At 42.8% G+C, this 57,671-nt stretch carries 49 protein-coding genes and 1 other RNA gene; 22 read left to right on the forward strand and 28 right to left on the reverse strand.

Annotated features, from left to right (window positions below):
• Nucleotides 1-158 precede the first annotated feature (158 nt).
• Nucleotides 159-1,118, reverse strand: a complete 960-nt coding sequence (trxB, locus tag FTV13_RS06315; protein ID WP_180011373.1) for a thioredoxin-disulfide reductase — start codon at nt 1,116-1,118, stop codon at nt 159-161.
• A 238-nt stretch (nt 1,119-1,356) separates the two neighbouring features.
• On the opposite strand from trxB, the gene FTV13_RS06320 reads away from it, so the two are divergent.
• A complete protein-coding gene (locus FTV13_RS06320) occupies nt 1,357-4,407 on the forward strand; it encodes a DNA translocase FtsK (RefSeq protein WP_180011375.1) in 3,051 nt (1,016 codons plus the stop codon).
• Between the two features lie 61 nt (nt 4,408-4,468).
• Here the strand turns inward: FTV13_RS06320 and FTV13_RS06325 are convergent, their stop codons facing one another.
• The 6 genes from FTV13_RS06325 to FTV13_RS06350 form a co-directional block, all read right to left on the reverse strand.
• A complete protein-coding gene (locus FTV13_RS06325; RefSeq protein ID WP_180002418.1) occupies nt 4,469-4,756 on the reverse strand; it encodes a PA4642 family protein in 288 nt (95 codons plus the stop codon).
• A 247-nt stretch (nt 4,757-5,003) separates the two neighbouring features.
• Nucleotides 5,004-5,276 carry a cell division topological specificity factor MinE gene (gene minE, locus FTV13_RS06330; protein WP_004783265.1) on the reverse strand — a complete coding sequence of 91 codons (273 nt, stop codon included), beginning with the start codon at nt 5,274-5,276 and terminating at the stop codon, nt 5,004-5,006.
• A gap of 2 nt (nt 5,277-5,278) precedes the next feature.
• Complete coding sequence (minD, locus tag FTV13_RS06335; RefSeq protein ID WP_159124476.1) at nt 5,279-6,091, reverse strand: septum site-determining protein MinD; 813 nt, start codon at nt 6,089-6,091, stop codon at nt 5,279-5,281.
• Nucleotides 6,092-6,155: 64 nt separating this feature from the next.
• The gene (gene minC, locus FTV13_RS06340; RefSeq protein ID WP_180002419.1) at nt 6,156-6,866 is read right to left on the reverse strand and encodes a septum site-determining protein MinC; all 711 of its coding nucleotides are present in this window, start codon (nt 6,864-6,866) and stop codon (nt 6,156-6,158) included.
• 158 nt (nt 6,867-7,024) lie between these two features.
• Nucleotides 7,025-8,089, reverse strand: a complete 1,065-nt coding sequence (locus FTV13_RS06345; protein WP_166137962.1) for a preprotein translocase subunit SecA — start codon at nt 8,087-8,089, stop codon at nt 7,025-7,027.
• A gap of 17 nt (nt 8,090-8,106) precedes the next feature.
• Entirely contained in the window at nt 8,107-9,033 is a 927-nt protein-coding gene (locus FTV13_RS06350; protein ID WP_180011377.1) for an acyltransferase, read from the reverse strand.
• Between the two features lie 253 nt (nt 9,034-9,286).
• On the opposite strand from FTV13_RS06350, the gene FTV13_RS06355 reads away from it, so the two are divergent.
• The 9 genes from FTV13_RS06355 to FTV13_RS06395 all read left to right on the forward strand — a co-directional run bounded on the left by FTV13_RS06355 (nt 9,287) and on the right by FTV13_RS06395 (nt 18,826).
• Entirely contained in the window at nt 9,287-9,940 is a 654-nt protein-coding gene (locus FTV13_RS06355; RefSeq protein WP_159124472.1) for an OmpA family protein, read from the forward strand.
• Nucleotides 9,941-10,076: 136 nt separating this feature from the next.
• On the forward strand, nt 10,077-12,116 hold the full coding sequence (locus FTV13_RS06360; protein WP_180011379.1) for a UvrD-helicase domain-containing protein: 2,040 nt from the start codon (nt 10,077-10,079) through the stop codon (nt 12,114-12,116).
• A gap of 65 nt (nt 12,117-12,181) precedes the next feature.
• Nucleotides 12,182-12,634: a dUTP diphosphatase gene (gene dut, locus FTV13_RS06365; protein WP_004783254.1), complete on the forward strand. Its 453-nt coding sequence runs from the start codon at nt 12,182-12,184 to the stop codon at nt 12,632-12,634.
• Between the two features lie 419 nt (nt 12,635-13,053).
• Nucleotides 13,054-14,472 carry a phosphomannomutase/phosphoglucomutase gene (locus tag FTV13_RS06370; RefSeq protein ID WP_166137954.1) on the forward strand — a complete coding sequence of 473 codons (1,419 nt, stop codon included), beginning with the start codon at nt 13,054-13,056 and terminating at the stop codon, nt 14,470-14,472.
• 10 nt (nt 14,473-14,482) lie between these two features.
• Entirely contained in the window at nt 14,483-15,391 is a 909-nt protein-coding gene (gene argB / locus FTV13_RS06375) for an acetylglutamate kinase (RefSeq protein ID WP_159123314.1), read from the forward strand.
• Nucleotides 15,392-15,659: 268 nt separating this feature from the next.
• Nucleotides 15,660-16,508 carry a class II glutamine amidotransferase gene (locus tag FTV13_RS06380; RefSeq protein ID WP_179992931.1) on the forward strand — a complete coding sequence of 283 codons (849 nt, stop codon included), beginning with the start codon at nt 15,660-15,662 and terminating at the stop codon, nt 16,506-16,508.
• Between the two features lie 294 nt (nt 16,509-16,802).
• Complete coding sequence (locus FTV13_RS06385; RefSeq protein WP_004783243.1) at nt 16,803-17,258, forward strand: bacteriohemerythrin; 456 nt, start codon at nt 16,803-16,805, stop codon at nt 17,256-17,258.
• Between the two features lie 159 nt (nt 17,259-17,417).
• Nucleotides 17,418-18,497, forward strand: a complete 1,080-nt coding sequence (locus FTV13_RS06390) for a hypothetical protein (protein ID WP_180011381.1) — start codon at nt 17,418-17,420, stop codon at nt 18,495-18,497.
• On the forward strand, nt 18,497-18,826 hold the full coding sequence (locus tag FTV13_RS06395; RefSeq protein ID WP_005221123.1) for an RnfH family protein: 330 nt from the start codon (nt 18,497-18,499) through the stop codon (nt 18,824-18,826). Before FTV13_RS06390 ends, FTV13_RS06395 begins: the two co-directional genes overlap by 1 nt.
• A gap of 103 nt (nt 18,827-18,929) precedes the next feature.
• Here FTV13_RS06395 and FTV13_RS06400 read toward each other — a convergent pair whose 3' ends face one another.
• A complete protein-coding gene (locus FTV13_RS06400) occupies nt 18,930-19,328 on the reverse strand; it encodes an outer membrane protein assembly factor BamE (protein ID WP_004783238.1) in 399 nt (132 codons plus the stop codon).
• 112 nt (nt 19,329-19,440) lie between these two features.
• Here FTV13_RS06400 and fur point away from each other — a divergent pair, with 112 nt between their 5' ends.
• On the forward strand, nt 19,441-19,878 hold the full coding sequence (gene fur, locus FTV13_RS06405; protein ID WP_004783237.1) for a ferric iron uptake transcriptional regulator: 438 nt from the start codon (nt 19,441-19,443) through the stop codon (nt 19,876-19,878).
• Nucleotides 19,879-19,944: 66 nt separating this feature from the next.
• Here the strand turns inward: fur and FTV13_RS06410 are convergent, their stop codons facing one another.
• Complete coding sequence (locus FTV13_RS06410) at nt 19,945-21,066, reverse strand: PilT/PilU family type 4a pilus ATPase (protein WP_004783234.1); 1,122 nt, start codon at nt 21,064-21,066, stop codon at nt 19,945-19,947.
• Nucleotides 21,067-21,093: 27 nt separating this feature from the next.
• A complete protein-coding gene (locus FTV13_RS06415) occupies nt 21,094-22,131 on the reverse strand; it encodes a type IV pilus twitching motility protein PilT (protein ID WP_004783232.1) in 1,038 nt (345 codons plus the stop codon).
• A 123-nt stretch (nt 22,132-22,254) separates the two neighbouring features.
• Here FTV13_RS06415 and FTV13_RS06420 point away from each other — a divergent pair, with 123 nt between their 5' ends.
• Complete coding sequence (locus tag FTV13_RS06420; RefSeq protein WP_180011383.1) at nt 22,255-22,944, forward strand: YggS family pyridoxal phosphate-dependent enzyme; 690 nt, start codon at nt 22,255-22,257, stop codon at nt 22,942-22,944.
• A gap of 31 nt (nt 22,945-22,975) precedes the next feature.
• Here FTV13_RS06420 and FTV13_RS06425 read toward each other — a convergent pair whose 3' ends face one another.
• From FTV13_RS06425 to FTV13_RS06435, 3 genes are read right to left on the reverse strand one after another with little or no spacing between them, the layout of a single operon-like run.
• Nucleotides 22,976-24,082: an acyltransferase gene (locus FTV13_RS06425; protein WP_180011385.1), complete on the reverse strand. Its 1,107-nt coding sequence runs from the start codon at nt 24,080-24,082 to the stop codon at nt 22,976-22,978.
• A 3-nt stretch (nt 24,083-24,085) separates the two neighbouring features.
• Nucleotides 24,086-27,697, reverse strand: a complete 3,612-nt coding sequence (locus tag FTV13_RS06430) for an AAA family ATPase (RefSeq protein WP_180011387.1) — start codon at nt 27,695-27,697, stop codon at nt 24,086-24,088.
• Nucleotides 27,698-27,705: 8 nt separating this feature from the next.
• Nucleotides 27,706-28,959, reverse strand: coding sequence for an exonuclease SbcCD subunit D C-terminal domain-containing protein (locus FTV13_RS06435; protein WP_180011389.1), 1,254 nt, complete (start codon nt 28,957-28,959; stop codon nt 27,706-27,708).
• Nucleotides 28,960-29,588: 629 nt separating this feature from the next.
• On the opposite strand from FTV13_RS06435, the gene FTV13_RS06440 reads away from it, so the two are divergent.
• On the forward strand, nt 29,589-30,035 hold the full coding sequence (locus tag FTV13_RS06440; protein ID WP_180011391.1) for an ABZJ_00895 family protein: 447 nt from the start codon (nt 29,589-29,591) through the stop codon (nt 30,033-30,035).
• Between the two features lie 195 nt (nt 30,036-30,230).
• Nucleotides 30,231-31,136: a TIGR01777 family oxidoreductase gene (locus FTV13_RS06445; protein ID WP_179992938.1), complete on the forward strand. Its 906-nt coding sequence runs from the start codon at nt 30,231-30,233 to the stop codon at nt 31,134-31,136.
• Here FTV13_RS06445 and thiO read toward each other — a convergent pair.
• Together thiO and hemB are read right to left on the reverse strand one after the other, a co-directional pair.
• Nucleotides 31,125-32,246 carry a glycine oxidase ThiO gene (thiO, locus tag FTV13_RS06450; protein WP_180011393.1) on the reverse strand — a complete coding sequence of 374 codons (1,122 nt, stop codon included), beginning with the start codon at nt 32,244-32,246 and terminating at the stop codon, nt 31,125-31,127. The two genes, FTV13_RS06445 and thiO, sit on opposite strands and share 12 nt — an antisense overlap.
• A 20-nt stretch (nt 32,247-32,266) precedes the next feature.
• Nucleotides 32,267-33,280 (reverse strand): porphobilinogen synthase, encoded by a 1,014-nt coding sequence (hemB, locus tag FTV13_RS06455; RefSeq protein ID WP_175966866.1) that lies wholly within the window; start codon nt 33,278-33,280, stop codon nt 32,267-32,269.
• A gap of 105 nt (nt 33,281-33,385) precedes the next feature.
• On the opposite strand from hemB, the gene FTV13_RS06460 reads away from it, so the two are divergent.
• The 3 genes from FTV13_RS06460 to FTV13_RS06470 all read left to right on the forward strand — a co-directional run bounded on the left by FTV13_RS06460 (nt 33,386) and on the right by FTV13_RS06470 (nt 36,825).
• The gene (locus tag FTV13_RS06460; RefSeq protein ID WP_034703122.1) at nt 33,386-33,883 is read left to right on the forward strand and encodes a thioesterase family protein; all 498 of its coding nucleotides are present in this window, start codon (nt 33,386-33,388) and stop codon (nt 33,881-33,883) included.
• A gap of 263 nt (nt 33,884-34,146) precedes the next feature.
• Nucleotides 34,147-35,292, forward strand: a complete 1,146-nt coding sequence (locus FTV13_RS06465) for an HlyD family efflux transporter periplasmic adaptor subunit (protein ID WP_179992940.1) — start codon at nt 34,147-34,149, stop codon at nt 35,290-35,292.
• Between the two features lie 6 nt (nt 35,293-35,298).
• Nucleotides 35,299-36,825 carry a DHA2 family efflux MFS transporter permease subunit gene (locus FTV13_RS06470; RefSeq protein ID WP_180011395.1) on the forward strand — a complete coding sequence of 509 codons (1,527 nt, stop codon included), beginning with the start codon at nt 35,299-35,301 and terminating at the stop codon, nt 36,823-36,825.
• A 49-nt stretch (nt 36,826-36,874) separates the two neighbouring features.
• On the opposite strand, the gene glpK is transcribed toward FTV13_RS06470, so the two are convergent.
• Entirely contained in the window at nt 36,875-38,359 is a 1,485-nt protein-coding gene (gene glpK, locus FTV13_RS06475) for a glycerol kinase GlpK (RefSeq protein WP_180011397.1), read from the reverse strand.
• A gap of 130 nt (nt 38,360-38,489) precedes the next feature.
• Here glpK and ssrA point away from each other — a divergent pair.
• The 3 genes from ssrA to FTV13_RS06490 all read left to right on the forward strand — a co-directional run bounded on the left by ssrA (nt 38,490) and on the right by FTV13_RS06490 (nt 40,679).
• Nucleotides 38,490-38,849: a transfer-messenger RNA gene (gene ssrA, locus FTV13_RS06480) on the forward strand.
• A 416-nt stretch (nt 38,850-39,265) separates the two neighbouring features.
• Complete coding sequence (locus tag FTV13_RS06485) at nt 39,266-40,066, forward strand: DUF6502 family protein (RefSeq protein WP_180011398.1); 801 nt, start codon at nt 39,266-39,268, stop codon at nt 40,064-40,066.
• A complete protein-coding gene (locus FTV13_RS06490; RefSeq protein WP_180011400.1) occupies nt 40,056-40,679 on the forward strand; it encodes a hypothetical protein in 624 nt (207 codons plus the stop codon). The genes FTV13_RS06485 and FTV13_RS06490 overlap by 11 nt, the downstream gene beginning before the upstream one ends.
• A gap of 165 nt (nt 40,680-40,844) precedes the next feature.
• On the opposite strand, the gene FTV13_RS06495 is transcribed toward FTV13_RS06490, so the two are convergent.
• The gene (locus FTV13_RS06495; protein ID WP_180011402.1) at nt 40,845-41,969 is read right to left on the reverse strand and encodes an OmpW family protein; all 1,125 of its coding nucleotides are present in this window, start codon (nt 41,967-41,969) and stop codon (nt 40,845-40,847) included.
• A gap of 646 nt (nt 41,970-42,615) precedes the next feature.
• Between FTV13_RS06495 and FTV13_RS06500 the strand changes: the two genes are divergently transcribed.
• Entirely contained in the window at nt 42,616-43,623 is a 1,008-nt protein-coding gene (locus FTV13_RS06500; protein WP_180011404.1) for an NAD(P)-dependent alcohol dehydrogenase, read from the forward strand.
• Between the two features lie 176 nt (nt 43,624-43,799).
• Here FTV13_RS06500 and FTV13_RS06505 read toward each other — a convergent pair whose 3' ends face one another.
• Genes FTV13_RS06505 through fahA form a run of 5 tightly spaced genes read right to left on the reverse strand, consistent with a single transcriptional unit; the run spans nt 43,800 to nt 47,711 of the window.
• A complete protein-coding gene (locus FTV13_RS06505) occupies nt 43,800-44,447 on the reverse strand; it encodes a CoA transferase subunit B (RefSeq protein ID WP_180011405.1) in 648 nt (215 codons plus the stop codon).
• A gap of 2 nt (nt 44,448-44,449) precedes the next feature.
• Complete coding sequence (locus tag FTV13_RS06510) at nt 44,450-45,151, reverse strand: CoA transferase subunit A (protein ID WP_180011408.1); 702 nt, start codon at nt 45,149-45,151, stop codon at nt 44,450-44,452.
• Between the two features lie 21 nt (nt 45,152-45,172).
• Nucleotides 45,173-45,748 (reverse strand): VOC family protein, encoded by a 576-nt coding sequence (locus FTV13_RS06515; protein ID WP_180011410.1) that lies wholly within the window; start codon nt 45,746-45,748, stop codon nt 45,173-45,175.
• Nucleotides 45,749-45,768: 20 nt separating this feature from the next.
• The gene (maiA, locus tag FTV13_RS06520) at nt 45,769-46,407 is read right to left on the reverse strand and encodes a maleylacetoacetate isomerase (RefSeq protein WP_180011455.1); all 639 of its coding nucleotides are present in this window, start codon (nt 46,405-46,407) and stop codon (nt 45,769-45,771) included.
• Between the two features lie 20 nt (nt 46,408-46,427).
• On the reverse strand, nt 46,428-47,711 hold the full coding sequence (gene fahA, locus FTV13_RS06525; protein ID WP_180011412.1) for a fumarylacetoacetase: 1,284 nt from the start codon (nt 47,709-47,711) through the stop codon (nt 46,428-46,430).
• A 188-nt stretch (nt 47,712-47,899) separates the two neighbouring features.
• Between fahA and FTV13_RS06530 the strand changes: the two genes are divergently transcribed.
• On the forward strand, nt 47,900-48,721 hold the full coding sequence (locus FTV13_RS06530; RefSeq protein ID WP_051065369.1) for an IclR family transcriptional regulator: 822 nt from the start codon (nt 47,900-47,902) through the stop codon (nt 48,719-48,721).
• Nucleotides 48,722-48,968: 247 nt separating this feature from the next.
• Here FTV13_RS06530 and FTV13_RS06535 read toward each other — a convergent pair whose 3' ends face one another.
• The 6 genes from FTV13_RS06535 to FTV13_RS06560 all read right to left on the reverse strand — a co-directional run bounded on the left by FTV13_RS06535 (nt 48,969) and on the right by FTV13_RS06560 (nt 57,102).
• A complete protein-coding gene (locus tag FTV13_RS06535; RefSeq protein WP_180002435.1) occupies nt 48,969-49,439 on the reverse strand; it encodes a hypothetical protein in 471 nt (156 codons plus the stop codon).
• Between the two features lie 454 nt (nt 49,440-49,893).
• A complete protein-coding gene (locus FTV13_RS06540; RefSeq protein WP_180011414.1) occupies nt 49,894-51,120 on the reverse strand; it encodes an amino acid aminotransferase in 1,227 nt (408 codons plus the stop codon).
• A 29-nt stretch (nt 51,121-51,149) separates the two neighbouring features.
• Entirely contained in the window at nt 51,150-52,550 is a 1,401-nt protein-coding gene (locus FTV13_RS06545; protein WP_180011415.1) for an amino acid permease, read from the reverse strand.
• Between the two features lie 170 nt (nt 52,551-52,720).
• The gene (gene hppD / locus FTV13_RS06550) at nt 52,721-53,782 is read right to left on the reverse strand and encodes a 4-hydroxyphenylpyruvate dioxygenase (protein ID WP_004811022.1); all 1,062 of its coding nucleotides are present in this window, start codon (nt 53,780-53,782) and stop codon (nt 52,721-52,723) included.
• 614 nt (nt 53,783-54,396) lie between these two features.
• Nucleotides 54,397-56,553, reverse strand: coding sequence for a TonB-dependent receptor (locus tag FTV13_RS06555; RefSeq protein ID WP_180011416.1), 2,157 nt, complete (start codon nt 56,551-56,553; stop codon nt 54,397-54,399).
• A 105-nt stretch (nt 56,554-56,658) separates the two neighbouring features.
• Complete coding sequence (locus tag FTV13_RS06560; RefSeq protein ID WP_180018213.1) at nt 56,659-57,102, reverse strand: hypothetical protein; 444 nt, start codon at nt 57,100-57,102, stop codon at nt 56,659-56,661.
• Nucleotides 57,103-57,671: the final 569 nt, after the last annotated feature.

The raw sequence follows: 57,671 nt of genomic DNA on the forward strand, positions 1-57,671 counted from the left end.
TACTGGAGAAATCTAGGAGGTATGTTTTGCCTGAGAGGAGGGTTAGAAGTTGCCCAAGAGTTGTGAAAGGTAAACCACTGAAATACCCAAGAAAATGCCAGTCAATTTCTTAACTGACTGGCATTACCCATGATGGACGGTCTTTTTATTTTCGCTGCTTAGTCTAATTTACCCATTGCATCGAGATATTTTTCTGCATCCAGTGCCGCCATACAGCCTGAACCTGCAGAAGTAATCGCCTGACGGTAGATACTGTCTGCGATATCGCCTGCAGCGAATACACCCGGGATAGAGGTTTGGGTGGCATTCCCTGCGGTACCACTTTGAACCTGAATATAACCATCACGCAGTTCTAGCTGGCCTTCGAACATAGTGCTATTTGGTTTATGACCAATAGCAACAAATAGACCTGATACTTCAACGTCCTGAGTTGAATCATCTTGAGTTGATTTTAAACGTACCGCAGTGACGCCAGTGGTATCACCCAACACTTCTTCTACCTGATGATTCCAGATAATGCTGATTTTGCCTTCTTTTTCTTTTTCAAAAAGATGGTCTTGCAGGATTTTTTCAGAACGCAACGTATCACGACGATGAACTAGGGTCACATGAGAAGCGATGTTAGAGAGATATAACGCTTCTTCAACAGCGGTATTACCACCGCCCACAACCATCACTTTTTGTTCTTTATAGAAGAAACCGTCACAGGTTGCACAAGCGCTCACGCCTTGACCCATAAATGTAGCTTCTGATTCCAGACCCAGGTATTGCGCAGTTGCACCAGTACAAATGATCAGGGCATCACAAGTGAACTCTTCCATATCGCCTTTCAGGACGAATGGACGAACGTTAAGGTCAACTTCATTGATATGATCATAAACAATTTCAGTACCAAAACGTTCTGCATGAGCCTGCATACGTTCCATTAAAGCTGGACCAGTCAGACCTTCAGGATCGCCAGGCCAGTTATCTACTTCAGTCGTTGTGGTTAATTGACCACCCAGTTGCAGACCTGCAATCAGGGTCGGTTTTAAGTTTGCACGCGCTGCATAGACTGCTGCGCTATAGCCAGCAGGGCCAGAACCTAAAATAATCAGTCGTGAGTGACGTGCGCTCATTCGCTGTATCCTTTTTTATTTAGAAATTTATTGAATTATACGTGAAACTGTATAACAGTGGTGTGAGATTAAAGTCGATATTATTGATCATCGAAATCGATTTGGGCTATATAGAAGAAGTACACAATAATGCATCTTTTTTGATGCAACAGGTGCATAATATGCATTTTATTGCGACGCTTTTTTTGAAGCATACCAGCAAAAGAATATTCATGAAGAATTGGTTACAGGACAGTATATGACAGCGGTGTCGAGTGCCTATGCACAGCGCTTAGTAATGACATTATTTTTAGTCTCATTTGGGATTTATCTGTTTCTTGCAACAGTGACCTATACACCATTTGATCCGGGGTGGATGCATATCTCTAGTGATACGCAGACAGTTTCAAATGCCAGTGGGGTTGCAGGGGCCTGGATTTCAGACCTGTTATTTGGTTTTCTCGGTTGGGCAAGCCTGCTGATCCCTGTGTATCTGTTTATGGAAGCAATCCAGGTCTGGTGGCCGCGCAGCTTCCTGAACCGTCCATTCCGCTATGCTGCCCAATTCTTCCTGTTATTGACTACATCGGCGTTGCTGTTCCTGTTCTGGCAAGTTCCAGCCGATACGCTGGATAATTCTTCAGGCGGGATCATTGGCTATGAACTGGGCCAAAGTCTTGAACAATTACTAACTGTCTATGGCGCAGCTTTTTTCTTGCTGGTGCTTTGGGTGGTTCTGTTTACCTTGGCATTTGGTGTGAAATGGAACAAGACCTGGAGCAGTCTCAAGGCAACACCTGCTTATCTGCAAGACCTGTTCTACCGTAATGTGCCAGAAGGTATGTCTGATTTTGACCGTACCGCACCTGTAATTAAAAAAGAAGCGGTAAAAGCAGCTGCCAAAAAAGTGACAGTACCAGTCACTGCCGCACCTGAGCATGATCTGGTAGAAGTCGACCCTGTAGTTCGCGATCATGTCGCTGAACGCCTGTTTGAGGATTTTGCAGATAAAGAATCGCACCAGCCTCACCACTATGAAGAAGATATTTCTGAACCTGTACAGACATCAGCTTCAGAACCTGTTCAGGAACAAGCACCGCGAACAGTAGAGCCGGATCGTGTGGTGGCAACAGGGGAGGTGTGGCGTGCGTTACATTCCAATGAAGACCAGCGTCACAAGCAGGATATCGATGCTTTGCTTAAAGCTGCAGAAGAAGAGCAAGCTGATTTTTCTCCTGATGCATTTGCAGCTGCGTCAACGAATCACAATGCTCATGAAGTGACATCATCATCTACCGCCAAGAATAATCTGGACTGGGATGATGATGAAATTTTTGATGAGTTATTGGCCGCAGTCCCGCAAGGTAAAACCGCAACGGATGTGCATACCCCGTTCAATTCAGCAGCAGCTGAAAAATCCCTCAGAATTGTAGAAGATGCTGGAACAATCAGCTCAACTGCGGCTGCTCCACTTATGGCTGCACATGCGATTAAAAATACCAGCCTGGAAGCGGACTTTGAGGATCTGGACGATTTACTGGTTGAAGCTGATGAACCAAAACCTGCACCTGTACGTGCATCAAGTTATGCCCAATCTTCTGCTTTTGTTCAAGCACCGATTCAGCGTGTAGAGACAGCAGCTCAAACCGCAGCGACCAATGCAGCAGTTCGGGAAGCATTGTCCAAAGAAGAATTTATTGAAGCTTGGCATGAAACTGCCGGTAAGCCTCAGGATGAAGACGAGTTTGACTTCGATGCGCCACTGACCGATGCCGCTGGTCGTCCAATGTCACGAGCCATGCAGGTCGCTGAGCGCCGTAAAGACCTGTCACCATTGCCGGGTCTGGAATTGCTGGATAAAGTCGATCCGAACAAAAAAGTGAATTTCACTGAAGAGCAATTATCCCGTTTATCAGAACTTCTGGAAATCAAGCTTCAGGAATTTAACGTTAAAGCCAAAGTGGTCGAGGCTCAGCCAGGCCCAGTCGTGACCCGTTTTGAACTGGACCTTGCGCCTGGTGTGAAAGCTTCCAAAGTCACTAATATTTCACGTGACTTGGCTCGTTCGATGTCAATGGCTTCAGTACGTGTAGTCGAAGTTATTCCAGGTAAGCCTTATATCGGCATTGAAGTTCCGAACAGTAGCCGTGAAATGGTGCGTTTGATTGAACTGGTACAAATTCCAAAATTCAATGATCCAGATGGCATTTTGTCGATGGCCATGGGTAAGGATATTTCAGGCAATCCGGTGATTACTGAACTGGGTAAAGCACCGCATATGCTGGTAGCAGGGACTACGGGTTCTGGTAAGTCGGTGGCGGTTAACTCGATGATTCTATCGATGCTATTGAAGTACACACCAGACCAGTTACGCCTGATCCTGATCGATCCGAAACAGCTTGAATTGGCCAACTATAACGATATTCCACACCTGTTAACCCCAGTTGTGACCGATATGAAAGATGCAGTCAGTGCCTTGAACTGGTGTGTGAATGAAATGGAACGTCGTTACAAACTGATGTCTTTCCTGAAAATTCGTAAGCTCAGCGACTATAACCGTAAGGTAGAAGAGGCGCTTGCCAATGGTGAAGAGCTATTTGATCCAACCTGGAAAGCGAGTGAATCAGTCGCAGGGGAACGTGCACCGCGCTTAACGCCATTGCCATCGATTGTGATTGTTGCCGATGAGTTCGCGGATATGATCATGCAGGTCGGTAAGAAAGCTGAAGAGATGATTACCCGTCTGGCACAAAAATCCCGTGCTGCCGGTATTCACCTGTTACTGGCAACTCAGCGTCCCTCAGTAGATGTGATCACTGGTCTGATCAAGGCGAATATTCCGACACGTGTCGCACTCCGTGTGAACTCGAAAATCGACTCACGTACCATTCTTGATGCAGGTGGTGCAGAAGATCTGCTCGGTCATGGTGATATGCTGTTCCTTGGCCCGGGTAAAATTGAGCCGGAGCGCGTACACGGTGCCTTTATTGCCGATGATGAAGTGAACCGGATCTGTGATGCATGGCGTGAGCGTGGTGCGCCTAACTATGTGGATGAGATCCTGACTCCATTTGATGAAGAACCGTCTAGTCGTGGCTTTGAGGATGGTGGAGATGGTGGATCGGATCGAGATGCGCTGTATGACCAGTGTGTAGCCTTCGTCTTGGAAACCCGCAAAGCATCAACTTCATCTTTGCAGCGTAAGTTCAGTCTGGGTTATAACCGTGCTGCACGGATCATTGACCAGATGGAAGAAAATGGCATTGTCAGCTCAATGGGTGCCAATGGGAAGCGTGAGATCTTGGTTTAAATCCAGAATCTCTAGCGATTAAAAAAGCCTGCTTTAAGCAGGCTTTTTTATGCATTACAACTTATGCAAATTTTTCTAATACTGCGAGGAACTCGGCACTTTGACGCGGATAAGTGGCAATCACGTCATGAATGCACTGTCCTTCCGGATTGGTGGCGTTAAGATCGCGGCCATCTGCGACAAATTTGGTTAGCAGGCGCTCATAGTCAAAAGGACGCATATGCTTGAATGCATGATAAAGCACATGAAAATCTGCATTGACGCCTGCAGGAGGAAGCTGATTCAGGTAGGCATATACACGCTCATCTGACCATTCTTCGTTAAAGGTCGCTGGTTGAGATAATGCCATCGCAATCTCCTTGATGTAATTCTTCGGCATGAAAAAAGGCAAAATATGAGTTCGCAAGAGGCAAAGTCTTATCATGCACTTTGTCTATTCGAAGTATCACTTCACGTTTTGAGATGAGGTAAAAAATACTAATTACTATCAAGTCTACGCGAAGCCAAGCTTCTGGTCTTGCGTCTCAACAAAGCGGCGCTTTGTTGAGGCTCATATTTTGCCTTGAATCAATTTACTTGACTAATCAAAATTCAGATTATCGCTCTTCAGGTAAATTGATATTCATTTCAAGCATTTCAATGTTTGCTTCAGAACGTACCTGCATCTGAATGTGCTGTTCATCAACCCCGCGGACGTAGCGATTGACCACTTGCATGATCTCTGTCTTCATCTGGTCAATTTTATCCTGACTCAAACGGCGCCCCAAACCCTGTTCAGAAGCAACAATGACTTTCAAACGGTCTTTCGCGGTTTGTGCGCTTGATGGTTTATCCTCGCTACTAAAAAGTTTACTCCAGAATCCAGCCATGTTTACGCTCCAAATAATCGTGCTAACCAGCCCTTAGGTTTTACTTCAATATGACGGTAAGGACGCTCTTCACCCAGGAAACGTGCTACAAGGTCATCATAAGCCTGACCTGCGGCAGATTCGGTAAAGTGAATCACTGGTTTACCTTCATTCGATGCCTGTAGAACGCTTGGACACTCAGGAATAACACCTAAAGTTGGAACACGTAAAATATCTTTAGAAATATCGTCAATCGTTAACATTTCCTGTTTATCGGCACGTTCCGGATTGAAACGGGTAATACACAGGTGTTTACGGATGCGACCTTCGTTTTGTTCTACTTTTTTAGTTTTACTATCTAACATGCCAATGATGCGGTCAGAGTCACGTACTGAAGAAATTTCAGGGTTAGTCACAATGATAGCTTCATCTGCATGGTACATGGCTAAAATGGCACCACGTTCAATACCTGCAGGGGAGTCACAGATGATATAATCAAATTCTTGTGAAAGCTCATCCATTACACGTTCTACGCCTTCATCAGTTAAAGCATCTTTATCACGTGTTTGTGAAGCAGGTAAAATATATAAATTTTCAATATCTTTATCGCGAATCAGTGCTTGTTGTAATCGTGCTTCGTTATTGAGAACATTTACAAAATCATATACTACACGGCGTTCACAGCCCATAATCAAATCAAGGTTACGCAAGCCTACATCAAAATCGATTACCACAGTTTTGTGGCCACGTAGGGCTAAACCTGTTGCAAAAGATGCACTTGTTGTAGTCTTACCTACGCCACCTTTGCCTGATGTTACGACAACAATTTTCGCCACCGAATCCACTCCTGTTATGGTTCAAATCCCCTATAAAATGGGGTTTTTGGTGTTTATTTATACATTAAAATTGTAGAGCTTCAAATACAAGCTCTTGTTGATCATTCAAGTAAATATGCACGGGTTTTTTCACAACATTCGGTGGAATGTCGTCGGCCACACAGTAAGTACCTGCAATAGAAATCAGTTCGGCCTCCAGCGCATGGCAGAAAATACGCGCTGCAGTATTGCCACCCGCACCTGCAATCACACGGCCACGCGCGCTGCCATAAATATGGATATTGCCTGAAGCAATCACTTCTGAACCACTGTTTATTCCGGCCGTAATAATAATGTCACCCTGATTCTGCACAATGCATTGGCCGGTGCGCAGAATTTCATCGTGATAAGAAGTCACATGCGCGACGATCGGTGCTGCATCAGCTTTTTCATCGTCAGCAGCAGATTCGGATTTGACTTCCATGACCTGTTCTTTGGTCGCCTTAATTTCCTGTAACTGACGGTCTGGTGGCAGAACAGGGAACTGAATCGCACGAGCCTGATCCCCCAGAATCCCTTCAGTCACTGCCATAGGCTGAACTTCGAGATCAATCAGTAACTGGATCAGGGCAATCAGTTCCTGATCGACTGAACTTTCAATCACCGCCAATGTGCCTGGCGGAAAAGCCGCTTGTAATTTTGGTTTCAGTTGCTGGCGGATTGCATCATGATCATTGGTATCGAGGCTAATGCGTAGCGCATTGACCATTCTGCCTTTTATCCGTATGTCAGCCATAATTTTTCCTTAATACTTCTGACTTGCTGTTTTATGTCGAAGCAATGTTGTAAATAGTGCAAATCCTAGAACAAATTTCGTTAATTCTCTAGCGATCCAAGTTATTTTTTTTATACGAATAGAATCAGCTTATCTTAGCCGAGTCTGCAAATGAAAACTCATCTATCTATTGAGCCCTGATTTTGTTCGTGTTCTTCTAAAATCTGTTGCCACTGTTTTACTTTGACCTGTTTTTGAATGGCTTCAAGTGTTTCAAAAACAGCCGATTCGACTAATTTATCAATATGTGGATTATGTTCAATCTGAATCTGGCTAATCTTATCTGAAATCATGGCAAAAGTCGGGTTTTCTTGTGATCCACTATGTGTAAAAGGATCGATCAGGCCTTGAGTGATATTTTCTCCCAAACGTTGACCAATACTCTGGATCTGCCGCTCCAGCCGCCCACCCACAATGGGAATCAGACGTAGAAGCTGGGTGAGTTCAGGTGTATCTTCAATGGCCTGATTGACGACTTGCCCGACATTTTTTGAAATCATGAAGCGCTGTGCCTGTAATTCCTTGCCCAAAGATTCTTGCAAGATATCTGCCAAAGCAACAGCCAGTAATTTACGGTGATGTTCCACCAAATCATCAATTAATTGTTTATGTGATGTGCTGGTGCTGAGTTCACGCTTAATGCCATCCAGTACCGTCAATACTACACGGCTCGAAAGTTCTTCCATCAGCAGGTTATAGTAGAAATTGCCCCGTCTGTACCAGCTTGCCGGTATGACTTTGTATCCATGGCTATGCAGGTTGTAGCCAATCGCGACTGCACGTAATAAACGCAGAAAACGTAGCTGTGGGATGATGGATAAAATTTCATACCAGTGCACAAAGGGAAAGAACCACCAGCGGGCATGGTGACGCATAACAATGGCAATGAACCAGCGAACGATGAGTTCAATAATCAGGAAGGTGGTAAACCATCCCTCGGTAATCATTACCCAGGGACGTAATTCACTCTTATAAAACTGTAAGACATCAGGCAGACGAATAAAGTCAAACAACCAGTGCCCAAAATCGCTCATCAGAATGGCATTGGCACAGAGACAGAACAAATTGATGATGATGACAACCATCATGAAAATGTCGTAAATCAGTGCAATTTTCCAGCCCCAGGTACCTTTGCGAATAAACTTAAATGAGCTGGACACGAGGTCCGGATTGTCGTTCTTCATAGTCTCTCTGGCAAATGTCAGGCAGAAGCGGAAATCAGATTCTGCTGCATTTGCTCAATTAATTGGTCTTTTTCAGTCCAGATCTGGTCTACCCATTGCTGGAAACGTGCACGGTAATCTGCATCATCTTCATAATTGCCGCCGAGTACCCAATCCGGAATGTCAATTTTTCTTAAGTTCACGGCAATACGCGGAACTTCGCCTAACCAGAATTCCCCATAACCTGGCACGCCATCAGGATAAACAATAGACATATCCACCAGTGCATCAATTTTGTCCCCCAGAATGTTCAGTGCCAGCGCGAGACCGCCCGCCTTAGGCTTCAACAAATGCTTATAAGGCGATTTTTGCTGTTCATGCTTTTCTGGGGTAAAACGTGTACCTTCCAGATAATTCAGCAAAGTAAATGGCTGGCTAACCAGTTGTTCACATGCCTTGCGTGCTTCTTCCATATCCCGATATTTCAGGGAAGGGTTTTTGGCAATCTGTTCCTTGCTATGCCGTTTCATCATCGGGAAGCCCAGAATTTTAAAGGCTTGACCTACAAATGGAATAAAAATTAGTTCCCATTTTGTAAAGAAGCGGGTGAGAGGCATACGCGTTAAACCGAAATACTGGTTTACCGTGGTATCCACCCAGCTCTGATGATTACAGGTCATTAAATAACGCCCCTGCATGTTCAGATCCAGAGATTCGTCAATACTGATTTGCCATTCGGTATTTTTCAGGACATTGTCAATCAGCCAGTTATTTACGCCCAACCAGCTATTGGTAATCTTGATATTGGTTTCATCAATCTTAGAAGATTTCTTAAAAAGTTTGGTCAGCCCCAAAGCCAGTACGGGTGGTCCATGAAAAAAAGTACTGCCAGTCATGACAGATGTCACCATGAGGCCACGGGTAAGTTTTTTTAAAGTCGTTTGTTGCTTGCTTTTAGATGACATATAAAAACAGTCCCAGAGAATAATCGTCTAAATTTCATCACATTTTGAACAATATAGAGGGAGTTGAGCGAATAGAAAAGTCCGATCGTTAAACTATGAAGAAACTATGATGAAATTCAGGAAATTGGTTACACATAAACATTATAAAATATTACTAAAAGATTTATTATTAACAAAAATTCAATGGTTATCCCATTATTTTTAAATCATTATCTGACCTAAGATACAAATTACACTACAAAGGAGGCATGCAATGCGTGCACTATTAATTTCAGCAGCTGTAGCAGGGGCAGTAGCACTTACAGGTTGTCAAACTACTGGCAATAACCTGGGTGGTGTTGAGTACGACAAAACAGCTTTGGGTACAGTAATTGGTGCTGCTGCAGGTTATGGTATTTCTAAAAGTAATGCCAATACTAGCCGTCAAAACAACCGTGCAGCTGCAATTGGTGCAGTACTTGGTGGTGCAGCGGGTGTTTACCTTGACAATAAAGAGAAAAAATTACGTCAGGCTACTGCGGGTACAGGCGTAGACGTTAACCGTAATCCAGATGGTTCAATCAACCTGGTAATGCCTGGTGCGATTACATTTGACACTAACAAGTCAAACATCAAACCAAACTTCTATGCAACATTGAATAAAGTTGCCCAAGTTCTGACTGAAGACAGCCAAAGCGGTATCTTGGTAACTGGTTATACAGACAGCACTGGTAATGACTCAATCAACATTCCATTGTCTCAAGCACGTGCACAATCTGTTGCGAACTACCTTGCTGGTCAAGGCGTAGCACGTACTCGTATCAATGCACAAGGTCTTGGTTCAGCGAACCCGATCGCAGACAACTCAACTGCAGCTGGTAAAGAACAAAACCGTCGTGTTGAAATTGCAGTATATGCTGTTCAGTAATCACTGATTTTGTAGAAAAACCACCTTCGGGTGGTTTTTTTTATGTCTGAAAGATGACGCAGGAAAATGAATTTTCAATTAGGCATCTGGGCATGAGATGACTATAATCGGAGCCGAATCTAGAAGAGGAAGCACTATGTCACTCGCCAGTCAGTTAAATGACAAGCAACTTGAAGCCATGAAATATACTCAAGGACCCTTGTTAGTACTTGCCGGAGCGGGTTCAGGCAAGACCTCGGTAATTACAAGAAAAATCGCGTACTTGGTCAAGCATTGCGGGATTCCGGCTCACCGGATTACGGCAATGACCTTTACCAACAAGGCGGCACGTGAAATGAAAGAGCGTGTCACCAAATTGCTGACCCGAGAAGAAGCCAAAGGCCTTTCAGTCTCGACCTTCCATACTTTTGGTCTAAATTTATTACGTTTAGAGCTCAAACACACACCGCTAAAAAATAATTTCTCGATTCTGGATGCCGATGACTGTAAGCGGATTCTGATGGATCTGATGCATCGCGATAATCTTTCAGGTGCAGAAAGCAAAGAACTGATTGCTAAAGCCATGAAGGTGATTTCGGACTGGAAAAACGATCTGATTCCACCAGAACAGGCTCACACGACTTGTGAAACGCCAGAAGATGTTCAGTTCGCGCATTTATACCAACTTTATGAGCGAAATCTGCGTGCCTATAATGCCGTCGATTTTGATGACCTGATTGTGATGCCAACGCGTCTGTTACAGGAAAATGCTGAAGTTCGGGATAAATGGCAGAACCGTGTACGTTATTTGCTGGTCGATGAATATCAGGATACCAATACGGCACAGTATATTCTGGTGAAATTACTGGTCGGGGTCATGGGGCAGTTCACCGCTGTAGGGGATGATGATCAGTCGATTTATGCCTGGCGTGGTGCCAAGCCAGAAAATATGGCGCTGTTACAACAGGATTTCCCGAATCTGAAAGTGATCAAGCTGGAACAGAACTATCGTTCTACCAGTCGTATTCTGAAAGCTGCCAATACCGTGATTGGCAACAACCCGCATATCTTTGATAAAAAGCTCTGGTCAGATAAAGGCCATGGTGAAGTGATTCGGGTCATCACTTGTCGTAATGATGATGATGAAGCAGAACGCGTAGTGAAAGACCTGATCACGCATAAGCTGATGAATGGTAAAAACTGGAAAGATTACGCGATTCTGTATCGTGGTAATTTCCAGGCACGTATTCTGGAAACTCAGCTGCGCCAGATGCAGATTCCTTACAAGCTCTCTGGCGGTCAGTCTTTCTTTGCGCGTGCAGAGATCAAGGACATTATGAGTTACCTGCGTCTGATCATTAACCCGGAAGATGACAGCGCTTTCCTGCGGATTATTAACACACCGAAACGTGCCATTGGCCCGGTGACGCTGGAAAAACTCGGTCTGTTTGCCCAGGAAAATAATCTGTCTCTACTGTCAGCGGCAGGCGATCAGCGTTTAACTATGGTCATTCCAAAGAAAGCGACCACACAACTGGCAGAATTTTCAGATTTTATCAATAACTTTACCCGTAACTTGCTGGAAGACGATGAGCCCGTACCGATTATCCGCCAGATGATGGTTGAAGCAGGCTATATTGACTATATCAAGGAATCCGCAGCGACGCCGGCACAGGAAAAAACCAAACTCGATAATATTGAAGTGCTGTATAGCAGTATTCAGAGTCTGATCAATCGTGCAGAAGATGTCGATGAAAAGAATATCGAAAGTGTCATCCGTAAGATGGTGCTTCTCGATATGCTGGAACAGCAGCAGGAAGAAGAAGATACCGATAAGGTTAACCTTCTGACCTTGCATGCATCCAAAGGTCTGGAATTCCCTTATGTCTACTTAATCGGACTGGAAGAAGAAATTCTGCCACATAAGAACTCGATTGCTGCCGAAACAGTCGAGGAAGAACGCCGTCTAATGTACGTGGGGATTACTCGTGCGCGTCAGGGCTTGACTATTACCTTAGCGGAACAGCGTAAGGCGGGTGGACAGATGAAGCAGATGACCCCAAGCCGCTTCCTGGATGAGCTGCCAGAAGATGAACTGGAGTGGTTAGGCCGCAAGAAAAAACTTGCAGGCAATATTGATCCAAAACAGCAGGCTCAGCATTATCTGGATAATTTACGTGCCTTGATTAAACGGTAAAAGTAACAGAACGCTACGATTTTGATTCTTTAAATTTTTTGATATTAAACAACAGGAATAAATACATGAAAGTTCAGGTGAAAGTCCTTGATTCACGTCTAGGTCAGGAATGGCCATTGCCGACTTATGCAACGACTGGCTCAGCAGGACTCGATCTTCGTGCATGTGTCAACGAAACGACTGTGATTGAACCGGGTCAAACAGTTTTAGTAAAAACTGGTTTGGCAATTTATATTGAAGATCCAGCATTTGCTGGTTTGATCTTGCCACGTTCTGGTTTAGGTCATAAACACGGGATCGTTTTAGGTAACCTGGTGGGTCTGATCGATTCAGATTACCAAGGCGAGCTGATGGTTTCTGTATGGAACCGCAGTCAGACGGCATTTAGCCTGGAACCTGGTGAGCGTTTAGCCCAATATGTATTAGTCCCTGTGGTACAGGCCGAATTTGATCTGGTGAATGAGTTTGAAGCAACCGAGCGTGGCGCGGGCGGTTTCGGTCATACTGGTAAAAACTAAAATTAAAGGATGACTTAACTTGGATGTTCTGGGTTAAGTCATCTTTTTTTAGAGTTTTAATCATAAAAACAATAAAAAAATGACAGAGCTATTTAATAAACTTTATTCTTGAATTTTATTTCAATGAAAAATATTTAAATAAATTTTTAGTATCATTTAAATAGAAAAATAAAATCATTCAGAATTTAAGAAAATAGATGATAAATAATGCAAGAAGTCATTTTTAGTTGGGTTTATTTATTTTACTAGTTATACAAATTAAATACATAAAAGATTAATAATTATACTTTTATAATTGATTGTCACATTCAATTCATATAAAAATACAGAGTCTTAAAACAAAAACAAATGTTTAAAGTCATGATGATTGCTTAATCATTATTTTATCTCCTTATATTCAATAGTGAAAAGAACAGTTTATGGGATCCATGAATCAACCCTTTCCGGCTCACATTTTTCGTGCCTACGATATCCGGGGTAAAGTCAGTTTACTCAGTACAGGTGTGATTGATGCTATTGCGCATGGTCTGGCTCAGCAATATCAAGCTGCGGGACAGACTCGGGTTGCGATTGGCTATGATGCCCGAATCAGCAGTCCGGCTTTTGCTGAAACCATTCGCCGTATTTTTCAAGACTATGCTATTGAAGCCGTCATTATCGGCTGTTGTTCCAGTCCGATGTTGTATTACACAGCGCGTCAGTTTGATGGTAATGGTGTGATGGTCACGGCCAGCCATAATTCTAAAGAAGATAATGGAATTAAATGGATTATTGCAGGGGAGCCGCCTTGTCCCGAGATGATTCAGCAGGTCGCACAAAAAGCAAAACTTCATGTAAATAGTTCTTTATCGTGTCTGAATGATTTGCCTCACCAAATTATTCCCGAATTTTGTCTGCAATATCAGCAGGAAATGCTTGAAGATATTCAGTTGAAGCGCCCATTTAAAGTAGTGCTGGACGGTCTGAACGGTTCAGCAGGACGTTGTGCCAACTTGGTGCTGCAAAAACTAGGTTGTGAAGTTACCGCCTTACGTTGTGAAGCCAATGGGCATTTTCCGGATCATGCGCCTGATCCTTCTCAGGAAGCGCATTTACAAACCTTGCGTCAGGTTGTCATGCAACAGCAGGCAGATCTGGGTATTGCCCTAGATGGTGATGGGGACCGGTTGGTACTGGTGGATGAACAGGGTGTCATTATTAGTGCTGATCAGCTTCTCTGTTTATTCGCAGAAATTTGTATGACTGGCACAAAAGCATGTCAGTTTGTTTATGACGTTAAATGTTCAACCCTGATTCGCGATACAGTTCAACGCCTGGGCGGAAAACCGGTGATGATTCGTACTGGTAGCTCATTCCTGCGTAAATATCTGGCGCAATCCCAGCATCAGGCCATTTTTGGTGGTGAATATGCCGGGCATTATGTTTTTAATGACGCACGTGGCTGGGGTTATGATGACGGTCTTTATGCGGCGCTCCGGGTCATGGAATATCTGGACCAGAAAGGTATGACTTTAAGTGAAGCCTTGCGTGCTTATCCAAAACGTCACGGAACTGAAGACTTATATATTTCCACTCATCAGGTGCAGCCTGTTGAGCTTTTAAACTTTGTTGAGCAGCAATCTACGCAATTAAATGCACAAATCAGTAAAATTGACGGGATACGTCTTGATTTTGATGATGGTTTTGGCATCATTCGAGCATCCAATACGGGTGAATATTTCACGGTGCGCTTTGATGCCAATGATGCACAAGGCCTGAATGAAATTCGACATCTGTTTGTATCCATGTTGCGTGACCGTTATCCACAGATCGCTCAAGACATTTTAGATGCTCAATAAGGAGAGGCGAATGCCAAATCAGCATACAGGCATCGACAAAGCACAAATTTTGACTGAAGCTTTGCCGTATATCCAACGCTTTGCGGGTAAAACCCTGGTGGTAAAATACGGTGGCAACGCGATGACGGATCCTGAGCTAGAAAGCTCTTTTGCACGTGACATCGTTTTATTAAAAACAGTCGGTTTAAATCCGATTGTGGTACACGGCGGTGGTCCACAAGTCGATTCTATGCTGAAACAGCTAGGTCGTGAATCTGACCGTATTGATGGTATGCGCGTGACAGATCCGGCAACCATGGAAGTGGTCGAGATGGTTCTGGGCGGTAGCGTAAACAAATCAATTGTGAACCTGATCAACAAACATGGTGGCCGTGCAATTGGTCTAACCGGTAAAGATGGCAACTTGCTGCGTGCCAAAAAGCTATTAATGGAAAAGACGGCTGAAGACGGTTCAATCCAAAAAGTAGACCTGGGTATGGTGGGTGAAGTCGTTGGGGTGAAAACTGACGTACTGGAAATGTTTACCAACAGTGACTTCATTCCGGTGATTGCGCCACTCGGTGTCGATGAAGAAGGCAACACCTATAATATCAATGCGGATCTGGTTGCGGGTAAAGTGGCAGAAGCATTAGGGGCAGAAAAGCTGATTCTTCTGACCAATATTACGGGGGTGCTGGACGAAAATAAAAATCTGCTGACCGGTTTAACGACGCAGGAAGTTGATCGTCTGATCGAAACGGGTGTGATCTATGGTGGCATGATTCCTAAAGTCGGCTGTGCGCTTGATGCAGTAAAAGGCGGCGTGATCAGTGCACATATCGTGGATGGTCGTGTACCACATGCGAGCCTGTTAGAAATCTTTACTGATCATGGTGTAGGAACTTTAATTACCAATCGTTCTAATCCACATCGTCCATAAAGATAAATTGAATATCAAAGAGTCTCACTTGAGGCTCTTTTTTATTTCTTTTATTTTAAGATTTTGATCACTAGAAATATGAAAGTTAAATCTAAAGTATTTATTTTTAAGCTAAGTTTTGAAGCTTAAACTCCTTTTGCTAAATTAAATATAAAAAAATAGTTTATTAGCATTTTTAGCGCATAGCATTGCAATGATCGAGATTTGAAAAGGTTCAGCCTGTGATGCACAATAACCTTAAGAACACTCTGTGACCTGAATGAAGATTATGTGCCAGCTACTTGGAATGAATTGTGCGACACCAACAGATATTACCTTTTCATTTCGAGGTTTTTCTCAGCGGGCGGGGATTACCTCAGATCATTCTGATGGTTTTGGGATTGCTTTCTTTGAAGATAAGGCTTGCCGGTTATTTGTTGATAATCAGTCAGCTGTTGAATCACCGATTGCAGAATTGGTGCGTAATTATCCGATCAAATCCCGTAATGTAATTGCACATATCCGTAAAGCGACACAAGGCAAAATTAATCTGGAAAATTCGCATCCGTTTAGCCGTGAATTATGGGGACGACAATGGATCTTTGCTCATAATGGTGATTTAAAAGATTTTTTACCTGAGCTTTCTGGACGTTTTACGCCAGTTGGCAATACTGACAGTGAGCGTGCTTTCTGTTATTTGCTGGATCAGCTGGTGAAACATTTTGGTTATGATGAACCGAAGCTGGATCAGGTTTTTGATTTGTTGGCCGAGATTTCTCCATCCATTGCAGAGCATGGCACTTTTAATTTCTGTTTATCCAATGGTCAGGCATTATTTACCTATGCAACGACTAAACTGCATTGGCTGGTTCGTAAATATCCATTTAAGCCAGCCCAACTGATTGATATCGAAGTTGAAGTTGATTTTAGCCAAGTCACCACGCCTGAAGATCGAGTCGCTGTGATTACCACAGAGCCGCTGACACAGAATGAAGAATGGACTGCATTTCAAGAAGGTGAAATGATTTTGTTCAGAGATGGAGCCAAATATCGTTCCCAATTGACACATGTCGCCCGTCTGGAAAGAGAACGTTTGGATCCTTCGCTTAAAAGAGTGACTAAAGCAGATTTATATTAAATCTGGTTAAAATTCGATATTAAAAAACAGGACATCGCTCCTGTTTTTTTGAATTTGATATTTATTTTATAGTGAAATCATTAAAATAAATAAACCATGAAATATAAAATCGATCAAAAAATACTTTATTCTTGTGGTCGGGTTTAAAATATAATTGATTGGATAAACAATGATTTACATTAATTAAGTAGAAAATAAACTGAAAACCAACCGATTTACTTCATTTTTATTTAAATCAATTAGATATATGATCTTTTTCAAGCGATAAATCATTAATATCAATAGGTGGTCGTAATGAAAATGAAATGGGTTCCAGATTATAATACTGGTATCGATGTGATTGACGATCAGCACAAACGAATTCTCGATTATATCAATGAGATTGATGGAATTGATGCCAATACCGATCGTGCTCGTATTAAACAGATTCTAGAAAATATTATTGATTATACCCAGTCTCATTTTACCTTTGAAGAATCACTTCAGGAAGAAGCGGGTTATAAATATCGTGTGCCACATAAACGTGTGCATGACCTGTTTATTAAAAAGATTGAATCTTATCGTGACCGTTTTGAATTGGGCCAATCTATTGAAGCGGAATTACATGAAGTATTATCTAAATGGCTGATCAATCATATTCAGCACGATGACGCGGATTATGTCGGTGCGGTAAAAGAAAATATGATGGGAATCATTAAAGATAAAGAAAAGAAAAAGGGTAAAAACTGGTTTGCCCGTTTCTTCTCATAACTCGATTGTTCTTAAAATAAAGACAAATCGGAAAAATAAAAAATAAAGCTTAATAATAAATTTGCGCAGCAAATCACGGGCATGGTGGTTTGCTTTTTTGTTTTTGATTTTCATCGCCTCACAAGGCAAAATAGCGCTAGATTTTTATAGGAATACATCATGCAGGACAATGCTATGTCAAAATGGTTATCGCCTCTGATGGCTTTCTGTTTATCCTTTCTTATTATTGCGACACTCGCACCGATAACAGGTATTCAGATTGACCGTCAGCTTGATTTCTGGATGTTGTGGTTAGCGACCATGCTAATACTGGCCCTTCCAGTCTGTTATCTGGAAATTGCTCTGGCGAAACGCTCAAAAACCACTGCATTACAGGCATTGTCGAGCCTTACCCGTGAAGCTGATAGTTCTCAGCGCTGGCGGATCGTCGGCTGGCTGGCGGTTGTATTTATCCCATTCCTTGCGGGTGCGATGCTCAATCATGCTTCTAATGTGATTGCAGTGGCCAATCTCGATGTTCAGCAGCCAGTGATTTTTGCGGTGCTGGTAATTGCTGCATTTGTCTTATCGCTGGTGCCACGTTTAATTCTGGTTGGGATTACCACGATCGGCGTACTTGCATCTTTGATCATGGCGAATGTGATGGGAACTGAATTACCGGCTTGGCAGGTAACACCCGTCCAATTCGTAGAGTGGGGCAATGCCACTGTATTGGCTTTGGTGGCGAGTGGTCTAGGTATGGGGCTGTATTGGCAATCAAGTCTGGCTGTCGTAAAACAGCAGGATGTTGCGACTAAAACAGCCTTACCGATTTGGGTGGCGCAGCTATTAGCGATCATCGCCTTTGGTTTCTTTGCAGTAAAAGCTGAAATCCCTGCATTTGCTTTAATCGCAGCCATTGTCGCAGCCGCTGCTTTGCTTATGCAAATGGCACGTGAGCAATTACAGCAACGTCAAATGAATATTATCATTCAGTGGGCGATTGTGATCGCTGCCACCTTGGTCTGGTTAATTCCAAATGTTGCTCCAATTTTCAATAATCTGCTGATTCTTTGGGGACTGGTGATCAGTCTGATTTATGCCTTGTTTGCTGGCTGGATCATGAAGATCAGCCATTTGCGTAAATCGATGAACTTCAGCTCAGAAGCGGTATATAACATCTGGCGTATTGCGGTTCGTATTGTCTTGCCAGTATCAATTATTCTGGCGATTGTTGCGGTATTAGGACAATTTTTCTGATGACTGAGGCAATGATCTGGGTGGCCTATGCTACCCCGGAACAACAGTTTCATATTGCTGTACCTTTCCAGCCCGGCATGACTGCATTGGATGCAATTGAGCAAAGCGGAATCCGTGCACAGGTGGAATTGCCTGAACCTCTGAATCTGGGGATTTTTGGCGCTAAGCTACAGGATCATACCCAGCCATTGGCAGCAGGGGACCGGGTAGAGATTTATCGTGCTTTAACCATTAATCCCAAGGATATCCGCCGTAAACGCGCTGAGAAGAATCCGGTAGGACGTTATGCCAAAGGTAACCGTTTCAAGCAAAATAAACGTTCCGATTAGTGGAATGTGGCTTTATTGAACAGATGGTCTGATTATTTGATAAATCAATCTATTTAATTAAAAAAACCCCTGATCATACAGGGGTTTTTTTATGCAAAAGCGATTATAGTGGTGGGGCATTTAAGATCGCTTCTTTGGAACCTGGTAGACCTGGTTGAGATTCTGGAATGGTTTCCAGACCTTCAATACGCTCTACGATACCAGACTGATTAAAGTAAATTTTTAGATGCTGGCCTTGGGCTGCTGGGATCTTGGCTTTTTTAGCATAGGTTCCTGGGGTATAGTTGTAGATGTAGTCCCAGCGTAGCGGATTGAGCGGATCAGATACTGTTGGACTACCGAGCAGGAAACGCACCTGTTGGTGGCTCATTCCTACCTGAATTTTAGAGGCTTGTGCTTGAGTTAAAGGTGTTCCTTGAGGAATATCAACTTTGTACACACCTAATGTCGAACAGCCGACAAGCAATGAAGTGACGAATAACGTCAGCATGATTTTTTGCATTTTGCTACACTATCCCAAATTAATTATGATGCATTTGATCCAAGGATAGATCATACTGCATCTAAACTTTGTTGCCTATTCCAACTTTGATTTTGTTGAGAGACCTTTTTACATGCCTATTTCAAACCAAGATTTACGAAAAGCTGGACTGAAAGTTACCCTTCCACGAATTAAAATATTAGAACTATTAGAAAACTCTAGACGGCATCACCTTAGCGCTGAAGACATTTATAAGACTTTACTCGAACAAGGGGAAGATGTGGGTCTTGCAACTGTGTATCGTGTGTTAACACAATTTGAGGCAGCAGGGATTATCGAGCGTCATAATTTTGAAAATAATCACTCAGTTTTTGAAATTATGCAGGAAGATCACCATGATCACTTGGTTTGTCAAAATTGCAACAAAGTCGTTGAATTTACAAATGATGTGATTGAACATGAACAGCACGAAGTTGCGAAGAAATTTGGTTTTGCATTGACTGGACATTCACTTAATCTTTACGGTTATTGTGACGCGCCTGAATGTCAGGAAGCTTACCGTAAGAAATAATTCAGCTTTAGGCTGAAATAAAAACAGGCTTTATTAAAAGCCTGTTTTTTTATGCTTTGAAAATGATCAGGTTTGACCATCAAAAGTAATATTGGAATGCGCACGTAATAAATGCTCGCCACCTTCTTCTGACAGTTTGATTTGCAGACGCAGGTCGTTTGGTGAGTCGGCGTGTTTTAGTGCATCTTTATAGCTAATCTGCTTGGCCTTATACAGGTCATATAATGCCTGGTCGAAGGTTTGCATGCCCAGTTCACGTGAACGTTTCATCAAATCCTTGATTTCATGCACATCGCCCTTACGGATCAGATCCGCAATCAATGGCGAATTGATCAGGATTTCAATCGCTGCACGGCGGCCATTACCATCGATAGTTGGAATTAGCTGCTGTGCCACAATGGCTTTCATGTTCAGGGACAGATCCATAAACAGCTGGCTGTGACGGTCGGCTTCGAAGAAGTGAATGATACGGTCGATGGCCTGGTTGGCGTTGTTGGCGTGCAGGGTCGCAAAAACCAGGTGACCGGTTTCCGCAAAGGCAATTGCATAGTCCATGGTTTCACGAGAACGGATTTCACCGATCAGAATCACGTCTGGTGCTTGACGCAGGGTATTTTTCAATGCGACTTCAAAGGAGTCAGTATCAATGCCGACTTCGCGTTGGGTAATGATACAACCCTTATGCTGGTGCACAAATTCGATCGGGTCTTCAATGGTAATGATATGACCTTTGGAATTTTCATTACGGTAGCCAATCAAAGAGGCGAGGGAAGTTGATTTACCGGTACCGGTTGCACCCACAAAAATAATGATACCGCGTTTGGTCATTGCCAATTCTTTTAGAATAGGCGGTAATTTCAGCTCATCCATAGTCGGAATGACGGTTTCAATACGACGCAGTACCATACCTGGCTGATCGCGTTGCTGGAATGCGCTGACACGGAAACGTGCCGATTTGTCCGGGTTGCTGATGGCGAAGTTACACTCGCGTGTGTCCGCAAATTCCTTGCGCTGCTTCTCGGTCATGATTGAGTTAAGTAGCTGTCCCACAGCTGCACCCGGTAATTTTACCGAGCCAATCGGTACAATCTGACCATTAATTTTGATAGAGGGTTCAACATCGGCTGTAATGAACAGATCCGAGGCCTTTTTCTCTACCATGTAGTTGAGTAAGCCGTTAAAGTCCATGATAAAACCCCAAAAAATTAATTATTTTTATAAGAATGATTCAGGCTGTTTTGCTGCAGTACGGGCGACTTGCGGACTGATAATGCCTTTCGATACCAGCGTTTTCAGGCTTTGATCCAGTGTGGTCATGCCATAGTTGGCACCTGTTTGAATCGCAGAGTACATCTGTGCCACTTTGTTTTCACGGATCAGGTTACGGATGGCTGGAATACCGATCATGATTTCGTGTGCAGCCACACGACCGCCCCCATTTTTCTTCAACAGGGTTTGTGAAATAACGGCTTGCAGCGATTCAGACAACATGGCACGCACCATGTCTTTTTCTTCAGCAGGGAATACGTCAATCACACGGTCAATGGTTTTTGCCGCTGAGGTGGTATGCAGGGTACCGAAGACCAAATGACCGGTTTCCGCAGCAGTGAGTGCCAGACGGATGGTTTCAAGGTCACGCATCTCACCGACCAGAATAATATCCGGGTCTTCACGTAATGCGGAACGTAATGCTTCATTAAATCCATGCGTATCGCGATGCACTTCACGCTGGTTGATCAGACATTTTTTCGATTGGTGTACAAATTCGATTGGATCTTCGACGGTCAGAATATGGTCATAGCGGTTGTCATTGATATAGTCCAGCATTGCCGCCAGCGTCGTTGATTTACCCGAACCGGTTGGTCCTGTCACCAGTACAATACCACGTGGATATTCACAGATATCTTTAAAGATCTGACCCATGCCTAGATCTTCAATAGTCAGTACTTTAGATGGAATGGTACGGAATACTGCGCCTGCACCGCGGTTCTGGTTAAATGCGTTCACACGGAAACGGGCTACGCCTGGAACTTCAAAAGAGAAGTCAGTTTCCAGATTTTCTTCATAATCACGGCGTTGCTTGTCGTTCATGATGTCGTACACCAGTTTGTGTACTTCTTTGTGTTCTAGTGCAGGCAGGTTGATGCGACGTACTTCCCCGTCCACACGAATCATGGGTGGTAAACCTGCTGATAAGTGTAAATCCGACGCACCATTTTTAGCAGAAAAGGCTAACAGTTCTGTAATATCCATAAGGTCCCCGAGTTCATTAAAATGTTATTTATTTTGCTAGAATAATAAGGCTTTCCCACAGCTTAACCAACACTTAGTTGATGAGCAAGGGAAAAAAATCCGCACGAAATGAGAACCCCATCAATGAATATGCTGCAACAGTCACGAAATCAGGTTTTAGCTCAGATCCAGTCCGCCTGCGCTCTGGCGGGGCGTGAGCCGGATTCGGTGCAACTTCTGGCCGTCTCCAAAACCCAGCCTAGCCCTGTGCTGGCAGAAATGTATCAGGCTGGTCAGCGTGCTTTTGGTGAAAACTATTTACAGGAAGCGCTGGAAAAAATCACGGCACTCAAAGACCTGGATATTGAGTGGCATTTTATCGGTCATGTGCAGCGCAACAAGACCAAACATCTGGCAGAAAACTTTGCCTGGGTGCATGGGGTGGATCGTCTGATTATTGCTGAACGTTTATCTAATCAGCGTAGTGATTCTCAAGCTGCACTTAATATCTGTCTGCAAGTCAATATTGATGGGCAGGATAGCAAGGACGGTTGTCAGCCTGAGGAAGTGGCCGATCTAGTAGCACAGATCAGTCAATTACCGAATTTGCGCTTACGTGGTCTGATGGTCATTCCTGCGCCAGAAAATACTCAGGCTTTCGCAGATGCCAAAGCCTTGTTCGAGCAGGTCAAAAGCCATCATGCAAAACCTGAAGACTGGGATACTTTAAGTATGGGGATGTCTGCCGACATGACCGAGGCGATTGCAGCAGGTTCTACCATGGTACGTGTGGGAACTGCCTTGTTTGGCGCACGTCCTAAAAAAACGGACTGATTTATACTGACAATTGAGTTTTGGGAAAGCGTTATTGCAGAGTAGTTGATAACGCTTTTTTTCTTTGGGGTTCCAGCCATTTGGCCATGAACCAGGCAAAGAAAATTAAGCTGCACATGCTCATAAATAAAGATAAAACGGCACACTCAAGACCATGATCAAGCGTTGCAGGAAAGCAGCCTAGAATAAAAAGCAGTAAAGGAAAATGGGTGACATAAAGTGTATAGGAGAAATTTGCAGACTGAGGCCAAACTGGTTGATATTGGCTTTGTTGATGTTGCAGCTGCACAATCCAGCAGACAAAGGCGAGCCCCATACACAGGTTAAATGGCACAAAATAATTTACACGATATAAGTCAGCCTGTTCAATGACATGAAACTGGTAAGCATCCGCACAGGCAATCATAAATGCCAGACCAAATAGGCCCAATTTAATGGGTTGTAGTCGACTTAAAAAACGCAGCTGGATCTGCCGGAATGAATTGGCAAAGGCAACTAGCCAGAGCAGAAAATAAAACAGAAACTGATAGTTCAGTAGAGAAAGCCCTAGAAGCAAGATAAAAAAGCCGATTTTAGCGATTCCAGAATCTTTTAAAAAAGGCAGAAATCCGGCCAGTACATAAAACCAGACTTCAAAGCTCAGGCTCCAGAGCGGCGCATTGGCAGATACCGTCGGTGTAATAAAGCCGTTTAGAAAGAATAAAGAACCTAAAAAATCCTGAGTGTCAATGTTATATGCAGTCCGAATCATCATGCCAAAACTGTTCTGGAACTCATGGCTATGTGAAGCAAAAAATGTAGGTGCTAGCGCATATAGAATCAGACTGAAAGCGGATGCAAACAGAAAGGGCGGTAAAATGCGCCGATAACGCTGCCGTATATACTGCCGCAGATTAAAATTTTCATGTTGTTGGATGTTGTTCTGGATCGAAGTCCCGATTAAATAGCCACTGAGCACAAAAAAGATCATCACAGCAGCCTGGCCTAATAGACGTACCCAGGAATATAGGCTCAGATCAAAAGGCGCGATAAAAGCCTGAAAACTATGACTGAATAGCACCACAATGGCACTGATACCCCGTAAGCTCTCAAGTTGTAAGCTGAAATAGGGCGAGAGCTTGTTCGGGATAGAGTTCATGCTTTAACCTATAATCTGAATGGTACTGGCACCGGCACCGACCGGTTTAACCTGAATCTGAACCGGAATCCGTTCATGCATTTCCTGCACATGTGAAATTAGCACCACTTTACGGCCCTGACTCTGCAAATGATCCAGTGCATTCATGACCATATGTAAGGAAGCCGGGTCTAAAGTACCAAAACCTTCATCAATAAATAGCGATTCTAGTTTCATTGAGCCGGAAGCCATATTGGCAATCGCCAAGGCCAGAGCCAGAGAGACCAGGAAGGTTTCACCGCCAGAGAGTGACAGGACAGGACGCACTTCGCTGTTCATATCCAGATCGATAATCGCCAGACTTAAACTGTCTGGAATCCGGTGCAGCTGATAACGCGGAGCCAGGGGCTGTAATTGCTGATTGGCATATTCGACCAGAATATCCAGGTGATGTTCCTGCGCGATTTTCTGGAATTTGGTGCCTTCCTTATGGCCGATCAGGTCATAGATCCGGCCCCAACGATATTCTTCAGCTTTGACCTGTTCAATCTGATGCTGGTAGCGTTGTAAGGTCGACTGATTATTGGCATGTATTCTTAATTTAGTGGCTACCTCATTACAGGCATTTTCCTGTTCAGCTTTTTCCTGTGCCAGACTACTTAAGCGTAGTTCAACTTCTTCAAAGCTAAGTTCAGGCTTGGATTTCAAATGATGTTGATATTGTTCTTCCAGAATGTCCCAAGCCGTTTTGGCATTTTCAACCACCTGATGTTGTGCCTGTAATTGCTGGCGAATTTGCTGATGCTGTTGCAAGTCAATATTCAGGCAATGCTGGATATACTCGGCATCAAACGCAGGATGTATATTTTGCCAGTTCTGAATAGATTGCTGGCATTGCCTAATCTGCTGTTCTAGTTGCTGAATCTGAGTGATGAAACTCTGTTTTTTCAGTTCAGCTTGTTGCAAATGCTGATCATGCTGCTGGGTCATCAGACTCTGTGCCCGTAATTGTTCATCCAACGCCTGTTGTTGTTGCTCCAAACGGTCACGCCATTCCTGTGCCTTAGGATAAATCTGTCCGGCATGGGTAAGGGTCAGATGGTTGAGCTGTTCACGTAGCGCTTTACCCATATTCAGCGCCGTATCCATCTTTTGCTGTAACTGAGCATCATATTGTTGATGCAGGCTGAGCTGATCACGTGTTTTTTCAATCTGCTGGTTTAAGTTTTGGATGTGAGTCTCTAGGGTTTTGAATTCCTGAGACTGTTTCTGACGTTGTTGCAGTTGTTGGGATAACTGCTGACAGCTTGATGAGGCATCAGTAATCCAGGATTTCTGCAAGGACTCAGGCAGTAGATTAAGAACCGGATGAATCATTTGTTCTAGCTGTAAATGCTGCTGCATGCTAAAACGTAGTTGATCCAGCTGTTGCTGTTGCTGACGCCATTGTTTCCAGTCACTTTGCTGATTTTGCAGGGTCTGGACTAGCTGCTGTTGTTCTTGTTGAAGTTGAAGCACATGCTGACCAAGCTGTTGCTGCAAATGATCTGTACTCTGGCTTAAATCAAACAGCAAATCAAATTGCTGAAGATCCTGATTTAATTGAACCTTCTGCTGTTGTAGTGTCGTATTGAGCTGACTGCTGCGTTGCTGATATTGCTCAATTAGGGTTTGTAGTTGAGATTGCTGGATTTGTGCTTGCTGCCATGTCTGAGTCAGTTGCTGTAGTTTTTTCTGAGCTTCCTCAAGCTGCTGGTCATGTAGCTGTTGCAAAGCATTTTCTAGTAGTTCCTGATGCTGTACAAAAGGATGCTCATGACTGCCACAGACCATACAAGGCTCATTTGGTTTCAGCTGTGCACGTAATTCCTGAACACTTTGTGCCTGTAATAAACGTTGCTGAGCCAGTACTTGTTGCAATTGTTCGAAAGCCTGTTCTGCTTCCTGACGTTGTTGCTGTAATTGAACCAGCTCAGTTTCTAGTTGCTTTAAACGATCATGATAGCTTTCTAACTCGCGGTTCAATTGCAGGCTTTCAGTTTCTAAGCCAGCCATTTGCTGTACAGTGCGCATTAAAGCTTCAAGCTTCGAATGCTGGGTACTGAGTTGCTGTTGTTGGGTCTGGAACTGTTGGATTTGCTGTTCAAGCTGGTCCAGATGAGTATAGCGCTGAGTGAGTTCCTGCAAGCTGGCAGATAAAGCCTGTTGCTGCTGTTCCAGTTCAGTCCGGCTAGATTGGAAAAGTGCCGGGTGCTGCCGCATGAATTTCTGGTGAAGTTCCTGATAGTCCCGCAGGCGTTGCAGAGTCGCCTGCGGTTCGTCATCAAAAACCGCTAAAAAGCTCTGTTGTTCTAGTTGCTTTTGAATCTGCTGGTACTGAGCCTGAACCTGTTGTAACCGTTGCTCAGTCTGCACCAGTTGATTCTGAACAGGCTGAATCTTCTGGGTTCTATAGGTCTGCTGTTCAGCTGCAAGCTGTCTGTACTGATCGCCAATCGACAGCATTTCATGATCCAGCTTGAGTCCCTGATCCAGATAAGGCTTGATCTTCTGGAACTCTTGTTGCTGCTGTTGTTGCTGTTGCTGAATATGCTGCAACTTGTGCTGTTCGCTATCACGCTGCTGCTGAACTGACATGAATTCGGCAACAAAGTTTTGTTGCTCAGTCAGTAAATGGCTACGCTGCTTTTGAAACTGATGTTGCTGGACAAACTGTTCCCGAATCTGCTGAAACTGGTCCAGTTGATCTAATAACTGTTTTTGCGGTGTCATTTTCTGTTCAGCATCCAGCTGAACCGTATAGATTTCTTTTTTGGCCTGAATTTCAGTATAGAGATAATGCTGCTGGCGATGCCATTTCAGGTCATTCTCCAGTACCTTTTCGCTCTGGTTTAGATGTTCAACCACCTGTTTTAAAGTCGTGTGTTGCTGCTGCAGAGCAGCAATATCTTCTTCAGATAACAGTTCCAGATGACCGATTAATTTTTCCAGGTCAGCACGTTTCTGCTTCACTTCACTGTGTTTTTCAAATGCTTTCTGGCTGACCAGACTGAAAATCTGAGAATTGGTCAGATATTCGAGTAAATCGGCACGTTCATTATCTTTGGCTTTTAAAAAGGCACCAACCTCAGACTGTGCTAATAGAACCGCACGGGTAAACTGCTCGAAACTCAAGCCGACCAGTTTTTCAATCAGCGGCGTGCATTCAGAAATTTTCTGGTTCAGCACCCGTTGATCATCCAGACAGGTAATGGCACGATCGACCTTTAAATTACCATCCACTTTCTGCCGGGCACGACGAATTTCCCAGCGTGCCGTATAGCGTTTCTGGTCTAGGGCAATAAACTCAAGCTCGGCAAAACCCTGTACGCAACCACGGCGCAGAATATTTTTGGAATCCTTGATCGAGACATCCTGTCCACCTGCATCTTTCAGACTACCTGTGGCACCTTTTAAACGTGGAATTTCGTTATACAGCGCCAGACACATGGCATCGAGCAGAGTAGATTTACCAGCACCGGTTTTTCCGGTAATCGCAATCAGTCCGGCATGTGCCAGAGGATTTGATTCAAAATCAATATGATGCGTACCAGCGAGAGAGGCGAGGTTATTTAGGCTCAGACGGATAATTTTCATGGCTGATCCTAAGCTTGTTGTTTTTGTGCAAGTTCATGTTGGGCTTCGACCAATAACTGCTGAAAATCCTGCTGCACCGAATGATCCTGGCTATAGCCCATTTTTTCCCAGATATTGAAAAACAGTGATTCAGGTGTTGGAGGTGCCAAGTCAATTTTAGAGCTATCAGCCTGATCTTCTGCCTGACGTTGATAAATCCGGCTGATGCGTAGCAGACGATAACGATCTGGTGGCAGTGCCTGTTCAATCTGCTGACGTAAATCTACCGGTGGCGGTGCATCGGTAGTGTATTCAATTTCCAGAAAATGTCGTGCTGCTAGATGCTCAATTTCCCCAGTCGGCAGTGCTTTTACTTTGCTGAGCAGATTTTCCAGATTTTCTCGAATTCTAAATAGCTCGACAGTACGAGGAACTTTCAGCGCTTCAAACTGAAAACGCTGTTCAGCATTTTGTTCAGGATCGATTCTGACTTCAACAACCTGATGCGAATAGTTGATCTCACTAAAGGATAGGGGAATCGGGGAGCCACTATAGCGAATATGCGGCTGACCGACTTTCTGCGGTTTATGCAGATGTCCCAGAGCGACATAGTCAATGACTTCATCAAATAGCGCCGTTGAGAGAGCCTCTTCATTGCCGACGATAATTGGACGTTCCGAATCGGAAGTTTCACCGCCTTGCATATGTGCATGTGACATAAGAATCAGTGCCTGATGTGGCTGCTTACGTGCTTTGGCTTCGGCAATCAACTGTTGGTGCAGATAGCTGATGGCATTCTGGCTATTATTGGTATGTTCATTAATACCGGTAATTTCGGCACTGCGCAAATAAGGTAGAGTTAGGCACCAGGCAATAATCTCTTGCTGCTGGTCATAAATCGGAACCAGCAAACGATCCAGATCAAGACCATTGTCCGCAGTCCGGCCGACAATACCCACCGCTTTGGCATTGAATTTAGTGAGTAAAGGCTGAACCTGTTCAATCCGGTAACCTGAATCATGGTTGCCGGCAATCATCAGGGTTTGCATATGCGGTGCCAGCTCATGAGCATCGGCAAGGAATTGATAAAGCTGTCTTTGGGCACTGGAAGCGGGATTGATGACATCAAAAATATCACCGGCAATCAGTAGGGCATGTGGCTGTTTTTCCTTGATTTGTTCAAGGAGCCAATTCAGGAATTGTGCATGTTCAAATTCACGGTCATGGTTATGGAAAAACTGTCCCAAATGCCAATCAGAAGTATGTAGAAAATGAACTGCCATGTATACTCACCTTTATTTTTGCCTTCCTACTATAGAAAAAAGCCCAGCTAAAAATCTACTTGAAAAAAATATTTTGATCTATTTCATTGCTACACATCATTAAAACTATTTTCAGCGTAGTTTTGAATATTAGAATAATATCTATGAAATCAATAAAATATGATGTTTATATATAAAGTATTGAATCCAGTGTTTTTATTTTAAATTTTACTTCAGGCATTTTTCATAGCATCTGGGTAGCAGAACCAATATTTTTTATAAAAATTGCTAAAAACAGACTTGAAAAAATGCAGCCGATCATTATTTTATGCTGCATAAGAAGCTGATAAAAATTTGCAGGCGAATTGCTAAAAACGGTTCGTCCAAAAAATAAAAACCGACGATTCGAGTGATGATGAAATCGTCGGTCAAAGATTTGTGTATAGTGAAAATTTTGGCTGCTATTCAAAATTTTCTAAAACACTGGACTTATTGCTTTAGCAAAGAGAACGAAAATTTGTGGATGCCAGTCCAAATTTCCGAACCTTGTACCCTATATAACGTCAGCATCTCGCTTTAGGTTGACAATAAAATGAAAAAAAAATTAATTTTTTTTATACTAGTTGATTAATTGTCCTTGAGTCCTGCTAATGGTGCCTCTAACTCGCTATTTTCTCTGGTTTTTCTTCCTATGCTTTATTGTTACCTGCATTTGCGGGGTTGTGGCGGCATTAATGCCGACTGGCATGGGTGCAGTATTAACCATTGTGCCTTATCTGGTAGCGATGATCTGGGTACTGTTTAAATTTTTAAAAAAGGAACAACGGGCGCCCACTCAGGTAGAGCGTAAAAAATTCACCTTGGGATTTAGCCTGATTTATTGGGGCTATAACCTGGCATTTTTAATTTTAGGGATTGCCATTGCGACGCGTTCCAATCCGAATGCCTGGCAGGACTTTTTACTATATCTGCAACAGCCCCAATTTATGAGTATTGTCGTGATCATGTTCCTGCTCATCGCGATTCCGCTTTATCTGCTGACCTACTGGTTTTATGGCAAACAGGCACAGCGTATGGCAGCAAAAATGTTTGGCTAAGATTTCGACTCTTTATATCAAAATCGTTGAGATTAAATTCAAGATGCTAAATCAGGCTATATAGAAAATTAGAAGTTTTCTGTATGGCATGATGAGACAATTTTGCATTCATCGACCCATATCACTTTCCCGAATATTCTGATTCATAAGTGACGTATAATTTGAGCAATACAATAATAATGGCACAGAATAACCATGTATAAACCTGTAGTCCTCATGACAGGCGCCAGCGGTTTTATTGGCAGCCATCTGGTGAAATTTTTACTGGCTCGTGATTATGCCGTGATCGGCCTGACCCGGCAGAAAAAATTGCGAGAAGAGCATCCTGATTTTCACTGGATTAATAATCTGGAAGAATTGAAAAATCATCAGATTGACTATGTGATTAATCTGGCTGGTGAAAGTATCGGTCAGGGTCGCTGGACAGCCGCCCGCAAAAAGAAATTGCTGGACAGTCGGCTAAATACCACCAGGCAGTTATATGACTATCTAGAGAAAAATCAGATTAAGCCCAAACGTATTATTTCGACTTCAGCGGTCGGCTACTATGGAATCGATCCGCAAGAACACTGGGAGACGGTGTGTACTGAACAAAGTCCACCACAATCCATTTTTATGTCAGAACTGTGTGAGAAATGGGAAAAACTGGCCTTGTCCTATACCGGGCAGGACACCAAAATTGTTCGCTTTGCTGTGGTGTTTGGTCAAGGAGGCGGGATTCTTCCGCAGATGTTATTGCCAATTAAGCTGAATATATTTGGCCGGATTGGTCATGGGCGTCAGCCGGTGACCTGGGTACATCTACAGGATGTCATGCGGGCGATCGAATTTCTGATGCAGCAGCCGACCCAGCAACAGGTATTTAATGTGGTGGCACCTGAAAAAGTCAGTCAGGCGCAATTTGTCCGGATCGCAGCACAGGTGCTGAAGCGTAAACCTTTATTACCGTTACCAGCTTGCAGTATGAAAATGATGCTAGGTGAACAGTCACAACTGATTCTGAATGGTCAATATGTCCAGCCCAAAGCTTTGCAGGAAGCCGGATTTGAATTTAGCTATCCGACCCTGAAAGAAGCCTTGATTGAAATTTTAAACCGTTAAAGAGTGCGGCTGTAAACGCTGTACCGGACTATAAGGCTGTGGATCTACGATGGTCGGTTGTTCCAGGATTAACTGAGACAGCAATTTTCCAGAAGCAGCACCCATACATAAGCCATTACGGAACTGGCCAAAATTGGTCCAGAGATTGTTCAGATGCGGAATTTTGCCGATATAGGGAATGCCATCCGGGGAGCTTGGTCGTAGACCAGCCCACTGTTTCACAATTGGGAAATCAGCCAGCTCCGGTACCATTTCCAGGCAGGCTTCCAAAATATCCTGACGGATTTCAGCAGAAGGCGAAGTATCAAAACCGACCTGACGCATGCTGGAACCACACAGTACATGACCATCACGACGTGGAATCAGATACATGACCTTGTTCATGCACATGGTTGGTAGCCAGTTTTCTGGTGTTTTAAACAGCAACATCTGGCCTTGAACCGGATGAACTGGAATGTCCAGACCGAGCTGTTCAGACCAGCGTGCAGACCATGCACCGGTGGCAATGACGAACTGATCTGCTTTAAAGCTCAGGCCATTTTTAGTGGAAACACTGTGTACATAATCTTGCTGGATATTTAGCTGACTAATATTGCAATGCTCTTGCCAAGTGACACGCGGATGCTGTTTAAGGTAAGCGATAATGGACTGTAACAGTCGCGGATTGCGGATATTGGAAAGTTCTGGAAAATAGATCGCCTGTTTAAATTTCGGATCTACTTTGGAATTGATTTGCTGGATTTGAGGCTGATTCAGATATTCGGCATGTTGCTGTGGATCCTGATATTGCTCGGCATAGCGCAGTCCAATTTCAAAATCCGTTTCATCAAAAATCAGCATACCGGTTTCGTGAATCTGGAAATCAATGCCAGTCACCGGTTGCAGTTTCTGGTTCCAGGCTTGATACAGCGGTTTGGCATGGCGGGCGAGGGCATTGACGGCATCGGGATAACGCCAGGGATACATCGGGGAGAGGATACCACCTCCGGCCCAAGAGGCCGCCTGTCCAGCCGCTTGCTGATCGAAAATCGTAATAGAACATCCCTGTTCAAGCAATTCCAGAGCTGACATCAAACCGGTGATGCCCGCTCCGATAATGGCGATATGCATTGCGCCAAGGTCCTTCTATTTTATTTCATGTCTTTCAGTTTGAGCGCCGCTTCTTCCGCAAAGTAGGTCCAGATACCATCTGCACCGGCACGGCGGCAGCACATCAGGGATTCAAGAATCACGCTATCAGATAACCAGCCATTCTGAATCGCAGCAGCCAGCATGGCATATTCACCACTAACCTGATAAATAAAAGTAGGTACACCGAAGGTATCTTTGACTTCACGAACCACATCCAGATAAGGCATACCCGGTTTAACGATGACCATATCTGCACCTTCCTGGATATCCAGTGCAATTTCATGCAATGCTTCAGCACGGTTACCGAAATCCATTTGGTAATTGTATTTATTGCCGCCTTTCAGGTTGCTGGCAGAACCAACCGCATCACGGAATGGACCGTAGAAACTAGACGCATATTTGGCTGAATAAGCCATAATAGAGGTATAGATATGGCCATTCTGTTCAAAGGCCTGACGAATTGCACCGATGCGGCCATCCATCATGTCACTTGGCGCGACAATATCAGCACCGGCTTCGGCATGGCTTAAAGTCTGCTTGATCAGTGCTTCAACCGTTTCATCATTCAGCACGTAACCGGTTTCATCAATGATGCCATCCTGGCCATGCGTGGTATAAGGGTCTAGCGCGCCATCAGTGATCAGCACCATTTCCGGTAATTCTTTTTTCAGCAGGCGAACGGTCTTCTGTACCAAGCCATCTTCATGCCAAGCGGCTTCTGCAGTCAGACTTTTATCTTCTTGTGGTGTGACTGGGAACAGCGCCAGCTTATTGACACCCAGTTCCAGCAAACGTTCTGATTTTTTTAACAACAAGTCAGCAGACAGGCGCTGCACATTTGGCATACTTGGAATGTCTTGGGTCTGATTTTGTCCCGGCAGCACAAATACTGGATAAATCAAGTGATCAGCACTGAGATGGGTTTCACGTACCATAGAACGTAAATGCTCATTTTTACGAATACGACGCATGCGAGTTGCAGGAAACGCGGGACGATTGAACGTATAGGTCATAAAAATCTCAGTAATCAGTATTAAACTAGGCCCCTATTGTAGCCCTATCTGAATTTTTTGGGCATAAATTAGCGGTTTTTTATTGTTGTAGTTTCGGGCAGACTTATGACTAAGACAGAAAGAAATTGGACAGGTAATATACATTTAGGTGCAAAAGTGGATATTGAAGTGGTCTTAAACCAGTTGGTACACGCTTTTAATACCTCTCCTTTTTTTAAGCATAATGGCATGACCATGCGAGTGGTCGATGGTCAGATCGAAGCATATGTTGAAATGCAGGATTTCATGATTGGCAATGTGGCATTTCAGATTCTGCATGGTGGTCTTGCAGCGACCATACTCGACAGTATTGGCGGAATTGTGGCGATGGGTGAGCTGTATAAGAAAGCCGAACCGGAAACTATTGCCGATACGATTAAAAAGGTATCACGTCTGGCGACGGTTGATATGCGCGTGGATTATCTAGCGCCCGGTCGTGGTAAATATTTTATTGCCCGTGCAGAAACCTTACGTTTGGGGCGTAAGGGTTGTACCATGCGTATGACCATGGTCAATGATGATGACAAGCCAATTGCTACAGCGATTGCTTCATATGCCTATTAATTAAGTTTATCTCCTCAATCCTGGCTCACTTCGGGCCCGAACTAAGCCCTTATTCCTGGAATAGGGGCTTAGTTTTTTAAACTTCCGAGTAATATTTTTTTGCATATTTTCTAATTTTTATTATTAGAATGCATGAAAATTAAATTAATACGGCTTTCTCATTTTACCCATTGATCAATAAACGGGATATGAATCTATACATTCATGTCAGTGCTGGTCAGTGTGGCTGCGTGACCAAGTCTGTTGGATTTAGGAAAAAATCAATGACAGATGTACAAGACACCCTGCCAGAAAACGCATCAGATACAACTTCGGATCAAGCTTTAAAAAATAAACGTAAAAAAGCCCTGAGTATTGTTGCCCTCCTTATGGTGATTGCACTGGTGCTGTTTCTGGTGTGGAAATTCTTTCTGAACAATTCAGTCAGTACTGAAAATGCTTATGTCGGTGCTGAAACGGCTTCTATCACGTCTATGGTGAGTGGCCAGGTTGCTGAAGTACTTGTCCATGATACCCAAGCGGTCAAACAGGGCGATATCCTGGCCAAAATCGATGACCGTGATGCCAAAATTGCAGTGGCTCAGGCACGTGCAGAACTGACCAAAGCCAAGCGCCAGTACAAACAGACTGCGGCCAATAGCGGGGCTTTAAGCTCACAGATTGGGGTTAGTGATGATGCAATTCGCAGTGCCGAAGCCCAGCTGGCTCAGGCTCAGGCAGCCTTACATAAAGCACAAGATGAATATACGCGTCGTGAAAAACTCAGTGCGAGCGGTGCAGTGTCTAAAGAAGAACTCAGTACAGCACAATCTGCATTGGATACGGCCAAAGCTGGCGTAGCTTCTGCTGAAGCGGGTCTGGCACAAGCAAGATCCAGCCAGAAAGCCGCACAAAGCAATTTAGCGGCGAATGAAGCCTTGATTCAAGGCGCGAATGAAAATTCGACTCCTGATGTACTTGTGGCTGAAGCCAAACTGAAACAGGCCGAGCTAGACTTAGAACGTACTGTAATTAAAGCACCTTTTGATGGGGTGGTTTCACGCCGTTCAATTCAGGTGGGTCAACGTGTTGCGCCAGGTACAATGCTGATGATGGTCGTACCAGTAGATCAGCTCTATGTTGATGCCAATTTCAAAGAAAGCCAGCTGGAAAAAGTCCGTGTCGGGCAGAAAGCTGAACTGACGTCTGATCTGTATGGTAAATCGGTGAAATATCACGGCACTGTGGTTGGCTTCTCTGGCGGTACAGGTTCAGCTTTTGCTCTGATTCCGGCTCAGAATGCAACGGGTAACTGGATCAAAGTGGTACAGCGTTTGCCAGTGCGTATTCAGCTGGATCCGAAAGAGCTGGCTGAGCATCCGCTACGTGTGGGTCTGTCGATGGAAGCTGAAATCCACTTCAAGAAGTAATTCCCGATGAATAAATATGTTCCATATGGGAATCTGACTGGCGGCAAGCTGATGCTGGCGGCCTTTGTGCTGGCATTGGCCAATTTCATGGTCGTGCTGGACATGACCATTGCCAATGTCTCGGTACCGCATATTACCGGTAGTCTGGCAGTTTCCAGCTCGCAAGGCACCTGGGTCATTACGTCTTATGCAGTCGCAGAAGCGATCTGTGTACCTTTGACAGGATGGCTGGCGGGTCGCTTTGGTAGCGTACGCCTGTTTGGTGTCTGCCTGCTGGGTTTTACCATTTTTTCGATTCTATGCGGGATTTCTACCAGTCTGGAAATGCTGGTGTTTTGCCGGATCGGGCAGGGGTTGTTCGGTGGCCCAATCATGCCGCTAAGCCAGACTTTATTACTGCGAATTTTCCCACCTGAAAAACAATCCCAAGCGATGGGGATGTGGGCAATGACCACCGTTGTCGGTCCAATTCTCGGTCCAATTCTCGGCGGTACGATTAGTGATAACCTGTCTTGGCACTGGATTTTCTTTATTAATATCCCGGTGGGTTTGTTCTGCGGTCTGGCTGCATTGAAGCTATTAAAACCAGCAGAAACTGAAACCAATGCTTTGAAGATTGATAAAGGTGGTTTGTTCTTACTGATTCTTTGGATTGGTGCGCTGCAATTAATGTTAGATCTCGGTCATGAACATGACTGGTTTAGCAGTTCCTTTATTGGGACCTTGGCGGTGCTTGCCATAGTCGGTTTAATCATCTTTACCATCTGGGAACTGACCGAACGGCATCCGATTGTAGATATCCGGATCTTCCGATATCGCGGGTTTACCTTTGCTGTGCTGTCATTGGCCTTTGCCTTCGGTGCCTTCTTTTCCAGTATTGTACTGATTCCACAGTGGGTGCAAATTAATCTGGGTTATACGGCCACTTGGGCAGGTTATTTAACCGCAACCATGGGTTTTGGTAGCCTGTTGATGTCACCGATTGTGGCGAAGATGGCGACCAAATATGATCAGCGCATTCTGGCCAGTTTCGGTTTGACCTTGCTCGCCGTTGTGACTTTGATGCGGGCATTCTGGACTACGGATGCTGATTTTATGGCATTGGCCTGGCCACAGATTCTGCAAGGTTTTGCGGTGCCATTCTTCTTCATTCCACTCTCCAATATGGCATTGGCCTCAGTCCAGCCTCAGGAAATGGCTTCAGCGGCTGGTTTGATGAACTTTCTGCGGACCATGGCTGGAGCGATCGGAGCTTCAATTGCAGTCACGATCTGGGATGATCATAGTAAAGTGGCCCGCAGTGAGCTGGTCGGTAAACTGAATGTCGAAGAAACTCAGAATACCTTAATGGCACAGGGCATGAGTTCGGACAGTGCCTTGGGTTATATTTCCAGTCTGGTGGATAAAGAAGCATTAACCCTGTCTGCTAATCACCTATTTTTGATTTTGGCGATGGTTTTTATTTTTGCTGCTTTAATCGTCTGGTTGGCACCACGACCGAAAGCGGGTGTGGGTGGAATGCCATCACATTAATATTTTCCAACATAAAAAACCGCTAACTATTTAGCGGTTTTTTTCGATCTTATAAATCTGATTTGGCCCGTTTCAAAGCATTTTGCCATTTGGCTAAATGTGCTTCACGTTCATCATTCTGCATTTTGGGTTCAAAGGCCCGGTCTAGCTGCCAGGACTGAGAGATTTCATCAAGGCTGGAAAATACGCCAGATTTTAAACCAGCCATCGCTGCTGCACCCCAAGCGGTGGATTCCAGCATTTTTGGACGCATGACAGGAACATTGAGCAGGTCAGCCTGGAACTGCATCAGCATATCATTACAGCTGGCGCCACCATCGACGCGTAGTTCTTTTAAAGGATGGGCAATATCCGATTGCATCGCAGTCAATACATCGGAGACCTGAAAGGCAATCGATTCCAGCGCGGCGCGGGCAATATGGGCCTTATTGGTTCCTCGTGACATGCCACAAAGCAGGGCACGCGCTTCACTATCCCAATGCGGTGCACCCAATCCGGTAAAAGCAGGAACTAAGACCACGCCGTCAGTATCTTCAACTTTACAGGCCAACTTCTCTATATCACTGCTTTTTTGAATGATGCCAAGCCCATCACGTAGCCATTGCACCACTGCACCGGCCATAAAAACACTACCTTCTAAGGCATAACTGGTCTGTTCCTGTACCTGCCAGGCGAGGGTAGAAAGCAATTTATTCTGGCTGAGCTGAATGTCATGGCCGGTATTAAATAGCATAAAACAGCCAGTGCCATAGGTATTTTTTGCCATACCGGGTTCGAAACAAGACTGGCCAAACAAGGCAGATTGCTGATCACCCAGAATGCCGATAATGGGAATGGTGGCTCCTAACAAACCCGGTGCTGTATCTGCAATATGACAATCGGAACTGATGATTCGTGGCAGGACTGAAGCAGGGATATTAAATAGGTCTAGTAGTTCCTCATCCCAGCGTTGAGTATGCAGATTCATCAACATGGTACGGGACGCATTACTGGCTTCGATGATATGCTCAACCCCTTGGGTCAAGTTCCAGATCAGCCAGCTATCAATAGTGCCAAAAGCGACATGACCTTGTTCTGCAAGTTCACGTAAGCCATCCACATGTTCCAATAACCAGACCAGCTTGCCAGCACTGAAATAAGGATCAATCCGTAGCCCGGTTTTTTGTTGTACCTGATCCATCTGGCCTTGCTGTATCAGCTGATTACACCAGTCTGTTGCACGACGATCCTGCCAGATAATCGCTGGTGCAAGAGGCTTCCCATTACGACAATCCCATACCACAGTCGTTTCACGCTGATTGGTCAGGCCAATCGCTTTAATATCTTTGGCCAGAATCCGGGCGGTAGCAAGCGCCTGTTGTACCACTGCAATTTGCGAGCTCCAGATTTCCTGTGCATCCTGTTCGACCCAACCGGAGTGTGGGGTCTGAATATGGGTTTCGCGTTGAGCTGTTGCCTGAATCTGTCCGTGTTCATTAAAGATGATTGCACGGCTAGATGTCGTTCCCTGGTCGAGTGCCAATAAATAGCTCATAATTTTTTTAAATGCTGACTTGAATTATGAAATATTAGCGCAATTATGTAATCAGGCGCATTCAAAAGTGTATTTGTGTAGAAAATGCATCGTATTTTTTGCCAGTTATGCTATGATGAGCTTGTACTTTGGGGATGTTCTTGGCTTCGACGCCGATGATGAAACTCATAGATGCATGCCGAGAGCGCATTTTCTCTCGTAAATAAAATTTGCATTTAAATAGTCGCAAACGACGAAACTTACGCTCTAGCAGCCTAAGGGCTGCTTGTCCGCATCTCTGAATACTTGTGGTTAGAGATCCCGACTGAAGCGAACGCACACAAGTCCGTATAGAGTCAAGCCTCGGGGCTTTATACCAAATCTAGAGGATCGCACCTTGAACCCTGTTCGTCGGGTCTCTTGGTGTTAAAACAATAGACGATATCTAAGCATGTAGTATTCTCGAGCGTAGTGTTGGCGGACGCGGGTTCAACTCCCGCCATCTCCACCAAAATTCTTGTTATAAAAAAGCCACTTATATAAGTGGCTTTTTTATGTACCACATTTTTTTATATTAAGAACTCTTAAAATTGAGCTTAGGGTGAAAAAAGTTTTTAATATTAGTTTATTACTTAAAGTATTTAATTAATCATAGTTAAAACTTAATTATTCAAAGGCGAATAATGATTGATAATTGCTGATAGGTTTTATATTGAATGGATAATTTTAAAAACTGGAATAAAACTTAGTTTTCCAGATATGTATTTAAATAGAGAGACTTCCGAGTCGAGATATTTATTAGATTTTATTATTATTGTGAGAGATTTTAAGATAAATTCTTTTCTCTTTCTAAGATTCATCAAAATAGCTTTAAATATGGAACCTTAGAAAATTTTTTATTTTGGAAGTTGGGAAAATATTGACCCCATGAGCAGTTCACCCACAAACGATACTGAATTTAATTTACAGCAAGTTTTGTTGCTAATGAACCATTTAACGAAATGGCTTATTCGCTCCGGGGTGGGCTATACAGAATTTTCTGCCGCTTTAAAGCCTATCTTTTATTTGCAAGCCGTGAATGAACTGGAAACTCTTGAGAAAAAAGCCACTATATCTGCAATCAGCTTATTGTCAGGATTGCACCGTAAAGATATCACTACTTTCAAACAAGCAATTGAAGATGGCTACTTAATTACTGATACCGGCAAAACGGAAGCATTGAATATTCCTGGCCGAGTAGTCGGGATATGGGTAGCAGAAGAGTGGTCAGAACAGCTGCCTTTTCATAATCCAGATCAAGATTCATTTGTAAAATTAGTCCATAGGGTTTCAAAGGAAATGCATCCCAGATCGGTGCTAAATGAATTGGTCCGTCTTGGAATTGTCAGGCAGGAAAAAAAACAAGTCATTTTAGAAAAAAGAAGTTTTATTCCGGATCAATCTTCGCAAGATATACGCAAGCTATTGACCGATAATTTGCAAAGCCATATGCAGGCGGGTTTACATAATATTTTTTGTCCGGAACAAACGAGCTTTTTAGAAGAGAGTATACGAGCAGATGAACTGACGAGCGAATCAGTTGAAATTCTTAAAAAGCATTCACTCGAATTATGGGAAAAGTATTCTGAAGATTTATTCAAACTGGCTTTAGAACGTAGTGAATTGGATGAAGGAAAATCTGATGCGAATCAGACATTTTGTTTAGGGATATATCAAAGTGATACATAAAAAAAGAATTTTATTGTCTATTGTCTGCGCGACGTTGTTAGCTGGTTGTGGAGAAGAGTTTTCAGCAGGTGTCGTAAAAGGTGGAACTGGAACCGGAGGAAAACCGCCTTCTGGAGTGGATATTGTGGTTGAGAGAGTTCCTTTAAAGGATTCTTACTCAATTTGGCTGTCAAAACCAAAAACAGATGATTGTCAGGGGGTTAAGCGTACTCTTCAATTTTTAGATCCGATTACTTTAGAAGTGATAGAAGAAAATCAGTCACTTGAAGTTACACCATCTGATGAAGTTGTGAATCAGCTTGTTTTACAGGTCCGTTGGGAAAATCAATCAGAGCAGCCTAAAACAATCCTGCATCCATCATGTCACTTTTTAGTCGAGTTACAGGAACTTGGGGATAAGGTGCCTGTGAAAGCCTTGAATTGTGATCTGGAAGAAATAACGACTTTAGAAAAAAATAAGGTTTATGTTCATCAGCAGATGTATCAGTTTGACTACACATCGAAAGGCGTACTGAAACATAGCATGAGCACACAATTTTTACCTCTAGAAGCAAGTGGCCAAGATTGTGAAGACTTATCTATTCCTTATGAAATCCAGAATATCGAAAAGTAGTTCATATTGATAAATAGTAAAAAAGGCTTTCATAGGAAATAATGAAAGCCTTACAAATGTGACATGCAAAAAAAACCACACGGATCGTGTGGTGGCATAATCATGCATGCCTCAAAGGAAAGAAGGGACAGTGCTTGAAAAAATTAAAATAAGAATTGATGAAAATTAAAAACGATAACCTATACCCACATAGGAAATTAGCGGATCGACATCAATTTTGGTAGAGGCCTGAATCAGTTTCTCGCCCGTATTTTTATTGGTCACCGTGATATCGGTCTTATTATTTAATTTTGCATAAGACACCGACGCAGTGGCATACCAGCTAGAGTTTAAATCATAGTTAAAACCTAAGGAGACGATAGGTGCAATAGCATCATCTGCGGTGGTTTTTACCCGGATATCTCCACTTGAAACTCTACCCTCGAGCGCTGCTCCTGCTTCACCATCATAGATATTTTGAATCATGTGGCCAGCTGCAATCAGATCATTTTTAACGCCGCCATTTAATTTAATATCAGTGTAATGAGCAAACATGACACCGGCACCGATATAAGGTCGGAACTTGTTAACACCCGGTTTGCCAAAGTGATAAATCGCCTCAAGTGCAGGTGTCCAAGCACGTGCAGAAGCAGCAGTATCATATTTATCTAAGTCAGTAATGAGAATATCATTTTTCAAATATAAGTTCTGGTTTGGCGCGATAGGATGACCTACTGCTGAAAATGGTGCGTAGACTTGTCCTTTACCCTTCAAATCGACTTTTGGTGGAATGCCTCCAATCATTTGCAGAGAAACATTTTCATTCACATAGTAGTCCAGCATTAAGCCCAAAGTATCAATATCTTCGACTTCTATACCCGCATTTGAGTTCCAGTTTGATAAGCCAGAAATCTCAGCCGTACCGGTTAAACTGGTTAATGCATCTCTTAATTTTTCAGGATCATCCCCGAATTCGTTATAAAAACCATCACGCATCCAGTCAAACATTGATGGATAATTCAAAAATGGTCTGGTGATTGTCCCAATTAGACCTTGTTCAGCTGGTGTTAAATCAGTCTTGTTGTAATCAATATTTGATCGGATGGTATCACCTGTAATATCTCCTACTCGAGCAGATCTTCCTTCTTCCACGCCAGTTTTAATTCGCATCGGATTGGCATTTCCTTGTGATTTGATATGTAACCATCCGGTAGATACAGAGAATCTTTTAAATTCTGCATAACTCATTTGTGTAGTAGCAATGAGGGCAGCTACGACTATTCCTTTACCCAAACTATTTGATGTTTTCATATCCATTTCCTATTTTTTTAATGATGGCTAACTGCTGCGCCACTATAGTTTTTTTTGAATAAAAAAACCTTAAAAAAATTTACGAAACAGTTAAATAATTTTATTTTTAATTATTTTTAATTATTAGTTAATGTTATTATATTTTAATCATATTATTGATATATATGTAAATAAAATAATTTTTAGACAAATTTATTGATATAAATAAAGACTTAAAAATTTTCGCATTTTTTATAGTTGTTGCTGAGTAAAAATCCTCAAATAGAATAAATTGATTAAAATTTAATCAGAAATGATTTAAAAAATTTTACTTGTTCCAATATTATTCATGTTATTTCATAGTCCAGAAAATTTAAGAAAGAATGTAAAAAATCGATTTGTAGAGGAAGTGAGATCTTAAAATTTAGATGAATAATTGTTTAATTGAGGCATTTGAGTTGATGAAATTTTAGTCTTTCTGATTGAGAGATGAATGGATTTTTTGAATTCGATAGAAGGTAGTTTTTAAAAGTTCATTCAGATCTTTTTCTCAGGGTTGGGTAAAGATGTAAACGTTTTTTGTTCGTGTTTATGAGAAAACTACGTCAACGTTATAATCTAAGTTATAAGATGGCAAACCAATCGCTTAATAAATAGAGTCGAATTTATGAAAGCAGCTTTACGAGGTCAAACACCAGGTTTAGATCAAATAGAATTGGCAGATATTAACGATCCTGGAAAGCCCGGTCATGGAGAGATTAGAGTTCGAATTCTCAGTAACTCACTTAATTTCCATGATTATAACGTCGCAATAGGAGTTCTTCCTGCAGAATCAGGTCGACTGTTGATGGCCGATGGCGCGGGGGTCGTTGAAGAAATTGGCGAAGGGGTGACTGAATTTGCTGTTGGAGATCATGTCGTTTCCCTGTTTTTCCCTAACTGGGTGAAAGCTGAGTGTCCGCAAGCTGATTTTAGCTATACGCCAGGTGATGGAATTGATGGCTATGCAACTTCATATGTAGTGCGACCAGAAAACTGGTTTACTCATGCTCCCAAAGGCTGGACTCATCATGAAGCAGCAACCCTACCAACGGCTGGATTAACCGCATGGCGTGCACTGGTGGTGGAAGGAAAAATCAAAGCTGGAGACGATGTGCTAATCCTTGGAACAGGTGGTGTTTCAATATTTGCACTTCAATTTGCCCTGAAGATGGGTGCAAGGGTGTGGGCAACGACTTCATCAAATGAAAAAGCGAAATGGCTTCTCGAACAGGGCGTTGCTGGTGTTGTAAATTACCGCGAAGAAGAAAACTGGGGTGAGAAAATCTTTGAGATGACAGGCAACCGGGGCGTTGATCATGTTGTTGAAATTGGCGGACCGGGTACGCTGGCTCAATCCATCGCAGCTTCTCGTATAGGCGGACACATTACCTTGATTGGCGTGTTTACCGGGATCAGTGGAGATGTACCCACAGCGGCAATTATGGCGAAACAGCTGACCATTAAAGGCGTGACGGTAGGAAACCGTTCTGAACAGCAGGATATGATCAGAGCCCTAGAAGCAACAGATATTCATCCAATGATTGATAAAGTGTTCCCGCTAGAAGAGATTCAGGCAGCTTTTGAATATCAACGTGATGGCAAACATATTGGTAAAATTTGTTTAGACGTATGATGATTTAAAGTTGATGGGCTTCGGAATTTAACTCCTACCATTACCCTCATTGAAAATAGCCTTAAATCGAATAGATTTAAGGCTATTTTTTTGTATAGGATAATAAAGATAAAAGCTTGTACCAGATTCACATTATCTTAACTAAACAGAGATCGTTAAAAGTGACCAACTATTAATCAGGCAGCCTCAAGCCTATCTGTAATGAGCTCAACCCCAGTTGCAGCTTTAATCTGCTCCAGCGTGACATCTTGAGCGAGTTCTACCAGAACCACTCCGCGTGAAGTAATATCTATAACACCGAGATCCGTAATGATCCGATTGACGACACCTTTACCGGTCAACGGCAAAGTACATTGAGGAACGATTTTCGGTGAACCGTCTTTCGCCGTATGCTCCATTAGAACGACAACTTTCTGCACGCCTGCTACCAGATCCATGGCACCGCCCATACCTTTGACTTTCTTGCCCGGAATCATCCAGTTGGCCAGATCACCTGTTTCAGAGACTTCCATCGCACCTAAAATCGCAATATTCACGTGGCCCCCGCGAATCATGGCAAAGGATTCAGCACTTGAGAAGAAGGCAGCACCTTTGCGGGCAGTGACTGTCTGTTTACCGGCATTAATCAGGTCTGCATCAACTGTTTCTGCAGTCGGGAATTCATCAATGCCTAAGAGGCCATTTTCAGACTGGAGCCAGACATTGATATTTTCTGGAATATAGTTGGCGACCAAGGTTGGCAAGCCAATACCGAGATTGACATAGAAACCATCTTCCAGTTCCTGTGCCGCACGCTGAGCCATTTCATTTCGAGTCCAGGCCATGATTATGCTCCTGCCTTTAAGGTCATCTGTTCAATGCGCTTTTCCGGTGCAGCATTGACAACAATTCGGTTTACATAAATTCCAGGGAGATGAATATCATCCGGATCAAGTTCACCAATCTCTACAACCTGTTCAACTTCAGCCACAGTGATTTTACCGGCCATGGCACATTCAGGATTGAAATTACGCGCAGTTTTACGGAAGATCAGATTCCCGGCCTTATCCGCTTTATAGGCTTTAACCAATGCCACATCTGCGGTTAATGACTTTTCCAGAATAAACTCTTTACCATCAAATTCACGGACTTCTTTGCCTTCGGCAACCAATGTGCCAACACCTGTTTGAGTGTAGAAAGCAGGAATTCCAGCACCGCCAGCACGTAATTTTTCTGCCAGTGTGCCTTGAGGTGTCAGCTCTACTTCCAGTTCACCATTCAGATATTGGCGCTCAAATTTCTTGTTCTCACCGACATAAGAAGAAATCATTTTTTTGATCTGTTTAGTTTGCAGCAATTTGCCCAAACCAAAATCATCCACACCGGCATTATTGGAAATACAGGTCAGGCCAATCACACCAGTATTTTTTAAAGCTTCAATGAGTGCTTCAGGAATACCGCATAAACCAAATCCGCCAACGGCGAGCGTTTGATGATCTGCCACGATATCCGCTAAAGCTTCCTGAGCATTGGCAATGACTTTATTCATCAGAAATCCTTTTCTTAAAATTCAAGAGTCCATCTTCACTTCACGAGCGCTATGGTCTAATTCATCCGCATGCAGGAAGTGGGTATGTGAAGGCGCGCGTTTGGTTTTGCTCCATTGTTCCAGCATGTCATACTTCATTTCTTCGGTAATCATGGCGATTTTCTGTGGTGCTTTTTCATCATCATAAGCCAGTTCCAGACGGTGACCATTTGGATCAAAGAAGTAAATCGAATGGAAAATGCCGTGATTGGTAATGCCCAGTACATCTACGCCATTGGCTTCCAGATGCTCTTTGGCCTGAACCAGTGCCTGACGATCCTTCACTTTTAAGGCAATGTGCTGCACCCATTTCGGGGTATTTTCATCGCGGCCCATTTCCGGTTGGGTGGGCAGTTCAAAGAAGGCCAAAACATTGCCATTACCAGCATCTAAAAACAGGTGCATATATGGGTCAAAAGCCTTGGTAGACGGGACATGATCCTCAGCAAAAGCCAGGATAAAGTCCATGTTCAGGTTTTTTTTGTACCATTCTACGGTTTCTTTGGCATCTTTACAGCGGTAGGCGACATGGTGAATTTTTTCGATTTGAATGGTCATGTTTATATCCTTATATGTTCTTATGCTGCATCGGGCTGCGCTTCAGGTGCAGCTTTTTGAAATGCATCCAGTGAGTTGCAATGGGCATAAATCGATTCAATTTTCGGAAAATCTGAAAGATCGATGTTGAAACGTTTGGCGTTATATACCTGTGGAATCAAACAGCAATCTGCAAGGCTCGGTTGATCTCCAAAACAGAATTGGCCATTTGAATGCGTTAATTGAGCTTCAAGCGCTTTTAAGCCGGTGACGACCCAGTGTCTGTACCATTCGGTTTTCTGTTCATCGCTGGCATTCAGGGTTTTACTGAGGTACTGAAGTACACGCAGGTTGTTGAGTGGATGAATGTCACAGGCAATATTCAGACTAAAGGCCCGGATCAGGGCACGCTGTTGCAAATTCTTGGGCAACAGGGGAGTTTCCGGAAATTTTTCTTCCAGATATTCAATCATGCTGAGCGACTGGGTCAGCGTGAAATCATCTTCAATTAAGGCAGGGACCAGCTCACCCGGATTGACCCGACGAAATGTTTCACTATGCTGTTCGCCGCCATTGTTCACCAGATGAACCGGGATATGTTCTGCTTCGAGTCCTTTCAGGTTGAGCGCAATACGAACCCGGTAAGCGGCTGAACTACGAAAATAGGTATACAGTTGCATGGTCATGATTTCACCCCGGACTATTCAGTAAAACCGAAATCAATTGCTGGCAGGATTTTGCCGCTCACAGCACCGAAACCGATACGCAGGCCATCTTTTTCACAATGACCTTTCATGATCACGGTATCGCCGTCTTGAATGAAGGTACGCTGTTCACCATTCGATAAAGTCAGTGGCTTGGTGGCATTCCAGGTAATTTCCAGTAATGAACCATAAGAATTAGGCGTAGGGCCTGAAATCGTACCTGAACCCATCAGATCACCGACCTGAACATTACAGCCGGCAATGGTGTGATGAGCCAGTTGCTGTGCCATCGACCAGTACATATATTTGAAATTGGTTTCGCAGATGACATCAGCCTGGTCTGAATTTTCAGGCTGAATTTCCACAGACAGATTGATGTCATAGCTGTTACTGCTGTTATCTTCACGTAGGTAAGCCAGCGGTTTTGGCTCCTGAGCAGGTGAACTGGTTTTAAACGGTTCAAGCGCTTCCATGGTCACGATCCATGGCGAGATCGAAGAGGCAAAAGTCTTGGCGTTAAATGGACCTAGCGGTACATATTCCCATTGTTGCAAGTCACGTGCAGACCAATCATTGAACAGCACCATGCCAAAAATATGATTCCAGGCATTTTCAATCGCAATGGGCTCGCCTAAGTTATTTGGCTTGCCGATGATAAAGCCGGTTTCCAGTTCGAAGTCGAGCTTGCGACATGCTGAAAATACTGGACGATCAGAATCCGGTAATTTGATCTGTCCAGATGGACGCACGATTTCTGTCCCGCTAACAATCACGGAGCTGGCACGGCCGTTATAACCGACTGGAAGTTCTGACCAGTTTGCTAACAATGCATTTTTCGGATCACGGAACATACAGCCGACATTAGTGGCATGTTCTTTGGATGAATAGAAATCGGTATAGCCTGAGATATGCACCGGTAGATGCATTTTGACATCTGACTGTTTCAAGAAAACCAGATCACGTAGCTCTTTGTTGTCACGCAATTCAGCATGATCCGCTGACAGTAACTTTTGTAATTCCGTACGTACTTTAGACCAGTTGGCTTTACCCGACTCAATAAAACTATTCAAAGTTGGCTGATTAAAAAATTGCTGACCTTGTTCCAGCTTTAAATAACTTTTTGCTTCCAATGCTGCTAGATCAACCACCCATTCTCCAAGTGCCACCCCAGCACGTGGTTGGGTGTTTTGCTCATTACTGAAAATACCATAAGGCAAGTTTTCTAAAGGGAAATCTGAATCAGGAGCGATGTCGACAAATGACTTTAAACGCGTCGTCATAAATATGAATCCTTTCCGTGGAAAATTTAAGTTCTATACAGAATCATACTTATATTTTTAAATTACGCAATAAATAATTTGATTATGAATAATGTAAATTTGTTAAAATGAAGTTATGATCTGAATCTGGAATCAGATTTGGCTGAGCAAGATTTTTGATTTCAGTAGTACAATGGTTTTATAGAGCCATGAAAATTAATGCGTATATGCAGGATGAAACGATGAGCGTTGAGGAAGAAAAATTACAGGGAGGAGTGCAGTCTCTAGAAGTAGGATTAACTGTACTCGATGCATTGACTGAACATAATGCACCGATGATGTTAAAAGAGCTGTCAGAAGTCCTGTCTATGCATCCTGCAAAAGTGCATCGCTATGTGGTGAGTCTGATACGTAAAGGTTATGCCCAGCAGCTCAGTGATGGACGTTATAGTCTGGGTGAGCGTGCTCACGCATTTGGCGTCAATGCCTTAAAACGTACCGATATGCTGGAATTAACCCAAAAATATATTACGCAGATTCAGCAGCATTTAAATTGCAGTATTCATGTCAGTAAATGGTTTGCCGATGGTGCTGTCGTGGTTCAGTCGCTTGAATCCAATCATGTATTTAATATTATTACCCGGGTCGGCTCGCGCATGCCTTTGCTGAAGTCGGCAACAGGCCGCTTGCATGCCTGCCTGCAGCCAGAATACATCATCAAGCCTCTGCTGGAAAAAGAGTGGGCGAGTAGCGCTAAAGCAGGTCAATATCCTGCGAACTGGGAAGAATTTTTGCAGCTTAAAGAGAAAATTCTACAGCAGGGCTATGCTTCAGTAACCGGCGATATGATGGCAGGCATCCATGCGGTGGCGATTCCAGTATATAACTTCAGTCGACAGCTTGATCATGTTATTACCTGTATTGGCACCGAAGACCAGTTGCCAGCAGACCAGATGCAACAAGCCATTGATTATCTGCTCGGGATTCAACAGCAGATTGATGCCTTGTTTAATCCACAGGTGGCTGTCTAACTCTTTCATTAATTGCAGATCACTTTTAGTCATTTCATAGATCCAGATCTAATTTAGGTACTGGATCTTTTTTATATCCAGCTTTTGATCATCGTAGAGAAATTAAAAAGTGGCTTAATTATGAAAACTAGAATTCTTATTTTAATGGATACGAAAGAGAAGAGTTGAACAGAGACTCTTACCTCTTAGATGCTTTAGAGTTTGTATAACAGCCTTTATGTTAAATAGGTGGGGTGAGACATCAAGTTTAATCATAAAGTGCATGATTATAATCAACTCCTAGACCTAACCTCGATAAGTTATTTATTGTTTCTGATCCAAATGAAATGATGTCTTCATGCTGAATATAATTATCATAGCTACAAATTAAGCGAGAGCCATTAGGTATGAAAAAATCCTTAACCTTTTCTAATGTAGAGAATTGATTTAAGTAGTTATTTATAAACTTATTTTGTAATAAAAATATATGAAATGGCTCAGAAAATTCGTCATATTGATTAATATTTTTCGGATCCTTAATAACCTCTTTCCAGTCTTTGCTTCCAAGGAGGTAATAATGGCAGGGAATAATATCTAAGTCTTTATAATAAGGGCCCACTCTTTTAGGAAGATTTCCTCCAGACATTTCAAAGTTGATATTGTTATTAATTAGTGCTTTTTTAAACAACTCTTTTTGTCGATATTCAATCCCTATACAGATATGAAGTGTTCTAAGCATAAAATTCCCCTAAGAAAAAGTGGATACTTAGCTCCTATAAAAGACTATAGTAGCTGAATCAATTCTTAATGCCCCGGAACATAAATTTATTAATACTTATGAAGTCTTTCTAAAATTAACATAATACACGTTATACGAAAAATATTTAAATTTATCTTTTATAAATCATTATTTTACTGTATGAGAAAAAATCCGATCATCACAGATCGGACTTTTTTTATGATTTTTCATATTTAACGCTTAATAAAGAAGCAATGTTCCACTGTTTTATATAGTCTCATTAATTCCAAAGCAAAAAGTATCCAGATGAAAATAAGAATAGATATCCAAGTGGTTACGGATTTTGCCCAAGAACATGACCTGACTCTATTTTTATTTAAAAAGATCAAATCACCATTCATAAAAAAAGCCTTCGAGCACTCAAGCTAGAAGGCTTTTAAAAACTTACTGTTTTTTAAGCGATCAATGGTTCAGCTTCATTCTCCATTTTAATCACCGCAGCCATCGACTCGGCAACATAATCAATATTGCTGAGGTTCAGGCCTGCTGTACACATCCGGCCACTACGAACCAGATAAATACCATAATGCTGTTTTAACAGATCCACTTGCTCAGCAGTTAAACCAGTATAGCTAAACATACCTTGCTGTTGAGTCAGGTAGCTGAAATCAAGTTCTGGCAATGCCTGAGACAATTTTTCTTTGAGTAAGCCACGCATACGTAAAATACGCTGGCGCATCTCTTCAACTTCAGCCTGCCATTGCTGAAACAGTTCAGGATTATTTAACACCTGACTGACCAATAGCGCACCATTGGCCGCTGGACTTGAATAAATCCGGCGAACTGTAGCTTTTAACTGGCCTAAAACATTTTGTGCGCTTGTAGCGTCATCACAGACAAAACTTAAGCTACCAATACGTTCTCCATATAAAGAGAAGATTTTGGAAAATGAATGACTGACGATAAAGTTCATTCTGGCTTGATCAAGTGCACGAATGGCATAGGCATCCTGTTCCAGACCCTGACCGAAACCTTGATATGCCATATCCAGGAACGGAATTAAGGATTGAGCCTTTAATACTTCAATGACTTGATCCCACTCATGTGGCTGTAAGTCTGCCCCGGTCGGGTTATGACAACATGGATGTAATAACACAATACTTTGAGCGGGCAGCTGTTTTAAGCAATCCAGCATCGCCGGTACATTAACGGCATTGGTTTCTGCATCATAATAAGGATAGAAATGGGTCTGAATACCAGCGCCATTAAAGATGGCAATATGGTTTTCCCAAGTCGGCTGGCTCACCCAGATTTCAGATTCTGGAAAATATTTTTTCAAAAAGTCAGCGCCGACTTTTAGCGCACCTGAGCCGCCCAAGGTCTGAATCGTGACTACACGGCCTTGCTCGCGGGCAGGGCTGGAAGTTCCAAAAATTAATTCCTGTGCAGCCTGGTTAAAGCTGTTCAGACCATCCATCGGCAAGTAAACACGAACTTTATTATAGTCAGGGGTCAGGTAAGTATAGGCTTTTTGCACTGAGTCTAGCTGTGGCACGATATTATCTTCGTTGTAATACAGGCCGATGCTTAAGTTAACTTTGTTATTACGCTGATCTTTGTTGAATTCTTCCATTAAAGAGAGAATCGGATCACCGGCATAAGTATCAATATGTTGAAACATGAATCTATCCTAATCTAATCAATATGCGATTACGCTTCTGGTAAAGAGCTAATTTTGCTGTTGTCTAACATAGCCGTCTGAGATTCCTGTTTGCGCTTAAAGAAGTAGGCAACCGAGAGAATACCAATCCAGACCGGAATCATGATGACAGCAACGCGCATGTCCGGGGTGCTGCTCATAATCAGCAGAATACCGCCCATAAATGCGATACATAAATAGTTGGTAAATGGATAAGCCACACTTGGAAAATCGGTTCTAGTCTGCGTACGATTCATGGAGGTCTTGAATTTCAAATGAGTATAGGAAATAACAAGCCAGTTAATCACGATGGCAGCAACCACCAGCATCATCAACATGCTAAAGGCTTTTTCCGGCACCAGATAATTTAATAAAACGCACATCAAGGTGAAAAACGCTGAAACCATCACCGCATTCACAGGGATGCCACGCTGATTAATCTTGCTTAAGAACTTCGGCGCATTACCTTGCTGGGCTAAACCTAACAGCATACGGCTGGTACAGTAGTTAGTACTGTTATATACCGAAACCGCCGCGGTTAACACCACAAAATTCAAAACTCCGGCAACTGTCTGACTGCCGAGAGAATCAAAAATCATCACAAATGGACTACCACCTTGCGCCATCATGTTCCAAGGGTAAAGTGATAAAATCACTACCAGACTCAGGATATAAAATAACAGGACACGGTAGACAATTTGATTGACTGCTTTAGGTAAGGTCTTTTTCGGGTTATCGGTTTCAGCGGCTGCGATCCCGACCAGTTCAATGCCGCCAAAAGCAAACATGATCATGGCCATCGCCATAATCAGGCCCATGATTCTATTCGGGAAGAAGCCGCCGAGTTGCCATAAATTTTCCAGACTGGACTGGCTATGGCCGCTACCACTGGCAAGCAGGTAGCTGCCGAACGCAATCATGGCAATAATTGCACCAACTTTAATGATCGCCAGCCAGAACTCCATTTCACCGAATAATTTCACGTGAAGCAAATTAATGATATTGATGAAAATGAAGAAGCCGAGGGCAGAGACCCAGGTCGGAATTTCTGGCCACCAGTAATGGATATAAAGACCGACGGCACTTAATTCGGCCATACAGACCAGAATATTCAGTACCCAGTAATTCCAGCCCGACATAAATCCGGCAAATTTGCCCCAGTATTTATAAGCGAAATGACTAAAAGAACCGCTCACAGGTTCATGTACAATCATTTCACCCAGCTGGCGCATCATTAAGAAGGCAATCAAGCCTGCAATGGCATAACCTAAAATAACAGAAGGCCCAGCAAGCTTGATCGTTTGTGAAATTCCAAGAAACAGTCCGGTACCAATTGAACCACCGAGTGCGATGAGCTGAATATGCCGGTTACTTAAACCTTTTTTCAGGTTTCCTTGTTCAATATGCTGCATTTTTATTCATCATCCATGTGAGATTAAGTGCTGAACTATGATGTGCTTTATTATTTTTATGCCGTCATCGATGCAGAATCTTAAGTGTTATACGAGCGTATACGTTGAAACAGAGGCAACCATACCGATGCATATGAGACTACATAGACACCGGTATGGTTTTAAAAAGGTCAGGCTTTAGAAATGTCTAAAACACCACGTTTGATCTGATCACGTTCGATTGATTCAAATAAGGCCTTAAAGTTACCTTCACCGAAACCATCATCGTCTTTGCGCTGGATAAATTCAAAGAACACCGGGCCAATCATATTTTCAGAGAAAATCTGTAACAGCAGGCGTTTGTTACCATCTTTGGTATTGCCATCGAGCAGAATGCCGCGTTTTTGCAGCTCATCCGCAGGCTCACCATGGTTCGGCAAGCGCTCATCCAGCATTTCATAATAAGTGCTTGGCGGTGGCGTCATGAACTTGGTGCCTAAAGCTTTCAGCTTGTCCCAGGTCTCAAGCAGGTCATCACAGATAAAGGCAATGTGCTGAATACCTTCACCATTGAATTCATTCAGGAATTCAGCGATCTGGCCATTACCTTTGTCAGAATCTTCATTTAGTGGAATACGGATCTTACCATCTGGTGCTGTTAGTGCCTTAGAAGTCAGGCCAGTGTATTCACCTTTGATGTCGAAGTAGCGGATTTCCTGGAAGTTGAAAATCTTTTCATAGAAATCTGCCCAGTACTGCATACGACCTTTATAAACGTTATGCGTTAAATGGTCGATTTCATTCAGACCTGTGCCGACTGGACGCGATGGAACATTATCGAAGAAGATAAAATCATTTTGGTAAATGTCACAATCGACCAGGAAGATTGGAGAACCACCGATTCCTTTAATCGCAGGGATGTTAAGCTCCATTGGGCCGATTTTGCTATAAATCGGTTCTGCACCGATTTCAATCGCCTTTTGAAAAGCTTTTGCCGCATTCTTGGTACGGAAGCCCATTGCACAAGCAGAAGGACCGTGCTCTTTATAGAAAAATGCTGCATATGATTCAGGCTGATAATTCAGAATGATATTAATATTGCCCTGGCGCCATAAATAGACATTTTTCGATTTATGCTTCGCCACTTTAGTGAATCCGATGGCTTGGAAAACAGGATCCAACTGACCATCTTCAGATACAAATTCAATAAATTCGAATCCACACAGTTCTAATGGATTGGCTAATTCATTCATACAACATCCTCATTTTTTAGAAGCAATCCTATTGCTCATCTTTTACTGTCTGTTCAGGCTCTACGGAGGTATCACTGCCGTTTTATATTGAGAAGACAAATCCGTTTGCCTGACTTCTTTGACTTGCTGAACTGCATCGATTCCTGATGCACACAAGAAAGAGAAGGAATTTAACTCATCATACTGGATCTTGAATATTATTCAATACGTAATTTGATTACGTAATAAATAATTTATTAAAATATCGGGTTAATTTATAACATAAATTAATGTTATTCATAAAAAATATTTTTTGGATAATTCCAAGATACTAAATCATAGGAAATGTAGTTTTTTGTAAGGAAAATCTATTTTGAATACTCATATCAAAAAGGCTTATGAACACAAGTTTTTGTTATGGAAATTTAAGAAAATGAAATATTAAAAACTTAGCTTCAACTTATTTTGATATTCAAAAAAAAAAGCCCTTAAATAATTAAGAGCTTTAGTCATACAATCCATTTATATCTAATGGCCATACCGGTTCCAGCATTCAAGACTGAAAGGATAGGCATCTTCGAATAGAGATCAAAACAGGCTGAGTGTTTATCTCTTGGTAACAATTTAAACAGGCTTTAAAAGCGATACTTTGCTCCTATTGTGATGTTTAAAGGCAAAGCATATTGAGGAATCGTACCTGAACTTGAAGTATTGAGACTGCCATCTGCCAGATAACTGAGACCCTGATCATAATAGGATTGATCTGTAATATTCTGTGCAATGGCGAATAGCTGTAATTGAGGAGTGGCTTGATAATTCGCACTTAAATCAACCGTTAAGGTCCCCTCATTCAACTGGGTATGCGCGGTGTTATTCCAATACTCGGCAAACTCTCGTAACTGCACATTTAGATGCAGCTGGTCTGTCGCTTGCCAGGATGCACCCCAAGTCGCATTCCAGGTCGGAATCTGTCCGATCTGCTGGCCGGTTGGCGCTACAGCAACGCTTAAATTAGAGCGAGTCAGTTCAGACTTGGTTCTTGTATAACCCGCATTCAGGCTAATACGATCGTTCACCTGAACATTTGCGATGAGTTCAAATCCTTGCATTTTGGCATCACCGGCATTGACATACTGGCGTAATGTGGCAGCAGCACTCACCCCAGTATCACAGTAATTATTGCCTGCCTCACAGTCGGATCGAACAACCGCATAATCAATGTAATCTTTCACTTTATTATAAAAATAGGTGCCAGAAAGCGTTAAAGCATGATCGCTAAAATCAAAACCCAGTTCGGCTCCCCGGTTGGTTTGGGATTTCAGGTCAGTATTGGGAACTGTGTAATTCGAACCGCCGATAAAACTACGGTACATCTGGTTCAGACCGGGTGCAGAGAAGTTTTTATAGGCTGCACCGCGCAGATCCAGTTGATCATTGAAATGATATTTAAAGCCGAGGCGGGGACTAAAGTGATTTTCATCTTGGTCAGTCAGACGGTTTTGAATCGGGCTGCCTGCATATTGTCCATAAGTTTCTGCATCCGAGGCTTTCCAGAAATCCTGACGTAAACCCAAAGTAATATCCAGAGGTAAGGTTTCAGGACGATACAAAGCTTGGGCAAAAATACCTGCAAACTGATGCGTTGCTTCTGAGGTGATATTGCCCAAAAAACCGGTACTATTAAAAATATTCAGCGGGTCTTTCACTTCAATCTGGCGATAGTCAACGCCAAATTTAATATCTTCCAATTGTTTCCATTGGGTATTGGCAGTCAGGGAAGTACCGAAACTGTCATATTCCGCTTTTTCCTTCTGGCTGATAATCGATGTGCCATTATTTGGAGTTGCCAGGCTATAACCTGGAATAGAAGCATTTTGAGTCTGCATATCATTGGTTTGATACCACGCTAATGTATTCAATTTCCAGTCTGGGCTCAGCTCGGTAAGGCCAGTGGCAGCAATACGAAACGTATTCCATTTATTTTCGGCATCCCTATATTGCAAACCTTCTTCTTTAGTTTCGCTCGCAAGCAAGGCGAGTAAATACTCATCCTGCTGATTGGGACTATAAATGGCTTTAATATTGAGTGTATCCACCTGACTTTCTGTTTTGCTCATGTCTGGATGGCGATATCGTTTCGGTACCTGCCAATAGCCATCAGACTGGCTGCCGTCATAACTCAAGCCGATTTTAAATTTTTCTGACAGTTCCCATCCTTGACTGGCTCCGTAACTAGCCGTATTAAAACTGCCATAACTTGCATAAATTGCACTGCCTTGTTCTGGCTGACGGGTAACAATATTAATTACGCCGCCCATGGCCATATTGCCCCATAAGCTGGTCGCACCACCGCCACGGATCACTTCAATTCGCTCAACCTGTTCTTTAGGAATCTGGGACCAATTGATAGTTCTAAAATAAGGATCATTGGCAGGAATACCATCGACAAGTACCAGATTTAAACCATTGGTGGAGGTGCCAAAACCACGGATGCTGATGAGCTGGCTAGTTGGATGTAATTGGGTCGATAGGCGGGCCGGAGTAAAGACGCCAGGAATTTTGTTAATAATCTGGTCAATACTGCTTTGTGGTGCATTTTGAATCTGTTCATGTTCAATGACCGTCGTACTCATGTCCATATCCTGTAAATTACTGCCACGGCTGGCCATCACGGATATAGGTGCTAATTGTTCGAGCTGCTTTGCTGGACTTTCTTCTGCATGAATAAGATTACAAGTCAAAATTGCGAGTGAAAGTGCGCTGAATTTAAATAAATTATTTTGTGTATTCATTATTATTCCACCTGAATCAGGAAAAAAGGAATGTCGAACCACATACTGAAAGTAAGTAGTTTGAATATTTTTAAAAATAATTAAGACAACTGTTTAGGTTATGAACTAGATAGAAAGTGGAGGACCACGATTTTGGAAGAAGGTTAAGTAAAGTTTTTGATAACGCTTGAGACTGGAAACAGGTAAACGATGAGGTGTTTTGCCCAAAATTAATGTCAGTAAGATGAGAAGGCAGGCAAGCCAAACAGGATTAAAATTCTGTCCCAAAACCAGACAGAATTTACAAAAAGTATCTGCGCTATACAGGATTTTTTCTTCTACATTGCGCTGTTCAGCTAATAGGAAAGATTTCTGGATCTGCGGCTGTGTCGCTTCTAATTTAATATGATCAGAATGGGCTTCCGGTGGATTGAAAATAGCAAGTTGCTTGCAGATTCCAGACCCAAGCTCAGGATGTGTTTGCAGAATGGGCGTAATAAAGACAGAAAGCTGCATTAGCCATGCAAAGATGGCGAATATAATAGAAGCTTTCTGAAAGGTTAAACACACAATTCATCCAACCTATATAAAAGGCGTATACATGATTATATAGCGTTTTTTGATTTTAAAAATGCTAATGGATAGTTGTAGTAATTCAAGATGGATAAATAGCGGTATAGGAGATTATATATTTAAATGAGTATTTATTTTTAAGCAAATTGAATAGTTTTATCTTTAGGCTTATTTTTTAAAATATAAATATAATCAATAGTTTATTTTGTTAACAACTTTTCTTAAAAATAATTTATGTATTTTATATTCTGATTTATTTTTCAAATATATTTTTAATTTTTAAAACCTCCTTATTTGTGGAGGTTGTTGTGATAAATAATGAAATCAAAATTTAATTGAATAATTTTTTAGTTAATAAAATAAAATCTTAAATTTAAAGTTATGGCTAGATTCAGCTTATTTTCATTTAACTCTTATATTTTATTTTCAAATTTTATAGGTATGCCAGTTCTACCATTTTTATAAAAAAGTGGAGAAAGCTTGGAATGACTATATGTCCTCTATGAGGGAGCAACTTATAGACAAGAGAGATTGAATAGTTCAGAAATTGAATTCACTAATCAATA

Origin of the sequence: Acinetobacter sp. YH12235, from assembly GCF_013417705.1 — a bacterium.
Lineage (GTDB): Bacteria > Pseudomonadota > Gammaproteobacteria > Pseudomonadales > Moraxellaceae > Acinetobacter.

Bases quoted from the DNA above. Each gene is read 5' to 3' on its own strand.
- trxB (WP_180011373.1), bottom strand. From the start codon at position 1,118: ATGAGCGCACGTCACTCACGACTGATTATTTTAGGTTCTGGCCCTGCT.
- FTV13_RS06320 (WP_180011375.1), top strand. From the start codon at position 1,357: ATGACAGCGGTGTCGAGTGCCTATGCACAGCGCTTAGTAATGACATTA.
- FTV13_RS06325 (WP_180002418.1), bottom strand. From the start codon at position 4,756: ATGGCATTATCTCAACCAGCGACCTTTAACGAAGAATGGTCAGATGAG.
- minE (WP_004783265.1), bottom strand. From the start codon at position 5,276: ATGGCTGGATTCTGGAGTAAACTTTTTAGTAGCGAGGATAAACCATCA.
- minC (WP_180002419.1), bottom strand. From the start codon at position 6,866: ATGGCTGACATACGGATAAAAGGCAGAATGGTCAATGCGCTACGCATT.
- FTV13_RS06345 (WP_166137962.1), bottom strand. From the start codon at position 8,089: ATGAAGAACGACAATCCGGACCTCGTGTCCAGCTCATTTAAGTTTATT.
- FTV13_RS06350 (WP_180011377.1), bottom strand. From the start codon at position 9,033: ATGTCATCTAAAAGCAAGCAACAAACGACTTTAAAAAAACTTACCCGT.
- FTV13_RS06355 (WP_159124472.1), top strand. From the start codon at position 9,287: ATGCGTGCACTATTAATTTCAGCAGCTGTAGCAGGGGCAGTAGCACTT.
- FTV13_RS06360 (WP_180011379.1), top strand. From the start codon at position 10,077: ATGTCACTCGCCAGTCAGTTAAATGACAAGCAACTTGAAGCCATGAAA.
- dut (WP_004783254.1), top strand. From the start codon at position 12,182: ATGAAAGTTCAGGTGAAAGTCCTTGATTCACGTCTAGGTCAGGAATGG.
- FTV13_RS06370 (WP_166137954.1), top strand. From the start codon at position 13,054: ATGGGATCCATGAATCAACCCTTTCCGGCTCACATTTTTCGTGCCTAC.
- argB (WP_159123314.1), top strand. From the start codon at position 14,483: ATGCCAAATCAGCATACAGGCATCGACAAAGCACAAATTTTGACTGAA.
- FTV13_RS06380 (WP_179992931.1), top strand. From the start codon at position 15,660: ATGTGCCAGCTACTTGGAATGAATTGTGCGACACCAACAGATATTACC.
- FTV13_RS06385 (WP_004783243.1), top strand. From the start codon at position 16,803: ATGAAAATGAAATGGGTTCCAGATTATAATACTGGTATCGATGTGATT.
- FTV13_RS06390 (WP_180011381.1), top strand. From the start codon at position 17,418: ATGCAGGACAATGCTATGTCAAAATGGTTATCGCCTCTGATGGCTTTC.
- FTV13_RS06395 (WP_005221123.1), top strand. From the start codon at position 18,497: ATGACTGAGGCAATGATCTGGGTGGCCTATGCTACCCCGGAACAACAG.
- FTV13_RS06400 (WP_004783238.1), bottom strand. From the start codon at position 19,328: ATGCAAAAAATCATGCTGACGTTATTCGTCACTTCATTGCTTGTCGGC.
- fur (WP_004783237.1), top strand. From the start codon at position 19,441: ATGCCTATTTCAAACCAAGATTTACGAAAAGCTGGACTGAAAGTTACC.
- FTV13_RS06410 (WP_004783234.1), bottom strand. From the start codon at position 21,066: ATGGACTTTAACGGCTTACTCAACTACATGGTAGAGAAAAAGGCCTCG.
- FTV13_RS06415 (WP_004783232.1), bottom strand. From the start codon at position 22,131: ATGGATATTACAGAACTGTTAGCCTTTTCTGCTAAAAATGGTGCGTCG.
- FTV13_RS06420 (WP_180011383.1), top strand. From the start codon at position 22,255: ATGAATATGCTGCAACAGTCACGAAATCAGGTTTTAGCTCAGATCCAG.
- FTV13_RS06425 (WP_180011385.1), bottom strand. From the start codon at position 24,082: ATGAACTCTATCCCGAACAAGCTCTCGCCCTATTTCAGCTTACAACTT.
- FTV13_RS06430 (WP_180011387.1), bottom strand. From the start codon at position 27,697: ATGAAAATTATCCGTCTGAGCCTAAATAACCTCGCCTCTCTCGCTGGT.
- FTV13_RS06435 (WP_180011389.1), bottom strand. From the start codon at position 28,959: ATGGCAGTTCATTTTCTACATACTTCTGATTGGCATTTGGGACAGTTT.
- FTV13_RS06440 (WP_180011391.1), top strand. From the start codon at position 29,589: ATGGTGCCTCTAACTCGCTATTTTCTCTGGTTTTTCTTCCTATGCTTT.
- FTV13_RS06445 (WP_179992938.1), top strand. From the start codon at position 30,231: ATGTATAAACCTGTAGTCCTCATGACAGGCGCCAGCGGTTTTATTGGC.
- thiO (WP_180011393.1), bottom strand. From the start codon at position 32,246: ATGCATATCGCCATTATCGGAGCGGGCATCACCGGTTTGATGTCAGCT.
- hemB (WP_175966866.1), bottom strand. From the start codon at position 33,280: ATGACCTATACGTTCAATCGTCCCGCGTTTCCTGCAACTCGCATGCGT.
- FTV13_RS06460 (WP_034703122.1), top strand. From the start codon at position 33,386: ATGACTAAGACAGAAAGAAATTGGACAGGTAATATACATTTAGGTGCA.
- FTV13_RS06465 (WP_179992940.1), top strand. From the start codon at position 34,147: ATGACAGATGTACAAGACACCCTGCCAGAAAACGCATCAGATACAACT.
- FTV13_RS06470 (WP_180011395.1), top strand. From the start codon at position 35,299: ATGAATAAATATGTTCCATATGGGAATCTGACTGGCGGCAAGCTGATG.
- glpK (WP_180011397.1), bottom strand. From the start codon at position 38,359: ATGAGCTATTTATTGGCACTCGACCAGGGAACGACATCTAGCCGTGCA.
- FTV13_RS06485 (WP_180011398.1), top strand. From the start codon at position 39,266: ATGAGCAGTTCACCCACAAACGATACTGAATTTAATTTACAGCAAGTT.
- FTV13_RS06495 (WP_180011402.1), bottom strand. From the start codon at position 41,969: ATGAAAACATCAAATAGTTTGGGTAAAGGAATAGTCGTAGCTGCCCTC.
- FTV13_RS06500 (WP_180011404.1), top strand. From the start codon at position 42,616: ATGAAAGCAGCTTTACGAGGTCAAACACCAGGTTTAGATCAAATAGAA.
- FTV13_RS06505 (WP_180011405.1), bottom strand. From the start codon at position 44,447: ATGGCCTGGACTCGAAATGAAATGGCTCAGCGTGCGGCACAGGAACTG.
- FTV13_RS06510 (WP_180011408.1), bottom strand. From the start codon at position 45,151: ATGAATAAAGTCATTGCCAATGCTCAGGAAGCTTTAGCGGATATCGTG.
- FTV13_RS06515 (WP_180011410.1), bottom strand. From the start codon at position 45,748: ATGACCATTCAAATCGAAAAAATTCACCATGTCGCCTACCGCTGTAAA.
- maiA (WP_180011455.1), bottom strand. From the start codon at position 46,407: ATGCAACTGTATACCTATTTTCGTAGTTCAGCCGCTTACCGGGTTCGT.
- fahA (WP_180011412.1), bottom strand. From the start codon at position 47,711: ATGACGACGCGTTTAAAGTCATTTGTCGACATCGCTCCTGATTCAGAT.
- FTV13_RS06530 (WP_051065369.1), top strand. From the start codon at position 47,900: ATGAAAATTAATGCGTATATGCAGGATGAAACGATGAGCGTTGAGGAA.
- FTV13_RS06535 (WP_180002435.1), bottom strand. From the start codon at position 49,439: ATGCTTAGAACACTTCATATCTGTATAGGGATTGAATATCGACAAAAA.
- FTV13_RS06540 (WP_180011414.1), bottom strand. From the start codon at position 51,120: ATGTTTCAACATATTGATACTTATGCCGGTGATCCGATTCTCTCTTTA.
- FTV13_RS06545 (WP_180011415.1), bottom strand. From the start codon at position 52,550: ATGCAGCATATTGAACAAGGAAACCTGAAAAAAGGTTTAAGTAACCGG.
- hppD (WP_004811022.1), bottom strand. From the start codon at position 53,782: ATGAATGAATTAGCCAATCCATTAGAACTGTGTGGATTCGAATTTATT.
- FTV13_RS06555 (WP_180011416.1), bottom strand. From the start codon at position 56,553: ATGAATACACAAAATAATTTATTTAAATTCAGCGCACTTTCACTCGCA.